This window comes from Pseudolactococcus yaeyamensis, from assembly GCF_054658615.1.
This window is the reverse complement of the sequence record NZ_BAAGGP010000002.1, coordinates 1-57671: the sequence shown is the minus strand read 5'-3', so window position 1 is coordinate 57671 and position 57671 is coordinate 1. Positions and strand designations below refer to the sequence as shown.

General features: G+C 39.5%; 58 protein-coding genes and 1 tRNA gene (1 of these 59 running past the window's edge). 32 read left to right on the top strand and 27 right to left on the bottom strand.

The window, feature by feature from the left end:
* From ACYQ21_RS00805 to ACYQ21_RS00745, 13 genes are all read left to right on the top strand, one after another.
* Positions 1 to 106: the 3' end of a LysR family transcriptional regulator gene (locus ACYQ21_RS00805; protein WP_460054172.1), read on the top strand. The gene continues 794 nt to the left of window position 1, outside the view; the window shows 106 of its 900 coding nt (coding positions 795-900); its start codon lies off the left edge, out of view; it ends in the stop codon at positions 104 to 106.
* Between the two features lie 372 nt (positions 107 to 478).
* A complete protein-coding gene (rlmH, locus tag ACYQ21_RS00800; protein WP_460054169.1) occupies positions 479 to 955 on the top strand; it encodes a 23S rRNA (pseudouridine(1915)-N(3))-methyltransferase RlmH in 477 nt (158 codons plus the stop codon).
* Positions 952 to 1614 (top strand): DNA alkylation repair protein, encoded by a 663-nt coding sequence (locus ACYQ21_RS00795; protein ID WP_460054167.1) that lies wholly within the window; start codon positions 952 to 954, stop codon positions 1612 to 1614. Before rlmH ends, ACYQ21_RS00795 begins: the two co-directional genes overlap by 4 nt.
* A gap of 73 nt (positions 1615 to 1687) precedes the next feature.
* Positions 1688 to 2365, top strand: coding sequence for a YoaK family protein (locus ACYQ21_RS00790; protein WP_460054165.1), 678 nt, complete (start codon positions 1688 to 1690; stop codon positions 2363 to 2365).
* 218 nt (positions 2366 to 2583) lie between these two features.
* On the top strand, positions 2584 to 4065 hold the full coding sequence (gene guaB, locus ACYQ21_RS00785) for an IMP dehydrogenase (protein WP_460054163.1): 1482 nt from the start codon (positions 2584 to 2586) through the stop codon (positions 4063 to 4065).
* A 251-nt stretch (positions 4066 to 4316) separates the two neighbouring features.
* Positions 4317 to 5159 (top strand): PRD domain-containing protein, encoded by an 843-nt coding sequence (locus ACYQ21_RS00780; protein ID WP_460054160.1) that lies wholly within the window; start codon positions 4317 to 4319, stop codon positions 5157 to 5159.
* 140 nt (positions 5160 to 5299) lie between these two features.
* Complete coding sequence (locus tag ACYQ21_RS00775; protein WP_460054157.1) at positions 5300 to 7210, top strand: beta-glucoside-specific PTS transporter subunit IIABC; 1911 nt, start codon at positions 5300 to 5302, stop codon at positions 7208 to 7210.
* 16 nt (positions 7211 to 7226) lie between these two features.
* On the top strand, positions 7227 to 9449 hold the full coding sequence (locus tag ACYQ21_RS00770; protein ID WP_460054156.1) for a bifunctional metallophosphatase/5'-nucleotidase: 2223 nt from the start codon (positions 7227 to 7229) through the stop codon (positions 9447 to 9449).
* 3 nt (positions 9450 to 9452) lie between these two features.
* Positions 9453 to 10310 (top strand): histidine phosphatase family protein, encoded by an 858-nt coding sequence (locus tag ACYQ21_RS00765; protein WP_460054153.1) that lies wholly within the window; start codon positions 9453 to 9455, stop codon positions 10308 to 10310.
* Positions 10311 to 10397: 87 nt separating this feature from the next.
* A complete protein-coding gene (locus tag ACYQ21_RS00760; protein ID WP_460054151.1) occupies positions 10398 to 11834 on the top strand; it encodes a glycoside hydrolase family 1 protein in 1437 nt (478 codons plus the stop codon).
* 47 nt (positions 11835 to 11881) lie between these two features.
* Positions 11882 to 13321, top strand: coding sequence for a glycoside hydrolase family 1 protein (locus ACYQ21_RS00755; RefSeq protein WP_460054150.1), 1440 nt, complete (start codon positions 11882 to 11884; stop codon positions 13319 to 13321).
* A complete protein-coding gene (locus ACYQ21_RS00750) occupies positions 13314 to 14159 on the top strand; it encodes a Cof-type HAD-IIB family hydrolase (RefSeq protein WP_460054148.1) in 846 nt (281 codons plus the stop codon). The genes ACYQ21_RS00755 and ACYQ21_RS00750 overlap by 8 nt, the downstream gene beginning before the upstream one ends.
* An 88-nt stretch (positions 14160 to 14247) precedes the next feature.
* Positions 14248 to 15690: a 6-phospho-beta-glucosidase gene (locus ACYQ21_RS00745; protein WP_460054147.1), complete on the top strand. Its 1443-nt coding sequence runs from the start codon at positions 14248 to 14250 to the stop codon at positions 15688 to 15690.
* 305 nt (positions 15691 to 15995) lie between these two features.
* Here ACYQ21_RS00745 and ACYQ21_RS00740 read toward each other — a convergent pair whose 3' ends face one another.
* Complete coding sequence (locus ACYQ21_RS00740) at positions 15996 to 16571, bottom strand: TetR/AcrR family transcriptional regulator (protein WP_460054145.1); 576 nt, start codon at positions 16569 to 16571, stop codon at positions 15996 to 15998.
* Positions 16572 to 16680: 109 nt separating this feature from the next.
* On the opposite strand from ACYQ21_RS00740, the gene ACYQ21_RS00735 reads away from it, so the two are divergent.
* The 3 genes from ACYQ21_RS00735 to ACYQ21_RS00725 all read left to right on the top strand — a co-directional run bounded on the left by ACYQ21_RS00735 (position 16681) and on the right by ACYQ21_RS00725 (position 20197).
* A complete protein-coding gene (locus ACYQ21_RS00735; RefSeq protein WP_460054143.1) occupies positions 16681 to 17574 on the top strand; it encodes an ABC transporter ATP-binding protein in 894 nt (297 codons plus the stop codon).
* The gene (locus ACYQ21_RS00730) at positions 17571 to 19160 is read left to right on the top strand and encodes an ABC transporter permease (protein WP_460054141.1); all 1590 of its coding nucleotides are present in this window, start codon (positions 17571 to 17573) and stop codon (positions 19158 to 19160) included. The genes ACYQ21_RS00735 and ACYQ21_RS00730 overlap by 4 nt, the downstream gene beginning before the upstream one ends.
* An 80-nt stretch (positions 19161 to 19240) precedes the next feature.
* Positions 19241 to 20197 (top strand): AEC family transporter, encoded by a 957-nt coding sequence (locus ACYQ21_RS00725; protein ID WP_460054139.1) that lies wholly within the window; start codon positions 19241 to 19243, stop codon positions 20195 to 20197.
* 60 nt (positions 20198 to 20257) lie between these two features.
* On the opposite strand, the gene pbp3 is transcribed toward ACYQ21_RS00725, so the two are convergent.
* The gene (gene pbp3 / locus ACYQ21_RS00720; RefSeq protein ID WP_460054137.1) at positions 20258 to 21574 is read right to left on the bottom strand and encodes a D-alanyl-D-alanine carboxypeptidase PBP3; all 1317 of its coding nucleotides are present in this window, start codon (positions 21572 to 21574) and stop codon (positions 20258 to 20260) included.
* A gap of 253 nt (positions 21575 to 21827) precedes the next feature.
* Between pbp3 and ACYQ21_RS00715 the strand changes: the two genes are divergently transcribed.
* From ACYQ21_RS00715 to ACYQ21_RS00675, 9 genes are all read left to right on the top strand, one after another.
* Positions 21828 to 27545 carry a beta strand repeat-containing protein gene (locus ACYQ21_RS00715; protein WP_460054135.1) on the top strand — a complete coding sequence of 1906 codons (5718 nt, stop codon included), beginning with the start codon at positions 21828 to 21830 and terminating at the stop codon, positions 27543 to 27545.
* A 216-nt stretch (positions 27546 to 27761) separates the two neighbouring features.
* On the top strand, positions 27762 to 28331 hold the full coding sequence (locus tag ACYQ21_RS00710) for a hypothetical protein (protein WP_460054133.1): 570 nt from the start codon (positions 27762 to 27764) through the stop codon (positions 28329 to 28331).
* A 133-nt stretch (positions 28332 to 28464) separates the two neighbouring features.
* Positions 28465 to 29037 (top strand): hypothetical protein, encoded by a 573-nt coding sequence (locus tag ACYQ21_RS00705; protein WP_460054131.1) that lies wholly within the window; start codon positions 28465 to 28467, stop codon positions 29035 to 29037.
* 34 nt (positions 29038 to 29071) lie between these two features.
* Positions 29072 to 29668, top strand: coding sequence for a hypothetical protein (locus ACYQ21_RS00700; RefSeq protein ID WP_460054128.1), 597 nt, complete (start codon positions 29072 to 29074; stop codon positions 29666 to 29668).
* 18 nt (positions 29669 to 29686) lie between these two features.
* The gene (locus tag ACYQ21_RS00695) at positions 29687 to 30232 is read left to right on the top strand and encodes a hypothetical protein (RefSeq protein ID WP_460054126.1); all 546 of its coding nucleotides are present in this window, start codon (positions 29687 to 29689) and stop codon (positions 30230 to 30232) included.
* Positions 30233 to 30291: 59 nt separating this feature from the next.
* Entirely contained in the window at positions 30292 to 30813 is a 522-nt protein-coding gene (locus ACYQ21_RS00690; RefSeq protein WP_460054124.1) for a hypothetical protein, read from the top strand.
* A gap of 3 nt (positions 30814 to 30816) precedes the next feature.
* A complete protein-coding gene (locus ACYQ21_RS00685) occupies positions 30817 to 31347 on the top strand; it encodes a hypothetical protein (RefSeq protein ID WP_460054122.1) in 531 nt (176 codons plus the stop codon).
* A 188-nt stretch (positions 31348 to 31535) separates the two neighbouring features.
* Positions 31536 to 33389, top strand: a complete 1854-nt coding sequence (locus ACYQ21_RS00680; RefSeq protein ID WP_460054120.1) for a proline--tRNA ligase — start codon at positions 31536 to 31538, stop codon at positions 33387 to 33389.
* Between the two features lie 615 nt (positions 33390 to 34004).
* Positions 34005 to 34077: transfer RNA gene (locus ACYQ21_RS00675), tRNA-Lys, on the top strand.
* Between the two features lie 40 nt (positions 34078 to 34117).
* Here ACYQ21_RS00675 and ACYQ21_RS00670 read toward each other — a convergent pair.
* The 5 genes from ACYQ21_RS00670 to ACYQ21_RS00650 all read right to left on the bottom strand — a co-directional run bounded on the left by ACYQ21_RS00670 (position 34118) and on the right by ACYQ21_RS00650 (position 37641).
* The gene (locus tag ACYQ21_RS00670; RefSeq protein ID WP_460054118.1) at positions 34118 to 35269 is read right to left on the bottom strand and encodes a tyrosine-type recombinase/integrase; all 1152 of its coding nucleotides are present in this window, start codon (positions 35267 to 35269) and stop codon (positions 34118 to 34120) included.
* A 1-nt stretch (position 35270) separates the two neighbouring features.
* Positions 35271 to 35462: a DUF3173 domain-containing protein gene (locus tag ACYQ21_RS00665; protein WP_460054115.1), complete on the bottom strand. Its 192-nt coding sequence runs from the start codon at positions 35460 to 35462 to the stop codon at positions 35271 to 35273.
* A gap of 2 nt (positions 35463 to 35464) precedes the next feature.
* Positions 35465 to 35893, bottom strand: coding sequence for a hypothetical protein (locus ACYQ21_RS00660; protein ID WP_460054113.1), 429 nt, complete (start codon positions 35891 to 35893; stop codon positions 35465 to 35467).
* A gap of 103 nt (positions 35894 to 35996) precedes the next feature.
* Positions 35997 to 37103: a replication initiation factor domain-containing protein gene (locus tag ACYQ21_RS00655; protein ID WP_460054111.1), complete on the bottom strand. Its 1107-nt coding sequence runs from the start codon at positions 37101 to 37103 to the stop codon at positions 35997 to 35999.
* A gap of 265 nt (positions 37104 to 37368) precedes the next feature.
* A complete protein-coding gene (locus ACYQ21_RS00650) occupies positions 37369 to 37641 on the bottom strand; it encodes a hypothetical protein (protein ID WP_460054109.1) in 273 nt (90 codons plus the stop codon).
* 519 nt (positions 37642 to 38160) lie between these two features.
* On the opposite strand from ACYQ21_RS00650, the gene ACYQ21_RS00645 reads away from it, so the two are divergent.
* Positions 38161 to 38748: a helix-turn-helix domain-containing protein gene (locus tag ACYQ21_RS00645; RefSeq protein WP_460054108.1), complete on the top strand. Its 588-nt coding sequence runs from the start codon at positions 38161 to 38163 to the stop codon at positions 38746 to 38748.
* Between the two features lie 130 nt (positions 38749 to 38878).
* Here the strand turns inward: ACYQ21_RS00645 and ACYQ21_RS00640 are convergent, their stop codons facing one another.
* From ACYQ21_RS00640 to ACYQ21_RS00585, 12 genes are all read right to left on the bottom strand, one after another.
* Entirely contained in the window at positions 38879 to 39355 is a 477-nt protein-coding gene (locus ACYQ21_RS00640) for a hypothetical protein (RefSeq protein WP_460054105.1), read from the bottom strand.
* Positions 39340 to 40755: a polymorphic toxin type 35 domain-containing protein gene (locus tag ACYQ21_RS00635; protein WP_460054104.1), complete on the bottom strand. Its 1416-nt coding sequence runs from the start codon at positions 40753 to 40755 to the stop codon at positions 39340 to 39342. The genes ACYQ21_RS00640 and ACYQ21_RS00635 overlap by 16 nt, the downstream gene beginning before the upstream one ends.
* On the bottom strand, positions 40749 to 41498 hold the full coding sequence (locus tag ACYQ21_RS00630; protein WP_460054092.1) for a hypothetical protein: 750 nt from the start codon (positions 41496 to 41498) through the stop codon (positions 40749 to 40751). The genes ACYQ21_RS00635 and ACYQ21_RS00630 overlap by 7 nt, the downstream gene beginning before the upstream one ends.
* Positions 41498 to 41770, bottom strand: a complete 273-nt coding sequence (locus ACYQ21_RS00625) for a TIGR04197 family type VII secretion effector (RefSeq protein WP_460054090.1) — start codon at positions 41768 to 41770, stop codon at positions 41498 to 41500. Before ACYQ21_RS00625 ends, ACYQ21_RS00630 begins: the two co-directional genes overlap by 1 nt.
* A gap of 355 nt (positions 41771 to 42125) precedes the next feature.
* Positions 42126 to 42602, bottom strand: coding sequence for a hypothetical protein (locus ACYQ21_RS00620; RefSeq protein ID WP_460054102.1), 477 nt, complete (start codon positions 42600 to 42602; stop codon positions 42126 to 42128).
* 17 nt (positions 42603 to 42619) lie between these two features.
* Positions 42620 to 42937, bottom strand: a complete 318-nt coding sequence (locus ACYQ21_RS00615) for a hypothetical protein (protein WP_460054101.1) — start codon at positions 42935 to 42937, stop codon at positions 42620 to 42622.
* Between the two features lie 20 nt (positions 42938 to 42957).
* Positions 42958 to 43401: a hypothetical protein gene (locus ACYQ21_RS00610; protein WP_460054100.1), complete on the bottom strand. Its 444-nt coding sequence runs from the start codon at positions 43399 to 43401 to the stop codon at positions 42958 to 42960.
* A 539-nt stretch (positions 43402 to 43940) separates the two neighbouring features.
* Entirely contained in the window at positions 43941 to 44288 is a 348-nt protein-coding gene (locus ACYQ21_RS00605) for a contact-dependent growth inhibition system immunity protein (RefSeq protein ID WP_460054097.1), read from the bottom strand.
* 95 nt (positions 44289 to 44383) lie between these two features.
* Complete coding sequence (locus ACYQ21_RS00600; protein ID WP_460054096.1) at positions 44384 to 44701, bottom strand: hypothetical protein; 318 nt, start codon at positions 44699 to 44701, stop codon at positions 44384 to 44386.
* Between the two features lie 11 nt (positions 44702 to 44712).
* Positions 44713 to 46143, bottom strand: a complete 1431-nt coding sequence (locus tag ACYQ21_RS00595; protein WP_460054093.1) for a hypothetical protein — start codon at positions 46141 to 46143, stop codon at positions 44713 to 44715.
* The gene (locus tag ACYQ21_RS00590; protein ID WP_460054092.1) at positions 46137 to 46886 is read right to left on the bottom strand and encodes a hypothetical protein; all 750 of its coding nucleotides are present in this window, start codon (positions 46884 to 46886) and stop codon (positions 46137 to 46139) included. The genes ACYQ21_RS00595 and ACYQ21_RS00590 overlap by 7 nt, the downstream gene beginning before the upstream one ends.
* Positions 46886 to 47158: a TIGR04197 family type VII secretion effector gene (locus ACYQ21_RS00585; RefSeq protein WP_460054090.1), complete on the bottom strand. Its 273-nt coding sequence runs from the start codon at positions 47156 to 47158 to the stop codon at positions 46886 to 46888. Before ACYQ21_RS00585 ends, ACYQ21_RS00590 begins: the two co-directional genes overlap by 1 nt.
* A 362-nt stretch (positions 47159 to 47520) precedes the next feature.
* Between ACYQ21_RS00585 and ACYQ21_RS00580 the strand changes: the two genes are divergently transcribed.
* The gene (locus tag ACYQ21_RS00580; protein ID WP_460054088.1) at positions 47521 to 48174 is read left to right on the top strand and encodes a Fic family protein; all 654 of its coding nucleotides are present in this window, start codon (positions 47521 to 47523) and stop codon (positions 48172 to 48174) included.
* Between the two features lie 234 nt (positions 48175 to 48408).
* Here ACYQ21_RS00580 and ACYQ21_RS00575 read toward each other — a convergent pair whose 3' ends face one another.
* On the bottom strand, positions 48409 to 48789 hold the full coding sequence (locus ACYQ21_RS00575; protein WP_460054087.1) for a MerR family transcriptional regulator: 381 nt from the start codon (positions 48787 to 48789) through the stop codon (positions 48409 to 48411).
* 98 nt (positions 48790 to 48887) lie between these two features.
* On the opposite strand from ACYQ21_RS00575, the gene ACYQ21_RS00570 reads away from it, so the two are divergent.
* From ACYQ21_RS00570 to recO, 3 genes are all read left to right on the top strand, one after another.
* Positions 48888 to 49253 (top strand): carboxymuconolactone decarboxylase family protein, encoded by a 366-nt coding sequence (locus ACYQ21_RS00570; RefSeq protein WP_460054086.1) that lies wholly within the window; start codon positions 48888 to 48890, stop codon positions 49251 to 49253.
* Positions 49254 to 49803: 550 nt separating this feature from the next.
* A complete protein-coding gene (locus tag ACYQ21_RS00565; RefSeq protein ID WP_460054084.1) occupies positions 49804 to 50979 on the top strand; it encodes a pyridoxal phosphate-dependent aminotransferase in 1176 nt (391 codons plus the stop codon).
* 149 nt (positions 50980 to 51128) lie between these two features.
* Complete coding sequence (gene recO / locus ACYQ21_RS00560) at positions 51129 to 51884, top strand: DNA repair protein RecO (RefSeq protein ID WP_460054082.1); 756 nt, start codon at positions 51129 to 51131, stop codon at positions 51882 to 51884.
* 249 nt (positions 51885 to 52133) lie between these two features.
* On the opposite strand, the gene ACYQ21_RS00555 is transcribed toward recO, so the two are convergent.
* From ACYQ21_RS00555 to trpS, 6 genes are all read right to left on the bottom strand, one after another.
* Positions 52134 to 52322 (bottom strand): class IIb bacteriocin, lactobin A/cerein 7B family, encoded by a 189-nt coding sequence (locus tag ACYQ21_RS00555; protein WP_460054080.1) that lies wholly within the window; start codon positions 52320 to 52322, stop codon positions 52134 to 52136.
* Between the two features lie 13 nt (positions 52323 to 52335).
* Positions 52336 to 52530, bottom strand: coding sequence for a class IIb bacteriocin, lactobin A/cerein 7B family (locus ACYQ21_RS00550; protein WP_460054079.1), 195 nt, complete (start codon positions 52528 to 52530; stop codon positions 52336 to 52338).
* A 324-nt stretch (positions 52531 to 52854) separates the two neighbouring features.
* On the bottom strand, positions 52855 to 53703 hold the full coding sequence (locus ACYQ21_RS00545; RefSeq protein ID WP_460054078.1) for a glycerophosphodiester phosphodiesterase: 849 nt from the start codon (positions 53701 to 53703) through the stop codon (positions 52855 to 52857).
* Complete coding sequence (locus ACYQ21_RS00540; RefSeq protein WP_460054076.1) at positions 53687 to 53935, bottom strand: hypothetical protein; 249 nt, start codon at positions 53933 to 53935, stop codon at positions 53687 to 53689. The genes ACYQ21_RS00545 and ACYQ21_RS00540 overlap by 17 nt, the downstream gene beginning before the upstream one ends.
* A 32-nt stretch (positions 53936 to 53967) precedes the next feature.
* Positions 53968 to 54315 carry an HD domain-containing protein gene (locus tag ACYQ21_RS00535; RefSeq protein WP_460054074.1) on the bottom strand — a complete coding sequence of 116 codons (348 nt, stop codon included), beginning with the start codon at positions 54313 to 54315 and terminating at the stop codon, positions 53968 to 53970.
* 11 nt (positions 54316 to 54326) lie between these two features.
* Positions 54327 to 55349 carry a tryptophan--tRNA ligase gene (trpS, locus tag ACYQ21_RS00530; RefSeq protein ID WP_460054071.1) on the bottom strand — a complete coding sequence of 341 codons (1023 nt, stop codon included), beginning with the start codon at positions 55347 to 55349 and terminating at the stop codon, positions 54327 to 54329.
* A gap of 934 nt (positions 55350 to 56283) precedes the next feature.
* On the opposite strand from trpS, the gene ACYQ21_RS00525 reads away from it, so the two are divergent.
* Both ACYQ21_RS00525 and ACYQ21_RS00520 read left to right on the top strand, forming a co-directional pair.
* The gene (locus tag ACYQ21_RS00525) at positions 56284 to 56421 is read left to right on the top strand and encodes a hypothetical protein (protein WP_460054068.1); all 138 of its coding nucleotides are present in this window, start codon (positions 56284 to 56286) and stop codon (positions 56419 to 56421) included.
* Positions 56422 to 56560: 139 nt separating this feature from the next.
* The gene (locus ACYQ21_RS00520; RefSeq protein ID WP_460054066.1) at positions 56561 to 56881 is read left to right on the top strand and encodes a bacteriocin immunity protein; all 321 of its coding nucleotides are present in this window, start codon (positions 56561 to 56563) and stop codon (positions 56879 to 56881) included.
* 565 nt (positions 56882 to 57446) lie between these two features.
* Here ACYQ21_RS00520 and ACYQ21_RS00515 read toward each other — a convergent pair.
* The coding region (locus ACYQ21_RS00515; protein ID WP_460054065.1) for a hypothetical protein at positions 57447 to 57671 on the bottom strand (225 nt) is incomplete at its 5' end.

Sequence of the window (57671 nt, the reverse complement as noted above, 5' to 3'; positions counted from 1 at the left end):
CAACCTGAAAGAAAACGATGAAATTACAAGATTCAAAAATTCATTTAGAAAATTCATAGAAAATGAACAATCTAAAGTAAAATTACATAGTAAACAAAACTCTTGATTATTGCCGTGCTCAAAATAGAAAACAAGTATGACAAAACATGATAGTTAAATAAATATCTATAAAAAAGAAAGCTGATTATTATGATAAATTTTGAACAACAGATAACCCCTTTAATAGTTATTTGTTTTAGTGAACTCAGGAAAAACAAAAGATAGAAAAATTTCGTCCGATTTGATCGCTTATGAGCGAAGTCCTAAAAGCGGAAATTTTGTATCTGATACTTTATTAGCGTGTTATGTTGACTACTTTTCTCTATCAAAGAAAGTAGGAAAAAAACACTAAGCCACTTTGTTGGACTTTCTAGATATGCCATTAGCATCTAATTAAAGCGAATTATCGTCGCTTTATCAAATATGTTATAATAAAACCATGAAAATAAAGATTGTTAGTGTTGGAAAAATAAAAGAAAACTACCTCACAGCTGGGATTGCAGAGTATGTCAAGCGCCTATCGCGTTTTGGTCAGGTGGCAATCATTGAGCTGCCAGATGAAAAGACGCCCGATAAGGCTTCGGCTAAAGAAAATGCTCAGATTTTGGCCAAAGAGGGCGACCGAATCTTAGCGAAACTGACTGATCGTGATTTTGTTTTTTCAATGGCGATTGAGGGCAAACTCATCTCATCAGAAGACTTATCCATCAGTCTTGAACAGTCCATGCAACAGGCGTCAACACTGGTCTTTATTATCGGTGGCAGTCTTGGCTTAGACCCTCGTGTTAAAAAACGAGCCAATGCTCTGATTAGCTTTGGGCGCATCACCTTACCACACCAACTGATGAGACTCGTATTGGTCGAACAAATCTATCGCGCTTTCATGATCCGCGAAGGGAGTCCCTACCACAAATGACAGTCCTTGAAACTTTTTTAGCCCACGAAAATCCTGACAATGCATCAGGCATGAAGCGATACATGAAAAATCACTTTGAATTTCTGGGGATTAAAACACCCGAACGCAGAGTATTGTCTAAGGATTTTTTGCGAGAAAAAGCCAAGGAAGGGTGTGTTGACTGGTCTCTTGTGGATAAGTTGTGGGCCCAAGACTATCGCGAATTTCAATACCTAGCTGGAGACTATCTAAAAAAAGTTCAAAAGTGGCTAACTTTAGCCGATTTGGATAAGCTTTATGCCTTGGCTATTCAAAAATCTTGGTGGGATTCGATTGATTTTCTGGATGAACACGTGGGCAGTATTGTGAGACGTTTTCCACAGGCCAAGGCGACCATGCTAGTCTGGTCACAAGATGATAACTTTTGGATTCGTAGACTTGCGATTGATCATCAACTAGGCTTTAAACTTGAAACGGATGCTGACTTATTAGCGACAATCATCAAAAATAACTTAGGCTCAGATGAATTCTTCATTAATAAAGCGATTGGTTGGAGTTTGCGTGAGTATTCTAAAGTTGCACCAGACTGGGTGCGTGAGTTTATTGCCGAACATGATGCTGACCTTAGCAATTTATCGATTAGAGAAGGCTTGAAAGTTTTAAACCGTAGCCACTCCTAACCAGAGTCGAGGTGCGTTATCGGTTAAATAAGTGTAAAGTTTGATAGGATAAACTAGATTGGAGTGACGATTTTTGAAAAAGAAAGATTATCGAATTTTTGAGCGCGTCCGTGTAGCAGTGCTAATTACATTTATTAGTGGTTTTTTGGATGCTTATACTTTTGTAACACAGGGAAAACGGTTTGCAGGGTTGCAAACAGGAAATTTCATCTATCTAATGAAGAATTTGGCTGAAGGCAATCTTGCAGAGGTGGCTAATTACCTACTCCCAATTTTTGCTTTTATGTTAGGTGCTATATTTACATATTTTGCGCGGAAATTTGCTGTATCGCATCAGCATTTGCGCTGGCATGCTTTGGCTGCCTTGATTATTTTTATAGGGGTCTTAATCACGGCAGTTATGGCGCAGTTTGTTGCCTCAAAATGGACGGTGCTGTCGCTTTCTTTTATTGTTGCGGTTCAGTTGGAGTCTTTCAAACGAATGCGTGGGGTGCCTTATACCAATACCATGATGACCGGTAATCTGAAAAACATGTCTGTTTTCATCGTGCAGGGGTTGGTTGAGCGAAAACCAGAGATTTTGAAACGTGGCGGTTATACTTTTTTAATCATCACAGGTTTCTGTCTTGGTGTTTTTATCTCAACTGTTTTAGCACATCAATTTGATGAAAGTGCCCTCTATGCGCTCCTACCTATTATCTTTGGTTTTAATCTGGTGTTGTATTTTGAGAAAGTCAATGGTTTTGATTAAGAAAAAATAAGACGATGCAATATAATGAAGTAACAACAACTGAAAAAACGATGCATGACTTATCGAGTTGTGCCTCATTTTTGAACGTTCAATCATGTTTCAAACATCAGTTAATGCAAATGTATTGACAAAGTCAGATAGCGTGATAAAATAGTAACAATATCTAAACACAAAGCAAGTATTGCTTACTTATAAATAAGAAAGAAGGAACTATTTCAATGTCAAATTGGGACACTAAATTTCTGAAAAAAGGCTACACATTCGATGACGTATTGCTCATTCCTGCTGAAAGTCATGTATTGCCAAATGAGGTCAACATGAGGACACAGCTTGCCCCCAACTTGATTTTGAATATTCCTGTTATTTCGGCGGCCATGGATACAGTCACCGATAGTGCGATGGCCATCTCGATGGCACGTCAAGGTGGCATGGGTGTGATTCACAAAAATATGAGCGTTTCTGAGCAAGCTGATGAAGTGCGTAAAGTGAAACGATCGGAGTCTGGTGTCATCACAGATCCATTTTTCCTGACGCCGACACACACGATTCAAGAAGCGGAAGACTTGATGTCCATGTACCGTATCTCTGGTGTACCAATCGTTGAAACGCTAGAAAACCGCAAATTAGTCGGTATTTTGACTAACCGTGATTTACGTTTTGTCGAAAATTACAACCAAGAAATCAAAAATGTCATGACATCCGAAGATTTAGTGACAGCGCAAGTCGGTACAACTTTGAAAGAGGCTGAGTCTCTTCTTCAAAAGCATAAAATTGAAAAATTACCACTTGTCGATGGTAAAGGTCGTTTGTCAGGCTTGATTACGATTAAAGACATCGAGCGTGTGATTGAGTTTCCAAATGCGGCGAAAGATGCCCACGGTCGCTTGATTGTAGCGGGTGCTGTTGGTGTCAGTTCTGATACTTTTGAACGTGCTGAAGCCTTGTTTGAAGCGGGTGCTGATGCGATTGTCATCGATACAGCGCATGGTCATTCGGCGGGCGTTTTACGTAAAATCGCTGAAATCCGTGCTCACTTCCCAGACCGTACCTTGATTGCGGGCAACATTGCGACTTCGGAAGGCGCACGTGCCCTTTATGAAGCAGGTGTTGATGTGGTTAAGGTTGGGATTGGTCCGGGTTCAATCTGTACGACGCGTGTCGTGGCAGGTGTTGGTGTGCCACAGATTACAGCCATCTATGATGCGGCGGCTGTTGCGCGTGAGTATGGCAAAACAATCATCGCTGATGGTGGGATTAAATATTCAGGCGACATCGTCAAAGCCCTTGCAGCTGGTGGCGATGCCGTGATGTTAGGGTCAATGTTGGCCGGAACAGACGAATCACCGGGCGAATTTGAAATCTACCAAGGCCGTAAATATAAAACTTACCGTGGTATGGGGAGCTTGTCAGCCATGAAAAAAGGCTCATCAGACCGTTACTTCCAAGGTGGTGTTAATGAGGCCAACAAACTGGTACCAGAAGGTATTGAAGGGCGTGTGGCTTATAAAGGCTCTGCCACAGATATCGTTTTCCAAATGATTGGCGGCTTGAAAGCAGGTATGGGCTATACTGGGGCAGCAGATATCGAATCCTTGCATGAAAATGCACAGTTTATCGAAATGTCAGGCGCTGGTTTGAAAGAAAGCCATCCACATGATGTCCAAATTACCAAAGAAGCGCCTAACTATTCGGTGCATTAAAATAGCTAGAAAAGTTTCTCAACATTGAATGTTGGGGACTTTTTTTCTGACTGTCTAAGGCTTACAGCTGACAGTGATAAAAGGAATAAATTTTTTTTTAGATAGCTATTGACACCGCTTACATGATGTGGTAGGATAGAACTTAGTAGAGAGCGGATAGTTATTATTAAGTTAAGCTAGACCAAAAATTGATAGGTAGTGCTATCGTTTTTGGTCTATTTTTTATCTGTTTGAAAAGATGGAGTTGAGATATGCAAATCAGTAAAATTCTTAATAACAATGTTGTCATCACGGAAAAAGATCATGCAGAAGTTGTTGTCATGGGACGTGGATTGGCATTTGGGAAGAAGATTGGCGAGCAGATCGCAGTAGATAAGATTGAAAAATTTTATACGCTGAAAGGCGATGGCAGTAGTCGAGTTGATGAGTTGCTTGCCGGAATTCCAGATGAAATTTTCGAGATTACAGATAAGGTCATCACGCTTGCTAAGGATAGAATTCCTGGCAAAATTAATGATTCGCTTTTCTTATCGCTTGCTGACCACATCAATGCAACGCAGTTGCGTGCTAAAGATGGGATTGCAGTTAAAAACTTCTTGCTTTGGGATATTAAACGTTTCTTTCCAACAGAATATAGTATTGGGAAAACGGCTGTTTCAGATATCTCTGAAAGATTTGCCTTACCTCATCTTCTGGAAACAGACGACGAGGCTGGTTTCATTGCCATGCACATCGTCAATAGTGAACTTGGACGGGGCAACTCAAGTGCATCAGAATTGACCAAATTAATGGAAGAAATGTTGACAATCGTCAAATATAGCTTACAAGTTGCGATTAATGAAGATGACATTTTCTTCCAGCGTTTTGTAACACATCTCAAGTTTTTTAGTGAGCGTGTGTTACTCGGTGATTCTAAAGGGATGCCAAGTCCTGATGATAGTCTCTTTGAGATGATTATCGAAAAATTTTCGGAGAGTTATGAAACGACGAGCAAAATTGTTAGTTTTCTGGAAAAAACACGTGGGTATCATGTCTCAAAAGATGAGCAGACCTACATCACGATTCATCTGGCGCGTATTGTGCAGAAGAATTAGCATCGCTTGTTTAAATGGCTAGCAAACATAGTTTAAACAGCTTAACAGTGGTAACACGGATGGTTACATTAAGTTGGCCAAACCTAAAATATACAGGTGACAATCTAGTCACCTGACATAAATTTTAGGAGGACCCTACAATGGGCAAATATGAAGAACTGGCGAAAAAAATCGTCAAAGAAGTTGGTGGCGAAGGCAATATTAACAGCCTAACGCATTGTATCACGCGCTTGCGCTTTAAACTCAAAGATGAGTCTAAAGCAAATGATGCCGTGCTCAAAAACATGGATGGTGTTGTCACAGTTATGAAGGCTGGTGGTCAATATCAAGTCGTTATCGGGAACCATGTCCCAAATGTTTATGAAGAAGTTCTGACAGTGGCGGGTATTTCAGGTGCTAAATCATCTGAGGAATCAAATGAGAAGCAGAAACCATTCGACGCACTGATTGATATTATTTCAGGTTGTTTCCAACCTTTCCTTGGACCTCTCTGTGCGGCTGGTATGGTTAAGGGGATTAATGCCCTTTTGATTTTCTTTAAATTGATTAATGAAACATCAGGAACTTATATCACGCTTAATGCGATTGGTGATGCGGTCTTTTATTTCTTGCCAATGTTTATCGCAGTTGCGGCAGCACGTAAGTTCAAATTGCCCGAATTTACAGCATTGGCACTCGCAGCGGCATTGCTTTATCCTGCTATTCAAAAATCAGCAATTATTGTTGAAGGCGCTAAACCACTAGGTAAATTCCTAGGTGTTGAGTATTTCACAACATTTGCAGGTATTCCACTTATTGCTAATGATTATGCATCATCAGCGGTTCCGATTATCTTTGTAATTTGGTTGGCCTCAAAAATAAACAGGTGGGCTAAAAAAGTTATCCCAGAATTGATTGCAACTTTCTTTGTGCCAATGGTAACGTTATTAATTACAATGCCAATTGCCTTTCTTGTCGTTGGACCAATCATTAGTGTCTTGACAGAGTTACTGAACAAAGGCTTTACTTCAGTTTATGACTTCTCAGGTATTCTATTTGGTTTGTTACTTGGTGCGCTTTGGCAACTTCTGGTTATGTTTGGTCTTCACTGGGCACTCATTCCAATGGCGATTATCCAATTTGGAAAACAAGGTTATTCAAATATTCTTGCAGTAATCGGTTGTGTCAGTTTTGCTCAAACAGCGGCACTCATTGCTTTATATCCAAAAATTCATAAGAAAAAAGATCGTGGTTTGTTATTGCCAGCGGTTATCTCAGGCTTCTGTGGCGTAACTGAACCAGCAATTTATGGGATTACATTACCACGTGTTAAACCTTTCATTATGTCATGTATTGGTGGTGCTATCGGTGGTGCTTATGGTGGATTGACAAATATCACTTCTTATTCAATGGGTGGACTAGGCGTTTTCAGTTTCCCATCATTTATTTCTTCAGGTGCAGATGCAACTCCTAAGGGTAGCATGGGTTCTGTTATTAATCTTGCTATTTCTATCGTTATTGCAATGGTAGTGACAGCTATTCTGGTTACTCTCTTCTGTCCAAAAGAATATGATGCTGAAACAGTTGATGTTGACGTAACTGTTGATGCTAAATTTGTCACTAAAGAAACAATTGCTAGTCCTGTTGTAGGTCAAGTTTTACCACTTAGTGAAGCTGGAGATGCAGCATTTTCTGAGGGGTTATTAGGTAAAGGTGCAGTTATTGTACCAGAGATTGGCGAAGTTGTTGCACCATTTGATGGTAGCGTTATGACACTTTTTCCTACTAAACACGCCATTGGTCTGATTTCAGATAAGGGTGCAGAAGTTCTAATCCATGTCGGCATGGACACTGTTCAACTGGAAGGCAAATATTTTGAAAGTTTTGTCAAACAAGGTGATACAGTGAAAAAAGGTCAAAAATTGTTATCATTTGACATCAAAGCGATTGAAGAAGCTGGATTTAGCACACAAATACCAATTATTGTGACGAATACGCCAGATTATGAAGAAATTAAGGTAACTGATAAGCAAACAGTCACAAATAGCGATGCTTTATTGACAACTATTTAGAAAATAAAGGTATCTTATGCGAAAAAAGTATTTCTTAGGATTTGCAATTGCTATTTGCGCCATTTTAGGTTTTGTAGTAAATGAAGCAAAGGCAGAAACCATTAGTATTCTGCACGTTAATGATGTCCATGGTCATGTTACGGATTCTAAAGATGATATTGGTTATGCCAAACTAGAAACCTATTTCAAACAAGCGAAGGCTGAAAATCCTAATACATTGATATTGGATGCTGGAGATACATTTAATGGCGAGGTTTATGCGTCGTTTGATCAAGCTCAAAGTGTACTTGGTATTCTTCAAACGATGAGTTTTGATGCCATGACAATCGGGAATCATGATGTGAATTATGGCCTACCTCGCTTGAAAACATTGGCAAGCCAATTATCTTACCCGATTATTTGTGGTAATGCGACCTATACAGATACAGGTCAACCATTATTTGATGGCACGAAAATCATGACACTGCCAAATGGTATTAAAGTTGGTTTAGTAGGGATCACAACTTCTGTGGCGGGTGCTGATAATTTGACAGTTACTGATCAAATTGCAACAAGTAAAACGTTGGCTGCACAAATCAAACCACAAGTTGACATCGTGGTTGGCTTGATGCACGTCGGCGATGCTGGTAATATGACAACCTCTAAAATTGCGACTGAAGTTCCTGATTTTGATGTCATTGTAGATGGTCATAGTCATACGGCTTTGCCAAATGGGACAACTGTTGGTGAGACACTGATTGCTCAAGCTGGGTCTTTTAGTGATTACATCGGTCGGATTGATATTGAGCTTGATAGTCGCGAGATTGTATCCAAAAAAGCTAGTCTAAAAACCAAAACTGATTTAAGTCATTTTACGCCAGATGTAACGACACAAACAGCTGTGCAATCCTTGATTAATAATTATGGAGTGGATTTAGGACAAGTCATCGGAAGTACGAAACAGCATTTAACTGGCGAACGTGAATTTCTTAGGACGAAAGAAACGATTCTGGGTAATATGCTTTCTGATGCCGTGAAAAATGAAATGGTTGCAGATGTTGCTTTGATGCGTGGCAGTTCAATGGAAGGCTCAATCGCTGCGGGAGACATTACAGTCGGTGATGTTTTGACAGCGACTAGGTCGGATACGGCGCTTCAAATGTTTGAGGTGACAGGCGAGAGCTTGCTATCAATTTTGAAAGCCATGTATACGCTTGACGGCTATTTTCCAAATGCTAATTCAATGTTTCTTCAAGTGAGTGGGCTAACGCTGAAAATAGATTCAAAAGTTGAAGGTCTGGTTTATGATGTGACGGTCAACGGTGAAAGTTTAGATTTAGCGAAAACTTATCGTGTTGCGACTGATGTTGTCGTTGCCAATCAAGAAGTGCTTAAATCACTTACCTTGAAACCGATAAAAGAATTACCGTCATTTGCAGCAGTGGTCAGAGCTTATATCGAAAAACAAAGCCCTTTGAATTATCCCGTTCTTGAAGGCCGCATAACCTTTACAGAATTGGTCAATCCGACAAATCTTATCAATGTTTTAACACGCATTCAAAATGATCTTCCTTTAACGGTTGATACGCTTGAAAAGGCGGATAAAGTCGCTGAGATTTATCAGGCGTTTGCTAAGTTAGCAACAACTGAAAAAGATTTGATTTCTGCGCCAGTTCAGGCAAAACTTGAAAAAGCTACTGCTCAAGCAGGCGTAGTGAATCATGAAACAGCTCAGGCTATCCTTTCAGGTAATGTGCCTTGGTATGTTCGTTTGGTGTCAGCGTCTGTTTCAAAGACTGACGAGACTTATTTAGCATTTAAAAATAAATTGGCTAATACACAAGATATATTCGGTTTGTGGCAACTTTCAGTCTTAGATACGCTTAATGGTGAAGCAGTAGGATTTTCTGAACCTGTAACGATTACTTTGAAAAGTATTGATTTAGGGCAGAAAATGAATCCGAAAATTTACCATGAAAAATCTGATGGGACATTTGAAACATTAGAGGTGACTGTGGATAAAACTGACATTAGTTTTAAAACAAGTTCATTTTCACCTTTTGCTCTTGTAACTAATGTTGTTAAAAAGAATGAACTAACGGACAAGCCTGTACAAAATGGGACGGATAATGCGACAAAGCAAAATTTGCCGAAAACTGGCGAAAGTCGTCGGACTATTTTACTAATAACTGGCCTAGCTATTATCGGTCTAGTTATCCTGATGAAGCAATTAAAAATTGTCAAAACTTTGGAGAGATAGTAAATGAAAAATAAATTTTTGAAATCAGTTGTAGCGCTAGGTGCCTTGTTTACTTTTGCAGGTTGTGAGAAGTATGATAATAGTGCGCCTGAAATTGATAAAAATGCTGAGGTTACGATTTACTTGACGCGACACGGTAAGACGATGTTGAACACGACTGACCGCTCACAGGGTTGGATTGATGCACCGTTGACACCAGCTGGTGTTGAAATTGCAGAATCCCTCGGTAAAGGCCTGAAAGTCGAAAAAGTGACATTTGATGCCGTTTATTCGAGTGACAGTGGTCGTGCTGTTGAAACAGCCAATATTGCCCTTAAAAATAGCGGTCAAGAAGACTTGCTGAAAACTTTGAAAACGGATAAACGGTTGCGCGAGTTTAACTTTGGCACTTATGAAGGGATGCCAAATGAAGAAATGTGGACAGCAATTGCCGAAAAACAAGGCATGACACTTGAAGCTTTTCAAGCGGGGATGGCGGAAAATGGTTTTGTTAAAACGATTAAAGGATTCGCCGATACCTTGCATGAGCTAGACAAGGTTAAACTTGAGGAACTCGCTCAAAAAAATAAAGTCCCAGCAGCAGATGTCAGCTGGCAAGCAGAAGATTATCAAACAGTTATTGCGCGTTCAAAATCAGCGCTAGATGACATTGTCAAAGATGCGCAAAAAAATGGTCAGAAAAATATTCTTGTGACGTCACACGGTATGACCATTGCGGCACTGGTCTCATCACTTGATGAAAAAGCACCAGTTCCTGCTACGGGTCTCAAAAATGCGAGTGTTTCAAAAATCACGTATAAAAGTGGTCAATACAAAGTAGAAACGGTCAATGACTTAACCTATGTCGAAAAAGGCCAATAATATGACAAGTAGATAGTACGCTTAGGCGTACTATTTGCACAAGTAAGTGTAAATAATCTATTAAATTAAATGTAAGATAGGAGTAATATGACATTTCCAAAAGATTTTCTATGGGGCGGTGCTACGGCTGCCAATCAATTTGAAGGCGGCTATGACCAAGGTGGTAAAGGGCTTTCTGTTCCTGATTTAAAAACAGTCGGTGGGGTAAAACGTGAACGTCGTTTCACACCAACAGTTGAAGAGGGTGTCTACTATCCAAGCCACAAAGCGATTGATTTTTATCATCACTACAAAGAGGACATTAAACTCTTTGGTGAGATGAACTTCAATATCTTCCGCATGAGTATTTCATGGTCACGGATTTTTCCAATGGGCGATGAGTCAGAACCAAATGAAGCCGGTTTGGCATTTTACGATGATGTCATTGATGAACTCATCAAAAATGGCATGACACCACTCATTACCCTATCGCATTTTGAATTGCCAATGGGCATTGTGGAAAAATATAATGGCTTTTCAGACAGACGCGTGATTGATTTGTTTGTCCGCTATGCTGAAACCGTGATGATGCGCTACAAATCTAAAGTCAAATACTGGATTACCTTTAATGAAATGAACTTTGGTGCCATGGATCATGGCGAACTGACCGTTCTAGGTATGAATCCAAACGACGAAACAATCTATCCAAATGGTGCCAAAACCAATGAAAAAGTCCGTTTCCAAGCCCTACACAATGCTTTAGTTGCTAGTGCAAAAGTGGTAGAATTAGGCCATAACATTAATCCAGACTTCATGATTGGCTGTATGATTTGTCATATTACCAGCTATCCATTGACACCAAAACCAGAAGATGTCCTCAAGCGCAAAGAGTTTGACCTCTTATTTGCCAAGTTTGTCGGTGACGTGCAAACTCGTGGTGTTTATCCAGCTTACATGACAACTTACCTGAAAAATAAAGACATTTTCCCAGTTTTTGAGGCTGGCGACGCCGAAATTCTCAAAGCTGGCACAGTCGATATGTACACTTTTTCTTACTATATGACGATTTGTATCACGACAGATGAAAATGCCGATGAAACCGGCGGTAATCTCATGGGCGGCAAGGCCAATCCTTATCTCAAAGCCAGCGAGTGGGGCTGGCAGGTTGATCCGATTGGTCTGGAATACACCTTGATTGACCTGCAAGACCGTTATAATATGCCACTGATGGTTGTTGAAAATGGTCTAGGCTTTGCAGATGAGTTGCAAGCGGACGGAACGATAGTAGATGATTACCGAATTGATTATATGCGGGATCATATTAAAGCCATGGATTCAGCCATTGAAAAAGGGGCAAACCTGATTGGCTATACCATGTGGGGGCCGATTGACCTTGTATCAGCGGGCACAGGCGAAATGAAAAAACGTTACGGGTTCATCTATGTCGATATGAACAATGATGGTACAGGTAGCCTTAAACGCTATAAGAAAAAATCATTCGATTGGTATAAAGAAGTGATTACCAGTAATGGAGAAAAACTCTAGTAGCGTAAAAACTGAGCTTGATATTCAAATAAAGGAGCGTTAAAGATATGACATTTCCAAAAGGATTTTTATGGGGTGGTGCAACGGCTGCCAATCAATTAGAAGGGGCGTATAATGTAGACGGCAAAGGTTTGTCTGTTTCAGATGCCATGCCGGGCGGTAAAATACGCTGGGGCGTTTTAGGATCGAAAGATTTTGATTGGTCAATTGATGAATCAAAATATGTCTACCCCAATCACAAAGGCATTGACCACTATCATCGCTATAAAGAAGATATTGCCTTGTTTGCAGAAATGGGCTTCAAATGTTATCGTTTCTCAATTGCTTGGACTCGGATTTTTCCACAAGGAGATGAGCTAGAGCCGAATGAAGCAGGTTTGGCGTTTTATGACAAGTTGATTGATGAATGTCTGAAATATGACATTGAACCAGTGATTACGATTTCCCATTATGAGATGCCTTTACACCTTGCTAAAGTATATGGTGGATGGAAAAATCGCAAATTGGTCGAGTTTTATGAAAATTTTGCTAGAGTAGTCTTGACACGTTTTCATCAAAAAGTGACTTATTGGATGACTTTTAATGAAATCAATAGTGCCTTTGAAATTCCAGCCTTGTCACAAGGCATGGTAGGTGCAACGGGTGGTTCTGACAAGCAAAATGTTTTCCAAGCTTGGCATCATCAATTTGTTGCGAGTGCACTTGCCGTTAAGATTGGTCATGACTTAAATCCCAACTTGAAAATTGGTTGTATGATTATTTATGCAACAACGTATAGTTTTGATTCAAATCCGATTAACCAACTGGCAACGATGCAGTATAATCAAGCCTTTAATTATTTCTGTGCGGATGTGCAGGTTCGTGGTGAATACCCAGTCTATACAGCACGTTTGCTTAAGGAAAACGGTGTGCAGCCTCTTGATATGGCTGAGGGAGATTTGGCATTGCTTAAGGCTTATCCTGTGGACTATATCGGTTTTAGCTACTACATGTCGGGCGTGCAAAATATCACATCAGACGATAGCGAAACGGTTGAAGGTAATATTCTGGGAGGAGTCAAAAATCCATTTCTTGAGGCAAGTGACTGGGGGTGGCAAATTGATCCAACGGGCTTGCGCCTTGCCTTGAATGATCTTTATGGTCGTTATCAAGTGCCACTTTTTATTGTTGAAAATGGTTTAGGCGCCTATGATACGGTTGAATCAGACGGGTCAATTAATGATGATTACCGAATTGATTATTTGGGGAAACATATCACAGCAATGGGTGCAGCGATTGAAGATGGCATTGACCTCATGGGCTATACACCTTGGGGCTGTATTGACTTGGTGTCAGCTTCAACTGGCGAGATGAGCAAACGCTATGGCTTTATCCATGTTGACCTTGATGACAAGATTGAAGGCACTGGCGAACGTCGGCCGAAAAAATCGTTTAGCTGGTATCAAAAAGTTATCGCAAGCAATGGCGAGGACTTAACCAATGACTAAAATTGCCTTTTTTGATGTAGATGGTACACTGGTTGGTGATTCGAGTATACCGACACAGGCGACGATTGATGCGATTTATCGTTTTCAAGCAGATGGCAACCTAGCCTTTATCTGCACAGGGCGTTCCAAGCCTGAGATTTTGCCAGAGATTATGGCGATTGGTTTTGATGGGATTATCGGTGCAGGTGGTGGCTATATTTCCTATGGCGATGACATCCTTCGTCATCATACCATGCCAGAAAAAGCTGTTCGAGAAATCATTGCTTTTTTCGATGCGCATGACATCGGCTATTATCTGGAGTCAAATAGTGGCTTGTTTGGCAGTAAGCACTATAAAGCCAACATCCAGAAAACGATTCAAGATTATTGTCAGGGCGATGAAACGAAAATTGAGCAGATCGTCACGGCTAGTCAATGGTTTTATGACTTGATTGATAGTTTTGCTAGGCGTGAAATTAACTATTCTGATGTTAATAAAATTTCCTTTATAAATCAGGAAGTGGCCTATCAAACGATTGTCGAAAAATTTGGTCAGCAGTTTGAAATGTTTCAGATGACAGTGCCATTTTTCGGCAAGGAAAGTGGTGAAATTGCAGTCAAAGGCAACGATAAACAAACAGCAATCGAAATTGTGCTTAAAAAACTAGGCTTGACAAAAGCAGATGCCATTTCATTTGGTGATGCCAATAACGACCTTGCTATGTTTCGCGCCTGTGGCTACAATATTGCCATGGGCAATGGTACAGCCGAACTAAAAGCAGCAGCCGATGAAGTGACGCTAGACGTTGCACACGACGGTATTGCTGAAAGTTTCAAGAAAAATAATTATTTTAAATAAAAAGGTGTTAGCGAGCGCTCAGCGTCGTATGAAAATAGGCATGCCTATGATAAACAATTAAAATAAATAATATAAGGAGAAATAAAAAATGGGTTTTCCAAAAGGATTTTTATGGGGTGGCGCAACTGCCGCCAATCAATGTGAAGGTGGCTACGATGCAGATGGCCGTGGGCTGGCGAATGTAGATGTCGTACCACTCGGCAAGGATCGTTTTCCAATCATCACAGGAGAAATGAAACATCTGGCATTTGATGATGAGCATTTCTACCCAGCAAAAGAAGCGATTGATATGTATCATCACTTCAAAGAGGACATCAAATTGTTCGGCGAAATGGGCTTTAAAACCTATCGCCTGTCAATCGCTTGGTCACGCATTTTCCCTAAAGGAGATGAAAAAGAGCCAAATGAAGCAGGTCTGAAATTCTATGAAGATTTATTCAAAGCATGTCATAAATATGGGATTGAACCATTAGTAACCATCACGCATTTTGACTGTCCGATTCATTTGATTACAGAATATGGTGGTTGGAAAAATCGCAAGCTCGTTGGTTTCTATGAAAATCTCGTTCGTGTTTTATTCACACGTTATAAAGGTCTAGTCAAATATTGGTTGACATTCAACGAAATCAATATGATTCTTCATGCACCATTTATGGGTGCTGGTCTGACTTTCGAGGACGGCGAGGACAAAGACCTTGCCAAATATACAGCGGCGCACCATGAATTATTAGCCAGTGCCAGCGCGACTAAAATCGCCCACGAGATTGACCCTGAAAATCAAGTCGGTTGTATGATGGCGGGAGCGGTTTACTATCCATACTCATGCCGTCCGGGAGATGTTTGGGCAGCCTATGAAGATGCGCGTGATGAGTATTATTTGATTGACGTGCAATCGCGCGGTGAATATCCACGTTATTTCTTGAAGCGTTTGGAACGTAAAGGGATTACCTTGCCGATTGAGGATGGAGATCTTGAATTCCTTAAAGAAAATACAGTTGATTTCATTTCCTTTAGTTACTACGCAACGCGCGTGTCTATCGGCCCTGATAATGATGAGGTCGAATTCACAGCATCCAACATTTTCGACTCTGTCAAAAATCCTTACCTCGAATCAAGCGAGTGGGGCTGGCAGATTGACCCGCTTGGCTTCCGAACAACCTTGAATAGTCTCTATGACCGTTACCAAAAACCGCTTTTCGTGGTTGAAAATGGTCTAGGCGCTGTTGACACACCTGATGAAACTGGCTATGTTGCAGATGATTACCGCATTGACTATATGGCGCAGCACATAGATGCCATGCGTGATGCTGTTGAGCTTGATGGTGTTGAGATGCTTGGCTACACCTCTTGGGGCTGTATTGACCTTGTGTCTGCGGGGACGGGCGAAATGAAAAAACGCTACGGTTTCATCTACGTTGACCGTGATAATGAAGGCAATGGCACACTCAAACGCACACCTAAGAAATCATTTAACTGGTACAAGCAAGTCATTGCAAGTAATGGTGATGATACGAGTTGGGAAAAAGAATAAATCATGATAATAGAAAAGTCGACCTCGGTTGGCTTTTTTGATGCAGTCAAAAGAGTTTTCTTGTATCATTTTTCGATAAATCGTAAAGTAGCATGAACATGTTGCAAGAAAAAATACCAAATTGGTATTGTTTTGCCAAAACAATACGAAATTGGTAAAAATACGTTGATTTTGTGGCAGACTCGTATTATTTCTAAGAAACAATATGAAAAAGAGAAAAGCAAACTGGCAGATTTTAATTGATTGCCTAGTTGCTTTTCTCTTTTGGTGACTGAGGACTGTTGTCCCAACCTCTAATTGAGTCGTTATCTTAAACCATTCAAAAAAATCGCAGTTAAATCATCGGTCATGGCAAAGAGTTTGTCTGGGGTATCGCTAAAGATTTTCATGCCTTCGTTGTAGATGTGGCAGATACTTAGGATTGTTTCGTCATCATAGCGTGGATTGATAAAGTTATCCTCACGTCCTTTTTTGATTAAGGCTAGCATGAGTTTGTCTGATTGTTCTTGGGCGGGTTGGTCATAAAAACTAGCATCAGACGCATAGAGGGTCATGATATTTTGATTGAGCATCCCTGAATTTTTTTGCATCTCAGCTAACTCAAACCGGGTCAAGCGACGATAGGCAGCCTCGAAAGATAAATCTGACTGGATAATCGCCTCATACTGGTCATAAATCGTTTGAAAATGATCAAAAATGACTTTTTTAATCAAGGCTTGCTTAGTCTCATAATAATTAAAAATCGTGACTTTGGAAACGCCAGCAGTTTTTGAAATATCAGTCACAGCAATCTTTTTAATCGGCAAAGTACTGAGCAGGTCAAAAGTCACCTGCTCGATTTTCGCCATTTTATCTAATTTGTTTTTGGTATAGCCATTCATAGTTTTATCATAGAAGTTTTGAACTCATTTGTCAATGAGAGTACAAAATCAGTTGACAATTAACAGTAAAAGCGTAAAATATGAACTATGGAGCATAGGAGAGTTCAAAATGTCAGAAATTATTAAAATTGAAAATCTAAAGAAATCTTTTGGCAAGTTTCAGGCTTTGAAAGATGTTACCTTTACTGTCAATGCTGGGGAAGTCGTTGGTTTTTTGGGGCCAAATGGTGCAGGTAAGTCTACGACCATCCGAACGCTACTCGGTTTATTAAAAAGAGATAGTGGCACTGTCACGATTTTTGGTCAGGATGTCTTCACTGCAGCGGATGCCATCCATGAAAAAATCGCCTATGTCCCGAGTGAAACTAATGTCTGGGATAACATGCGAGGCGGTGATATTTTAGCACTTTTTGCCAAACTTCGCAAAAATGTCAACCTTGACAAACAGGATGAGCTGATCAAAGCCTTTAATTTCGATGTCAACAAAAAAGCCAAGGCTTATTCTAAAGGGAACAAACAGAAAATCGCCTTGATTTCGGCCCTTGCGACCGAGGCTGATCTCTATATCTTTGATGAACCCACGAGTGGGCTTGATCCGCTTATGGAAAATGTTTTCCAGAATGAAGTCAAACGTTTGAAACAAGCCGGTAAGGCGATTTTACTCTCCTCTCACATCTTGTCAGAAGTTGAAAAACTAGCTGATACCATTGTCATCATTAAAGAAGGTGAAATTATCGAGCGGGGCAGTTTGCAAGAGTTGAAGTCAATCACCCAGTCTAAGATGTCGGTGACAACAAAGTCTGACTTATCAGGCTTAGGTGATTTTTCGAGCGTGAGTCAACTTCAGATCTCAGGCAAGACAGCGACGTTTTTACTAGATGATGCAGGAGTTGCGGCGGTCATGAGCTATCTAGCTGCGCAAGAAATCCTCAAAATCGCCACGCAAAAACCGACGCTTGATGAATTGTTCATGGATAAGTATGAAGGCGGTGAGCAGGCATGACAAATTTTGCGCTCATTTTCAGAAATTTAATCAAAAAAGACTGGAAAAAACTGAGTGTTACCCTGCTTGGTCTAGTCTATTTTGCCATTTTTTATGCACCGATGATGCAGGATATTTATAGCACCAAGTCTGAACTGTTAGCCATGTTTGAAACGTTGAAAAATCCGGCCATGATTGCTTTAGTTGGCCCGACTGAGGCGACAGCGCAAACCGTGACCATGGCTAGTTTCTATTTTCAAGAGATGACCTTATTTACAGCCCTGATTTTCATTATTGTAGGCATCCTGCACATCCTCTCTCGGACACGGGCGGAAGAAGAAGAGGGCTTGAGCGAGCTTATCCTCAGCTTTCCCGTCGGCAAATTAACCCAGCCAGTCGCCGTCTTATTAGAAATGACTGGCTTTTACCTGACCAGCGGTATCTTGATTACAGCAGGCTTGACCTTTGTGACTAAAACCTCAGATGGTTTTAACCTGACTGCTAATGCCCTCTATGGCTTTTCCCTAGCCTTGAGTGGCCTACTTTTTTCAGTCCTAGCCTTGCTCATTGCGCAACTATTTGCCACAGCTAGCGCGGCAAGAAACGTGACCTTTAGCCTCCTTGGCGCCCTCTACATCGCCCGCGCCTTCACCGATTTATCCAGTTCCACACTCTCACGGCTCAACCCCCTCGCTTGGGTCTATCTCACCAGCCCTTCCGTTGGGAACCATGGTTTTTATCTTCTAGCACTGCTGCTTTTGGTAGGGTGCCTAAGTCTCGTCACTCTGAATTTACAGAAACGTCGTGACCTATCAGGTAGTATTTTCAGCGAGAAAGAAAAACGATACCGCGCCAGTCGATTTTACAGCAGCATACTAGGATTCGTTGCCAAAAATGCGCAAGGGCAGCTGATGATTTGGGGGAGCGGCCTACTGATTATGGGCGCAACCTACGGCTCGATTTTTGGTGATATTGATAAGTTCGTCAAGACCAATGCGACGTTCAAAGCCATGTTTGTCGAAAATCCAAAATTTAATCTAGCAGAGCAATTCATGGGCACGATTTTGATGGTGCTAATCGTCTTAGCCACCGTTCCAGTCATTAGTTTGACTGGTCGCTTGGCAAAAGATGAACGTCTGGGGCGGTTGGACTTGCTCTTGCTGAAAACATCACGTATTAAATTACTTTGGAGCACTTGGGGCATCGCTGTTCTAGTCGGCATTATCGTTGCAGAACTCGGTGGCTTAGGCCTTTATCTGGCATCCGCCGTCGTTATGGCCCACCCGATATCGCTAGTCACTGTTCTAACTGCCACCACAGCCTACCTGCCCACTCTTTTCATCTTTGCCAGTCTTGCCATATTTCTGATTGCCATTCACCGCAAACTCCTTGACCTCGCTTGGCTCTATCTCATCGCAAGTTTCATCATCGACTACCTCGGCAGCCTTATGAAACTTGGCAAGATTTTTCACCAACTCACCCCCTTTTACTGGGTGCCAAGGTTGCCAGTCGACCAGATGGACTGGCGATACGTGGGTGCCATGGGGATGCTAACTCTGGCTTTACTGGGGATGAGCAGCTTGATATATCAAAAACGAGATATCTAAAGTCTGAGCGTTCCGAAAATGATTAGGCCATTACCTTAAATTTTTGAAGTCATTATTTCACGATATGTTACAATAGAAACATGATACAAGCCTATTTCAATATATTCGCGATATTCGCCATGATGTTTGTGGGATACTTCCTATCCTACAAAAAATGGTTTGACCGCCACACAGCTGACACTTTCTCGAAAATGGTACTCGGACTCGCCCTGCCGTTCGAGATGTTCATCACGATTACGCAAAAATTCTCCCGCACCGAATTCCTCCAACTCATCGGCGGCATCATCGTGCCGATTTTGTCCATGGGACTCGCCTATTTGGCATCGAAAGTGCTAGCGCAACTTTTAAACGTTGGCACACATCGCCGAGGGACTTTTTCGACCATGTTTACCTGTAGTAATACCATATTTATCGGGTTGCCGATAAACATGGCTATTTTTGGTAGTCGTGCCGTGCCTTATGTCCTTATCTATTATATCGCCAACACAACCTTTTTCTGGACTTGGGGTGTCTATCAGATTTCCCAAGATTCCCAAACTTTTGCAGGGCTCGATGATATCCCCAAAAAATTTGGTGCCATGGACGGTCTTAAAAAAGTACTCAACCCAGCCATGCTAGGTTTTATCGTAGGGATTTGCTGGCTATTGACAGGGGTGAAAGTACCGCTCGCCCTCGTCAATTTCTCAACTTACATCGGTAGTCTAACCACCCCTCTATCCATGTTTATCATCGGCATTACCGTCTATTTCCTTGGGCTACGGACGCTCAAGTTAAACAAGACCATTGTTGGTGTGCTGATGGGGCGTTTTATCATCTCGCCATTAATCATTGTGTTGTTGACGCGCGTGATTCAGTTGCCAGATATCATGGTCAAGGTCTTTTTCATTCAGTCGTCGATGCCGATTCAAAACTCCGTGCCGATTTTGGCTCGGATGTACCATGCGGATGTGGAGTTTGCGACGGCGACGCTAGGCTATACTGTGCTATCCTATCTGGCAGTTGTGCCGATTTTACTGGCTGTTATGCAGTTGATTTAAGCGCTAACTAATTCTCAAAAAACGCCCTAGATGTCAGCACGACACTCAGGGCGTTTTTGTTTATAGTTTGTCATTCACGAATCGAACGAAGTGGTTCCACATGACCTTGACAGCATTACTGCGCGGTACAGACTTGGTCGCAGTCAGGTAGAAGGTATTGCCGTCAGAGCTCGGTAGGTAGCCGAGCTTATCTTTGATTTGAAAGTTGACTTTGACCAGTTTCTGATTTTTCTCAATTGGCGCCGTTACTGGCGCCTCCTGCTTTTTATTAAAGGTGATGGTCGTTGTTGTGTCGCTATCGCCCATCGGCACGACCGTTGTGAAATCATCTGCTGGTAGAACGTTGACACTGTTCTGTTTGCCATCGTTGACGGTCAGCTTGGTCGGGGCATCGGGATTTTCCATCTTGACACCTTTGGTGGCGATTGGCTTGGCTTGCCAATTGCCATAGACTTCATTCATGAGATCATTAGTCGCCGTAAAGCGCGCATAGTCATCTGTCTCTGCATTATCTGCGTTGAGGACGACTGTGATAATCCGAAAACTGTTCTGTACAGTCGTGCCGACGAAACAAGCACCGGCAAACTCAGTCGTGCCAGTCTTCAAACCATCGACACCAGTACGTACTGCGGGCTGTCCTATGAGCATATAGTTGTAGGTCGCTATGACCTGCTTAGAGGCACCGTCCTTATCAAAAAGCGCTGTACCTTGCTTGGTAACTTCTAAAACTTCTGGAAAATCTCGAATCAAATGCTGAGAGATAATCGCCAAATCCTTGGCAGACAGCATATTTTCATCTGTTTCGGACGAGCCGGGATAGATGTTTTGTCCGAGGACGCTGTTATTCAACCCGGAGGCATTGACCAGTTTAGCATCTGTAATTCCCCAGAAAGCTAACTGAGTCTTCATCATATCGACAAACTTCGGCTCAGAACCACCGATTTTTTCCGCCAGCGTAATAGCTGCCGAATTTGCCGACTGAATCATGGCGGCATTGAACAAATCTTGAATTGAAAACGCCTCAGTCGGATCCTTGACTGCGATATTGGATGCTTGCGGATCTAGAGTCAGAGCGTAGGCGTACTCGCTCATTTCGACCTTATCCTCCCAATGGAGTGTCCCTTTTTTGATGGCATCTAGAGTCATGTAGGCTGTGATGAGTTTTGTTGTAGAGGCGATGCCCATAGGTTCGTCAGCATTCTTGGCATAGAGGATTTTGCCAGAGTCAGGATCGATAGCGATGGCAGCCTTTGCGGGGGCGTCATAAGGTGCATCCGCCCGCACCTGACTGGCGTGCACCACAGGTAGGAGTAACGCTAAACCGAGAGTGAAACGTGTTAATAATTGCTTTATTTTCTTTTTCTTCATCATCTTCATATGTCAAATTATATCAAAATTTCAGATATTCTCAACTCTCCAAAAGAAAATGAACAGAAACTTACAATTTATCCAGAAAAAGTCCACTTATCGTTTTCTTCTCACAAAAAAGAGTGGTATAATAATGGTGTGAGAATCATATAAGATGTAAGCGTAATCAAATTTGGGGCGAAAAAGGGGGGGTTATGAGCCATACAGTACAAATGAGCGAAGACTATTTCAGCTGTATAAAAAATGAGAGGAGGTGGGGTAAATGATAGGTGAAAAATATAAACATGAGGCTAAAAAAGACATAGGACGTCTTTTGCGAAGTCTTATGGTTCTTGTCTTGCTCATCAATTATTTGCCCATAACTAGCCTAACCAGTCCTGACAAAATTGAGGCGGTGACGGGTACGGCAGCGGCGCCAGTTATTCAAAAGGATATGGGTCATACGAGTCGTTATATCCAAAGTAGTGATACTTATCAGCGTGGGCTTCGTGAATATGTGACCGCTGCCAGTCCAGACGGAGGAGTACTGCGTTATGCTTGGTTTATCAATAAGTATGATGAATACCTTGACGGGACGAATGATGCGACCAGTGCTGATGCGAGCAATGCTAAATTTGGCGACCAAGGGACAGGCGATGGTAATACTGACCATCAAGGGACATTTGGCACACAATCTTCAACCAGTAATATCCTCATCGCCACGACACCGACAACCGTTGGCAAATATTACACCTATGTTGAAATCACGAATACAACCACAGGTGGTGCGAGTACCACAGTTCGCTCTCAGCGGGCGGTACTAGATATCAGAAATGAAGATAAGCTAGACAAACCAGCTGCGGCAGCCAATGTTAAAATCGCACCAGAGTTTGTTTTTCCTAATTCGAGTACTAATCATGGGCCTAATAGTTTTAGTTTTGTGGCGTCAAGAAATGCCTCTCCTTTTGGGGCCTTTGATTCAACCCTATTTTATACGACGGTAGGGCTAAGGACTTCGAGTGGCTGGAATAATACAGTTAATAGAGATTTGTGGGTAGTAGACCCCGGAACGAATGGTAATGGTGTTCAGCCAACAGTTTCAATGGAGTATCAACAGTCAACTTATACAGGTAATAGGTGGACGATGGATACGAACTGCGTGGGGTCATCTTCCGTTTATCAAGATATTTCGACTGTACCGGGTGCTATCTATGATGTCAATTTTGAACATTATAGTATTGGTGATGCGGCAAGTGCTGGGGATGTCTTAGCAGCAACGATCGCCCCCTCTAAGTTTTCGAGTGATGATTACGCCTCAGATATTCCCAATCGTTATTGGGACGGTAGTCAGGGTATCGGTAGCCCTCAGGGCATGAATGATAACCAAGGGACTTACTTCTTTAATATCGCTGGTGATACTAATAATCTCTTCGTTGGTAATAAAGATTTAGCGACGATTAATGCCGGTAAATATCCTTATGGTTTAAATCCCGGTGCACAAAATTTGCCGGCGACTGGCGACCCAGTTGTGCAGCCGGGCATTCTAGGCAGTCATTACGGTACAGACTATTTCTTCGATATGACGAGATATGCTTTATTGGGACTTTATAAAGGCGATAACCAACAAGTCTTTCAATTTGACTTAGCTAACTCTACGAATACAAGCCGTAATAAAACGGCTATTGTAGCTGCATCGAGTACAGCTGACTATGCCAATCACAAGAAAGCCTTTACCTATGGCGGTGAAAACATTGTCCAGTTCTATTCACGAGATAACCTCGCACAAGATGGGCAGTCAAACGTTAATCGCAAACAATTTTACTATACCGTGCCAGAAGGGCAAGGGGCGACAGTAGAAGCCTTCTCATCTGTCGCAAATACAAATGATGCCAATGATAATGGGATTTATAATGTTCAGTTTAGTCGTATTGCAAAACCAGATATTACAACATCTCAGGACTACGCAGGTCATAATGCCATCACAGTCAACACTGCTAAAGCTGACTATGCCTATGCGATTGTTGATGTGTCCCAAGGCTATCCACAGTACTTGACGAATGTGCAACAGTACACGAGCGATGCCACGATTGACCCAACGATAGGCACAGACGATAACTGGCTCACGACGACAAATGCAAGCATTACCTTTACCGGCTTAGGCGTTGGTCGGACTTACCGTGTGATTGCGATACCGCAAGGTGCCATTCAAGTTGAAACTAACTCGAATGTTACCCCGCTCGATGTTCTCGACACAGACGCTTGGGTTGATACGACGATTACCGTACCTGATGTGGACGGTCATATCCTAGCTGGGACTTACAAAGACACCGCTAACCAAACCAAAGGTCGGGTGCGCGTGCGTCAGGCTAATCTCGGTAACTACTATGCCCTCTTGGCAGTAGACAATAATGGCAAACCCATCACTGACACGGCTGTTGGCGACTGGGTCACACCAGACGCGACGGGCGAAGTCGTCTTTGATAATCTGACACTGGTCAATGGGACAACCCCTTATGTCGTGATTGCCAAACCGCAGTCTTTCTTTAACTTTGACTATGCGGACGCGACCTACTCGCCAACGGAGCTCTACCAAACGGGAGATGTGATCCCATCAGGTTTTGACGTTGGCGATCGCGTTATGATTGCGACGCCAGTCACGATTACCAATAGTGAGAGCTGTCTGGCGCTAGGTGTGACTGAAATCACGCGTGTCTTGAATAATGCTGATACGGATACCGTCACGATTACCTATGATGCGACTTATCGAGGAGGCGGAACGACCTTCTCGGCGAATACGACAGCTATCGCTTTTGATAAGACGCTGGGGACGGTAGCGGGACTTGCCGATGCCAATGGTGCAGATGGCTCAGTTGACCTCAGTGGTCTTTCGACTGCGACCTTTACCATTCCGACAGGGACTGACTATGATGTTATCCTCCAGTTTGGCGACCACTATGATTTACCAATCCGAGCCTTGGCTGCACCTGATACACTTGCCATTGATTATGTCAATGAAAATCTCTTAACGGCAGGGAAATCAGGCTCAGACAGTTATAATACGCAAGGGAATGTCGATTACAGGCTAGAAAGTGGTGGCAACTACTATCTAGGCAGTAGTGCGACGACAACTGTTCAGGGGTCAAATACCCAGCCGATAAATCTGACAGCAGCGCTAGATGATACGATCAACCCTTATAACGCTGATGGGACATTAAGCTATACCAAACACATCGCGGATGCCACTCGGACGATTGGTGTTCAGCGGACATTGCCCGTGCCGCAACGCCCAGCTGCTTTGAGCATGGGGACGTCTTCTGAAGCTGTGAAAGTCGACTATCCGAATGAGATGGTCGATAATAACAGTGGCAAAGATATTTTGCTCAGTCATAATGACTTTACGACGAGTACGGCTGTTACGACTGGTGGCACGAGTACCCTTGCCAGCCTTGGTTGGACGGGGAATGCCGATATGCTCCTTTATAGTCGCAGTGATGCGATTGTTGACACGGCTTTCAAGGGTCGTATTGCGAGTACGACTATCATTGAACGGCCAGCCGCACCTGTTCGTGCGGATAGTGAAGGCGTTGGCGTTGGCGTGTCTGGCACTAATGTGACGTTTGATAACAATTACGCCTCACAGACCATTCAGGTCGGCGGTATGACGAAAAATGGTGCTGTTCTTAACGCCAACGGATTGCCTGCGACCATCAATGGTGGTGGCAATACAGTTTATACCAACCATGCCGATGGCAACATTTACAACTTTGCTTTTGCCGCAACGCAAACTGCCCCACGCTCTAAACTGCTTGAGTATTCAACCCCACTTGTCGTGTCCAGTATTGACTTCGGCGATGTGCCCTATGGTCAGCTAGGCGCTAAGACGGCGACGACCTACCCTGCTATCCCTGACGGTAGCAGTCAACCTGCTGGCAATACTTTCCCAACAGAGACGTTGAAGCAACCATTGACCCTAGAAAATACAGGTAGTGGTACTTACTATCTAGATGTTGACTATGATAACGGTACGATGAAGTTTGATAACCAAGGGCTATTTGGCTTCACAGGTAGCGATAATCTACCGGATAACTATGGCGGTGGTCTGTTAGGGATTGGCGATTTCAAAACGTTAGTCAACCCGAACACCATCGCACCAGATGAGGTCGATACACGCTTTAATCTTATCTTGGGCGATGTCGATGGGACTGGTAACTGGACACCTAGCCTGCTCCGGACGGACAACTCGGGCACAGGCTCAGCGACACCGAACACGACAGGTGATATCAATACTGCGCCGGTCGGGCTCTATACCACTCGGATTAATCTCGCTTATAGTGCGACAGTTGACGCTAGCGGTGTCTTGGAAACGCCAACCGATGTCTCCTCAGAAATCCGTATCAATATCATCAAAGCTAAGTGGGCAGCACCCATTATTGCGACCCAAGGGTCACAGTCTGCTAGTGGGTCTGATGGTCAAAAGCTTAACTATACCGTCACTGAAAATAGTTTGGACTTCGACATAGTGCTAGACAGTGAAGTGACGAGTTCAACCTTAGAAGTTTCAACCAATGGTGGGGTTAATTGGGTCAAATCAACACTGGGAGATGGGACAGGTAGCTATTCGCCAAGTGCCGGTTCGGCGCTAAAACAAATCAGTCTGACGCAGACGAGTGATGGCATGGCAATTCAGCCAGCCAGTACTTATACGGTACTATTCCGAGTGGTCGATGACACCAACCATACCCAGAGTGATACCGTTACTAAAACTTTCTGGACGCGTGAAGCTGAACCGACTGATAAAGGCCAGTTTGTGGATTATTTCAAAGAAACATTGAGTTTCACATCGGCTTATGGAGTGACGATTGGTGGTAAAACCAGAGCGACAGGTTCTAGCATCACAGCCGATTTTATTAGCCACCCTACCCCTGCGACACCAACGTTGTCCTTGACTGCAACAACGCTGGCGCACGGCAATTATCCTGCCAGTCTCCCAACAACTTTCAACTATAGTCGGGAAGCTAAACCGGTCTTGACACCTAACGGAGAATCTGTTTACTATAATGGTTCGGGTGCGATTCGTAGCACGGACATGACATCCGCAATCGAGGTCAGAAATGATGGCGCTACTTATGATGGTAGTACAGGTGTTTCTAAAACAGGTCTATTCTCGGGTGTTTTCTATGCCAGAACGCCAGCCAATACATCGGCTTTTGCCTCAGAAGAAGTCAATCTCTTACTGCTTCCGACCGCCTACAATGTCCGAGTCAAATCGGCAGTCGTTGTCGATAACTCAATCGGTGCGACAGGTTACGCAAGAGAAAACGCAAGTAGTCTCTACTTTAAGAAAGAGACGCCACAGCCTTATACCACAGCCTTTGCAGACGCAATGTTCTCACGGAGTGGCTACACGGCTCAGGAATCACACCAGATGAATACTGGCACTGCAGACTTTATAAGTGGTGGTAGCTCAGTCGTTGTGACAGATGCGATAAGTCAGACGAACTTTGCAACGCAGTCAAGCTTGTTTGCGATTTTCAAAGCTAATCTGGATAACACGAATAGTTTGGCACGTCTTGTGACTTGGAAAGGGCATGAAGCACCGACTTATACGGTAACGATTCCGGCTATTATGGCATGGGCTGATACTGATGGTGCTGCATCTCCGGGTATCAATCAGGTTACAATCAGTGCTTGGGATAGTGGCAAGAGTCAACGCACGATACCACAAGGTAGTACCATCTATCTCAATGTGGCAAGTGATAATCGTTCAATCTTGACCAATGCAAGTTCAAGTCTGAGCTATAATCTAATGCTTAATGATAGTAGTTCAACCGCACTAAATGCAGGTAGTTTGGTTCAATCTCTGACAGCAGCATCGGCAGTTGCGACACCAGTTAGTCAAAACTTCACAGTCACGGTATCTGGTTCCCCACAAGTATCTGGTCACTATACAGGTGCGATTACCTTCAACGTTGATTTGACGTTGCCAAATGAAGGTGAATAGTGGATAACTGACTTATCACATGGCTGCGTGACAACAGAAAAATTGGCATGGTCATAAGTTCGCAACTTCCCTCGCTTGGACGGGAGCGCCAACGTAGGTCGAGTTTCAAGATTTCACGAAGTGAAATCTCAGAAAGGATGATACTGAAAGCAGTACGACATAGTCGTAAGTCTCTATTTTTAAGAGGTTAGCTAGAAGTTCAAATAAGGAAAAGCATTGGAAAATAATTCTGAAAATACAGACACGCTGATTGAATCAGTCGTGCCAGAAGACAAGAAGCATAAGAAAAAAAGATGGTTGCTACCATTGTTGCTGTTACTCGTTTTACTGATTGGTGGGTGTAGCGCATTTTTAGTGAAACACCCACAAAGTCTCCCCAAATCGATACAAAATGCGCTGAATTTAGACAGTGCTCAAAGCGATAGCAAGAAAGAATCGGCCACATCACTCGGAAAACAAGAGAGTATCCAAATCAGAGGTTATCCGGATATTCAGCTCAAGGCTAATGCCACTGACATGCACCTCGCCCTAGAAAATCCAAAAGGCAACCCCTGTTATATCCAGTTTGTCATTCGACTTGTGGATCCGAAAACGGGTGTTAAGGGAGAGGTACTCTATGAATCTGGAGATGTTGCCCCGGGCAAATTTATCAACGATCAGACACTAGCCCATGGTTTTGAGAAAGGGGAGTATCCGATTGTGATTGAAAATCACACGAAGAGTTTAGATAAATCTCACACCGCCATGAATGGTATGGATGTGAATACGAAGTTACTTGTAAACTAATGAATTGAGTTTCGGCTCCTTGAGACTAGGAAAAAAGATAAAAGTACGCACGAACGTTGTTCGTTTACGTCTTTTCCTATTTTTCATAGTCTCAAACCAGTCGCCTCAACATCTTAATCATGGAGGAAAGTAGATGAAACGGAAAATTGTAACAGGTCTAGGCCTTATCCTAGTGGCAGGGCTATTGAGTAGCACGACTTTTGCAGATACCGACACGAATGGCACTTGGGATGACGATGGCGCAACACAGGTGACTTACACGGTACCGTCGACTTATACAGTTGTGATTCCAGATAGTATTGCGCTTACAGTACCTGATACGGCTGTTGGAACTGCTAATAATGTCTTTATCAAGACGAATTCACAAATCGCAGATACTGAAACGATTACAGTTAGTTTAGCGCCACAAACTTTTACGGCAACGAAAACGATTTCGTCTATACCATTTACGGTTTCTTATGCAGCTCAAAATGGAACGACGACCAGTCCAACGGTAGAGGCTGCAGCGACGCTTTCAACGGCTGTATCAATTCTCACGCAAACAGGTGCACAGATTGCAGTAGTAGGGGAGATGACTGAAACAACGGCAGGAGCTCCAGACTTATCAGCGACTGTGCAAGCGAAAGTGACAGCAGCTCAAATCGCAGAAGCAAGTACTGCCGGACAACATACTGGTACGATTCAATTCTCAGTTGTGAAATCATAAAAGATTTTAAAACTTAAAATAGGGGAGTAAGCATATGAAAAATTCAACATTACGCAAAGCGCTAGTCGGTCTGGTGCTAGGAAGTGCTTTATTGGCTGTACCGGTTTTGGCTGATACCAATACAAATGGTACTTGGGGAACAGGCGAAGATGGGGCAACAACTGTCGACTATACAGTAGGTGCAGCTTATACCGTGGTGATTCCCAGTAGTTTAAGTGTGGGGACTGCTGGTACTTATACAGGTGTAGCTAATAATGTCTTTATCAATAGTAATTCAGTCATTGCACCAACGGGTAAGATTACGGTTTCACTACCAGTGCAAAATTTTGAAGCCAAAGATGCGACCAATGCTTCAACAATTCCGTTTACTGTTAGATATACCTCACAAACAGGTGCAACAACTGGGGTGGCTACAGTCATTACGAATGTGACGGGTTCACCAGTTACTCTATTGGAACAAACAGGTGCGCAGATTGCGGCAGTAACACCAGAAGATGCTATAAATGCTATGATTGGGACTGCGGCTATTTCAGCACAGGTTGAGGCGACAGTAACGCCTGCACAACTTGCGACTGCAGATGTATCAGGGACACATACTGGTGTGATTACGTTCGCAGTTACGCAAAATTAGAAAATAGGGTAGATGACTATGAAGAAAAAATATTTTATCAGCCTTGCTGGTCTGGTCTTAGGCGTGAGTCTACTTACGACACCGGCTTTGGCGGATACGAATACAACAGGTTCTTGGGGGACTGATGATGGCAAAACAGATGTCACCGTGACAGTGTCGCCAACCTATGTTGTGACAATTCCAGCAACTTTCAATTTCACAGCGACAGGCGAGCAGGGCACAGCGAATAATATCGCAATCTCTAGCACTTCGCAACTTGAAGCAGATGGTGTGTTGAGCGTTAAGCTCGTGAGTACCAACACCCTTCAAGCCACTAAGCTGTTTAATGGTGGAGCTAATCTGTCTGCTATCCCTTTTACCGTTTCCTATGGCGCAAGTAAAACAAGTTATACTAGTGGAACAGAAGCGGTGATTCTTGAAAAAAATGGTATTGATATTGTAGCTAACAATGATTTGAGTACAGGTGTTTATGTAACTGTTGATAGTTTTGCCGCTGCGACGACTGCCGGAATACATCAGGGGACATTGGATTTTTCGGTATCTTATGTTTCTGGAACGCCTTGAACATTTATACACAAATATAGATGTATAAATTTGTAACAGTAGAAAAGGAGGGACTATCTTTGTTGAATATAAAAAATAAACAAGGTCAGATCTTCTCTTGTATCATGATGTTTGGGTTAATGCTCAGTCATCCTGTGTTGAGTTTGGCTGATGTACAGGATTTAACGCAGGATAATCAAGCAGTTGCTGTACCGCTTGAAGTGACGGTTCCGTCTACTTATACTGTGACTATCCCCCAGAAGCTGAGTTTTAAACACTTGGAAACAGGGAAACAGTATTTGGAGGTCACGGTGGATGCTAGACTTCAAGACAATGAGCAAATTCAACTTGCTATGGTTAACGCCTCACCTGATGGATTGGTCGGTCTCACAAATGGGCAGGAAACTTTAAATATAGAGTACCGACGTGCTGCTGATGATAGTAAAATCACTAGTAACAATGCGATTATCGCTAGTTTTTCAACAGGGAAAACGAGGCACCAGACGGTAGTGCAAGCGCCCAACTGGGAAACAATCACGACGAGTGGTGCTTTTAAAGGTAATATTGGTTATACTGCCAAAGTTGTTAAGGGAGGCGGGTAAGCTATGAAAAAGAAAATCATCGGTTTTCTGCTGATTTTGGCGACTTTCCTAGTTACGGGGCTTGTGTCAGCGGATACTCTGAACGAAAGCGATGTGGAACATGTTGCGAATCTCCCGATGGAAGCGATTGTGCCGGAGAAAGTGATGGTTAAAATCGTCATGACGGGTGGCAGTTTTAAGGTTGGCAATCAAACTTACAAGGATCAAACGACGATAGAATTACCCTATGCCAGCGACCTAACAATTCTACCGGTGGATGCCCAGTTGACGAATGCCGATTTAGACTTTTTAACGGTTATACCGGCTTATCATCTTGAGGCGACTCTTTTGCAGGTGACAAAAATCCGAACCGATGGGACGGTTACGCTGACTTATCAAAAGACAGCGGGTCAGCCAGAACTAACACAAGAGCCGACATCAACTCTGCCCAAAATGTCTGATACTGACCGTGTTTGGGTCACCTTATTTGGACTTGGTTTATTAATCGTGCTAAGTTTGCTGGTTTTAGGTCGTAAGCGCCACCGCTCAGATTAAGAAAATTTATAAATTCAAAAATCTGTACCGCATACTTGTGGTCGGATTTTTTGGTGATCCTACCCTACAAGAGCATTGAACAAAGTGCTGATTTTCAGCGCTTTTTTTGATATAATGAAAACACTATATGAAAGGAAAGGATAATCTCCAAGCGCAGGGCTTGATAGGGTTATCCAACTATCACACACATGAAACAATCCAAAATGCTTATTCCTACCTTACGAGAAATGCCGTCTGATGCGCAAGTCATCAGTCATGCCCTTCTCGTACGTGCAGGTTACGTTCGTCAAGTCTCAGCAGGTATCTACGCTTATCTGCCACTTGCTAATCGCGTGTTTGAAAAATTCAAGAATATCATGCGTGAAGAGTTTGAGGTCATTGGTGCGGTGGAATTGCTAGCACCCGCTCTTTTAACCGCAGACTTGTGGAAAGAAAGTGGTCGTTACGAGACTTACGGCGCTGACCTCTATAAGCTAAAAAATCGCGATGCATCAGATTTTATCCTCGGCCCAACGCATGAGGAAACCATGACTGCACTTGTCAGAAATGACATCACGTCTTATAAGAAACTCCCATTGAACCTCTACCAAATTCAGCCGAAATATCGCGATGAGAAACGGCCGCGTTACGGTCTACTTCGTGGTCGTGAGTTCATCATGAAAGATGGTTATAGTTTCCATGCTAATTATGAATCGCTAGATGAAACCTACCAAGACTATAAACAGGCGTATGAGAATATTTTCACACGCGCTGGCCTTGACTTTAAAGGTATCATTGGTGACGGCGGTGCCATGGGTGGTAAAGATTCGCAAGAATTTATGGCGATTACACCCGACCGTACGGACTTGTCACAATGGTTGATTTTAGATAAATCAATTGCTGATATTTCAGAAATCCCAGACTTTGTGATCAAAGACATCAAGCAAGAACTTTCTAACTGGTTGATTGCAGGGGAAGATACCATTGCTTATTCTGACGGCTCAGATTATGCAGCAAACTTGGAAATGGCATCGACTGAATTTGTCAAACCTACCGCTTATACTGAACATCTTGAGTTGACAAAAGTCGCAACTCCTGATGTGAAAACGATTGAGGAAGTTTCAGCCTTTCTTGACGTGCCAACTGAGCAAACCATTAAAACACTTGTCTACAATGCAGATGGTGAAATCGTGGTTGTCCTACTCCGTGGTGATGATGAGTTAAACGAAGTTAAATTAACCAACCATTTAGGTGCTGATTTTGTTGAACCTGCGACAGAAGAAGAAACAATTAAAGTATTTGGTGCAACATTCGGTTCATTAGGACCAGTTGGCTTGCCAGAAGATGTTAAAGTGATTGCTGATCGTGTGGTTGAAACCATTGTCAACGTTATCGTTGGCGCTAATGAAGATGGTTTCCATTATCAAAACGCCAATCTAGAACGTGATTTTAAAGTGGCTGAATTTGTTGATTTGCGGACTGCAAAAGAAGGCGAACCAGCACCAGATGGTGGCGGTCACCTGAAATTTGCACGTGGGATCGAAATCGGTCACATCTTTAAACTTGGTACACGTTATTCTGAAAGTATGGGCGCCAATGTTTTAGATGAAAATGGTAAAGCGAAACCAATCATCATGGGTAGCTACGGTATTGGTGTCAGCCGGATGTTATCAGCGATTTTAGAGCAATTTGCGCGGATTAATGTTGAGAAAACATTTAAGGGCGATTACAAATTCTCATGGTCAATGAACTTCCCTAAAGGCTTAGCACCTTATGATGTGCACGTGATTCCAGTGAATGTTAAAGATGAAACAGCTGTTGCTTTGTCAGCAGAAATCGTAGAGACTTTGACAAAATCTGGCTTGCAAGTCCTTGAAGATGACCGCACAGAACGTGTCGGCGTTAAGTTTGCGGATAGCGACTTGATTGGTTTGCCAGTGCGCGTGACAGTTAGTAAAAAAGCAGCAGATCGTATTGTTGAAGTCAAGATTCGTGCAACAGGTGATACACTTGAGGTTAATGTCGATGACTTGGCAGAAACCCTTGCGATTTTGAATCAATAAGTGGACATAGAAACAGAAGTCTGACGAACGGATTTCTGTTTTTTTTGTGGTGATAAAGTATTTTACAAAAAAAGAAAGCGTTTTCCGAGATATTGTTTGCAAAAAAAATAGAACCATGCTATGATATAAATATAAAGAAAAGCACTGGAATGTGCGAACTTGCTCACATTTTTGACCGACTAAATCGTATTACCTCGGGAGTCTTTGAGACATCTTACAGCGTGCAAGCCATTTTAGATGGAAGCTGCTTCAGTAAGAGCGAGACGCCCACCTGTTTAACATTAACAGCGGGTTCAATACTTGAGTGAGTAACGGCATTCAATCAGTGTTTTTTGCGTTTTTTGGGCGTGATGTCTTCGTTAGCTTTCGACTTACAACCTCAAGGTTGCTGCGTCTCAACTGCCTCGACCTCACGCCCAAAAAATCGCAAAAAACAGTGCTTTATTGGGCGTGATGTTTTTGTTAGGTTTCGATTGACAACCTCAAAGTTGCCTTGACCTCACGTCCAAAAACTTCCAAAAACCTGGGACTGATTTGTTTGAGTTTATTCTTGCATTTTTAGGTGTATTTGGGGTATAATGAATTGGTGAGAAATGCTTTTTCTCTTAATAAATTGCCTTCTTAGCTCAGTTGGTAGAGCAGTGGACTCTTAATCCATGGGTCGCAGGTTCAAGCCCTGCAGGGGGCATCAAAAAAAGGCTCTGCACGTTGATGTAGAGCCTTTTCTTTTATATTTTTGCCAAATTTTTGCCAAAACTACCCATAATTTTCTTGATTTTATCATTGCCAGCGTCCAATGTCTCCCTAAGTATATGACCATAAGTTTCTCTAATTTGAGTACTGTTTTTATGTCCTACTTGTTTAACAATAACTTCAATGTCTACGCCTTGGGCGAGTAAAACACTGATATAGGTATGGCGTGTCCCATAAGGTGTGATAATTGGTGTAATGTTTAAGTCAGATAGATATTTTTGAATTGCCCGATTGATTTTATAATGTGATAAAATCTGGTTGTCGGGTTCTAAAAATACCATTTCTTTGTCCTCTACATCTCCATTAAGAGCTATACGGCTCTTTTTAAGGGTTCTAAAGGCTTTTATTGTTTCGTTATCTAACTGCACATATCGGATAGATTCAGGTGTTTTAGGTGGTACATACTTTTTATCCGCTAGAGAGTATCTACGATAAGTGTAAAGTACCATTTTGTCAAAATTTATATCTTCCCAATTAACCGCAAGCGTTTCTGAAAGTCGCAGTCCAGTCTTAAACATAAGGTAGTAAAAGTAGGGTAGCACACTGATTTTATAGTCAAGATGATTGGCTAAATAATCAAGTATTTTTTTATAATCTTCAATACTTTCGATATATTTATCTTCTGCTTTTTTAGGTTGTTTACCTGCATTACGTTTATAACCCGCAGTGAAATCATCCATATATAATTTGTCACGGATAGCAAAGGCAACGACTTTTTTAATCTCATTATCAAGCCTTTTTAAACTATCTTTTCCGACATCTTTACCGTAGTCATTCATTATCTTTTGATATTCACTAGGTTTTATTTTTGATACTTTTTGTCCGTCAAATATTTTGGCAATTACTCTGCCGTGACTTCTATACTTGTATTTTGTCCGTTCGGATAAGCTAGAGGGTTTGATTTCAAGGTCATACCATACTTGCCAAATATCATGCACTGTACTTGAAAGATTGAGTTTACTACCGCTGTCAAGTTCCAATCTTATTTTTTCGCCTGTTGCTTTGGCAATTTTTTTGGTTTTAAAACCTGACTTTGATAAAAGACGGATACCTTGATTATCTTTTATTTGAAAGCCATAAGTTAAGCCTTGCTTTCCTTTGTACTTGGTGTAATTGATTGATACCATATTAAGCACCTACTTCTAATTGAACACCTAGAATTTCTTCAACTACACTGACAGGTACTCGCCCCAATCGCTTATTATCATAGAATAGATAACCACGACTGATTAAGATTAATTTTGCTTGTGCAATGATTTTTCTTGCGGTTTCGCTTTGATAGCCTAGTGAGACTAGGTCTTGTCGTGTGATTGTATTCATACTTATTTACCTGCTTTCTCATCAGATTTTTTGACCTTGTTATCTCCTACCAGTGAGACTGAATCTGCCAGATAAGACAAAGCCCCATTTTTACCAATGTAGGAGTTTTTCAGATTGTCAAATTTGATTTTGATATCATCTGAATCATAGAATTTTTCAATCGTCATGAGTGGGTCAATACCGTTGATTTTGACTGTTTGTGTTCTACGCTTGAATTTGCCGTCTAAGACTTTTACAGCGTACATATAACCAGTAATTTCATCAGTTTCTTTTGTCATGACATTCCCATTTTTGTAAAATTGTTGGTTGCCATTTTCATCTAGGTTATCAACCGTATCGAATACTGGATATAAATCAAGCAATTCAAAGGTTGTACCGATATTATCCAAATTAAAATCTTTTGCGTTAATAGTTAAATCTCTTTTTCCCATAATGTAATGCTTTCTAACCACTTTCCGTGGTATAATAAATCTAGTGAATCGCCTGCAAGCGATTATTCAAGTAGGAACTCGCGATTCTTACTTGTCCGAAAGACTAATCAAACAGACTGTTTGTGTCTTTTGTTTGTAGCTGGACTTGTTTAATCAAGTCCATTTTTTTATCCTCTGATAAATCGTTCAGTTCTGCTAGATACTTGATAATTTCAGTAGCTAGGCTTTTTGAATATCTTGCTTCCTCAATCAACCAATCTATTGGATATTGGTCGAGAGGGGCAGTACTAATCTCATTGTCATAAAGGAATTGATACATTTTCAAAATTGGTAGCGCTCCTTTTTGGATGAACCAGTTGATTTTATCAAGGATAGGGGTTTGTTTTTTAGAAATCTTGTAAGACCAAGCCTTTGTTTTTGACATGAGATGTCTCCAAAATTCTGGACTGTAAAACTTGCCTTGCTTATCCAAAAACTTGATTTTACCCTTTAAGTATCCTTTGTAAAAATCAAGTTCATTTTGTTCGGTCTTGATAATCTCTAGCCAAATGGCTTTAACATCATCTTGACGAAACTCTGTTTCCGTTCGTATCCAAGATTTAACTGCCATATCTTCTGCTAAATCTTTTGGACGTATGCCCAATTTTTTAGCTTGTTCAACCAACTTGTCATAAATTCGAGTTTTTTTAGTACTGTCATCAGCGCCAAGGTATAACGTTCGTCCCGTGTAGTCATCTCCAAAGGGTTTGTAGACAGTACTTCTACCATAGAGTATCCGTCTTTTCTGGCAGTAGTTTAACAAGGTTTTAGGGGTGTAATAGGGTTTGTCATTAAAATCATCAAGTCTCATATCAAGCCGTTTAGGGTCAATGTATTGCCCAAAACTAGAATCTAAAAATTTGATATAGCCAAACTCAGTGATTTCCCAAAGGTCTAAATAATTATCCTTATAGAACGACCAACCCGAACCAGAAAATTGAACCATGCAGGGTGTATCAGATGTTTCGCTAAAGTAGAGTTTGATTTCTCCATAAACCCAGTATTTTTCATAATCATAGTATCTCAGGTTACCTGATTTTTCGATGAACAATTCAGATTCAAGTCCTAAAACATCTGTGATAATGTCATCTATTTTCATATCAATTTGAAATTGAACCCAATCCAGACCCGCTGTCAATTTACTTTGTTTATCAATATCCTTTATAACCATTTCTCACCTCCTTTCATTGTCTAGGTGTCGTTTCAAAAAACCTTTTTAGAAATAGCAACCAGCCCATAAGTAGCAAGGGTTTAGTGGTTGTTTTAATTCCTAATAGCACATGGTGTTACAGGCATGTGCCAAATGAAATCCGTCAAGTTTTAGCATGAGTAAGTGAACACTTTTCACTTCGTCCGTCAATGACGATTTTAGTGGTCTAAGCGCTTGGTGCGCCGACCACTAAAATCTATCTCAGCCGTACTCAAAAATTGCTCACTTACTCGATAAGTTTTTTGATTTTCTTGTTCTCTGATAACTTTTCAATCAAGTCAGATAAATTTGTTTCAAGTGTGTGAACACGTTGACGGAGTTTGACATTATCAGCAGACAAACTATCAAGCTCTTTTTTTAAAGCAACACGAGAGAGATTTAAGCGCCCTATCGCACGTTTTAGAGCAAGTAGAGCATCTTCCCTTTCTTCTTCCAACTGAGCGTTAAGGTCGCCCCAGACCGCTTTAATCGCCTTGTCAAGTCCTTTATCAGCAATCAATTTCGATGTTTGAACAAACTTTTCAAGTTCCTCTTTCGTAAAATCTGGTGCCCAATTATAGCCCCGCCCTCGACCGTAGCCAATAGGAATTTTACTGAACGAAAATTCATAACCCGCAAGCTCTGTAATTTTCGAGCGCCACTTTTTGATAGTTGAGACGCTTTTACCAACTTTTTCTGAAACTTGTTTGTAGTCGATAGTATGACCTCCTTTGATTATTTTTATCAGAAACTTAATTTCTGGCTCATGTCGAGACTTTCCTTACTCTCAAACGGTTATTATACGCTTTAGACTGATGTCGCAGTCTCATGCGTTTTCCCGAGAACTCTATATCAATAGCACAGTTAGCGTGAGTTTATGGCTCGGCGAGATTGAGTAAGTCATCCGAAACGTTATCGGATATGTTGTAGTCCTATAATCAACTATAGGTATATTTTAGTTGATTAAAATGATTTTGTCAAGCTTGAAGTTGAAAAAAAGTAATAAAAGGTGTAAAATGTGTCTATAAGGAGTGGAAACATGACAGATAACCGTAAATTATATTTTATTCAAAATTTTGGCGATAATGTTGCTAAGTTACGTAAAGAAAAAAATATTAAGCAAGAGGTTTTAGCAGAATATGTTGGTATTAGTAAAAATGCTATTTCAAAGATAGAGCAAGGAACATCATATCCTACATTTGCAAACTTAGATAAAATAGCAGAGTTTTTTAAAGCTACACCGACACAACTTTTTGGTACAGAGCAAGAAAAACAACTTGAAATAAGTGCAGATAATATTGATGAATATCAAAAAAAAGCTCATGAGATATTGCAGGCTAATAAAGCTTTTAATGATTTGTATAGTCAGTTTTTTGAGTTGGAACAAGGTAGAGGGGATTATATATTTGAACAGACTGTTAATACGCTACAAAATTTGAAACCTTTTATGTTTGGGAGAACTGTTGGAGCTTTAGATGAAAATAATGATTATGTATTTGATTCAGAAGGAGGACAAGAGATAAGGTATATCCCGCCTTTACTTGATTCATTAGATTTAGATGGAATAAATGAACTGTACGAAAAAATAAAATTCATTGTTGATAATCAAGACAAGATACAACAATAATGAAGAAATTTTAAGCAATAGAAAAGCATATGAAATCATGGAATTTCATATGCTTTTTCTATGTTTGGTTTTATATAAAAACAAAGCCATATCACGGTCACTTTGTTTTTAAAAGTTTATCTGAAATATCTTATAACAAATTATTTGATTCCCAATTTCTTCTTTTTACTATATTATCTATGCGATCTTGTAAATCTTTTGAAGCAAAACTATAATAATTTTTTATAATATATTTAACTTCTTCTTCTGATACCAATCTTTCGGGAGATTCAAAAAATGATACTAATTCTAGTTTTAGTTCAACATTATCATTATCAAGTTCTATTGCACGTCTCAAATGATTCAAAGCAATATTTTCAGCTCCCTCAAATGATACGAGACTTACACTTAATAATCTTGAAGCAGTTAAATGACGTGTCCATGTCTCATTTTCTTGAATAAGTTGTAAAATTAAGAAGTAGTAACTCATGTTTTGCGAATCTATTGCTAACCAAATCAACGCTTCTCTTAGCACCACCTCATCAAGAGGTTTTAAAATATTTATAGTTTTATTGAAGTCTCGTTCATTTTCTAAAGACTGTTTGATTTCTTCTAGTAGTTTACCCATGCGTTACTTATCCTTACCTTTCCGTTCATCTCCACGTATGTAACGGTTATAGTCTTACCGTCAATAGTTAATTCTTTCGCTGGAATTCCTTTTACTACAGTATCTTTTCCTTTTTTCAGAACTTCCTCCATTAAAGGTTTTACATTTTCCCACGTTGGAGGATTTACTACTTTTATCCAATCATGTTTAGATAACATAATATGGTTGATTTTGTTAGGGTCAAGCATCTCAAGCTCTGAAGAAAATTTACTACTAATTTTTTCCGCATCCCACATCTCACTAAGTACTTTAGCTTCTTTCTCAGTAAGTCCAAATGTCTTACTGATTTTTGCCAAGTCAAGCGCTAAATCTCCACCTTTTTCAAGCAGTCTAGCTGCTTCCATGGCTTTATAAAGACTAACTGCTTTTTTTAATGGAAAATAAGTTAAAAGTAAGGAAAGAAAACTCAGAGATTGTTTTGAAAATGAAGCGTCTGTATCCAATAAAGTTTTAACATCATTAACACCGATTAACTCCACTATAAGTTCTGGTGCTAATTTTTTTAAATTTGCCCAACCCATTTTGTTAATTGCCAAACGAAGGTCTTTTGTTTTCTCATTATCAACTTTACCATTAACATAAACAGTTGGAAAACTTTCTCCCATACCATTCATAGCTGACCACTTAATTTCAATCTTATCAGATTTTTTCTTACTTTTTGCACCTGATAGGTCGGAACTGAACTTCTCAGCACTCAATTTTGTAGCCCAACTCATATCAGCGCCCGCAGGAAAGGTAATCGTACCGTCTGAACTTGCGGTTGAGCGATTGATAACATCAACGCCTTTCATCGCATTTTCAAAAGCACGTAAGCTATCTTGAAAAAGTGAGTGAGTCGAGCTTGAAAATGTTTCCAGTGCCTTTAGTTCTTTTTTGCGTGTTGCTTTAATTTCTTTTAAATTTTCTAATTGGTCATAAAGGTCGGGTAATTCCGCCAAAGCATTACCAACTTTTTCAAACCCGCCACTGAAAAATTGATTGATAAAATCTCGGTCATCTTTGATTTTTTGTTCAACCAAGTCAATCATATTTTGAGTGAGTTTAAGAAGTTGTTGAATTTGGTCGCTATCCAGATGATTACCGACAGCACTTATGGCACTATCTGCCGTTTTATACGATTTTAGGTCGCCTTGTATATCTGTGATAGCTTGATTTAATTTTTGAAGCATGGGATTGATATAAACAACAAACAAGGTTTGTCCCGCTTTATAGGCAGCACCAGATAAGGTGCCTGAATCAATCACACCGATTAGATGTTGACTACCTTTAGAAAGACGGTCAAAAATTTGTTGAGCTCCTGAAAGGTTAGCTTCTAAGGCTGTTATTAGATTACTTGAATCGCCACTGTCATAGATTACCACGGTAAGTTGTTCCTTTCTCTGCTCAAGTTATCAATCTTATCTTCAATATCACGTCTTGTTCTATTCGAGGACTGACTAATCATCTCATTTTGAGTTTCAAAGCGAGATTTTAAGTTGGCATAAACGCTTTGATAAATTTCATTTTCACGTTGTGCTTGCCTAGAATTTGATTGTGAATTTTCTAAAATATAGCGTGCATTATCTATATTATGCTTGATGTCTAAAATGAAGTTCTCGTTGTTTTGGGTAAACTTATTAGTCATGCCCTTGAGTTCATCTATATCAGATTCTTGACGCATTATTTCTTGGTAAAGTGCGTGACGTCTAGCTTCACTTTTATCTTTCGGTTGTTGTCTATAACTTGTCGTATTCTCAAAAAGAGAAGTTGAAACTGCTTTTTCTTTTTTCGCAGCAGCAAACTTTTTCAAAGATTCTTGATACTTGACCCTATCAGATTCTTTTTTAGCAAGCTTTTGACGTTTTTCTTCAGCTTGTTCATGGATTGTTTGATTAGCATAAATTAAGCTGATTTTTTCTTCTTCGTCCGCTTCTTCAAAGTTTAGCCGTGTCCGTTCAATACTAATATTCCAATATTCTGCCCAATCTGTCCAATCATAATTTTCCCATTGAGGATTTTCAATGGGTTCTTCTTCAACTTTTTTGGTATCATCTACTAAATCACGCTCAGGAGAAATTGTCCAAAAATCATCAAAAAACCCTTTTTTAGCTGTTTCTTTAACCATTATCTAAACCTCTGACTATCTGCAATATCTCGTTCCTCAATCGCATGGGCTAATTCTGGAAATTTATTAGCTTGTGATAAGACACATGAAACAACTTTTGAAGTCTGATTCATGAGTTGATTGGCGAGTGTCTGACCTGCGAGCATACTTGAGATATTACTTGAACTAAAATCAACGGATTGGTTCGCAAAGTTAGTTGCGCTTATTCCTGTGAGTTCTGAAATTGCGGATTGTGCATCTACGGTACTTGATTTTATTTTGCCTGTTGCCATAAATTCTCCTATATTTTAGTTACATTTTAAGATATTATAACATTTTATTAAAAGCGTTTCCATAATTTGATATATATCATATATGATGATATATTTTGATAATTTTAGTTGTTGGTTTTTATAGAATTTTGAGTTTGATTTTGTTGAAAATAAGAAAAATATTTTTTGCCAATTTTTTTGCCAAAAATAAAAAAATGTAGTAGAATTAGTTCAAGTAAAAGAACCTAAAAGCCCTTATAATGCGTAAGTTTTCAGTATAACAGTGTTGAATACTATGCTGTTTATCTGCAGGGGGCATTAAAAAAAGACTCTACACCTTGGTGTAGAGCCTTTTTAAAAATCTATCCAAAATATCTTACAACAAATTATTTGATTCCCAATTTCTTCTTTTTACTATATTATCTATACGTTCTTGCAAATCTTTTGAAGCAAATCTATAATAATTTTTTATAATGAATTTAACTTCTTCTTCTGATACCAATTTTTCGGGAGATTCAAAAAATGACACTAATTCTAGTTTTAGTTCAACATTGTCATTATCAAGTTCTATTGCACGCCTTAAATGATTCAAAGCAATATTTTCAGCTCCCTCAAATGATACGAGACTTACACTTAATAATCTTGAAGCAGTTAAATGATGTGTCCATGTCTCATTTTCTTGAATAAGTTGTAAAATTAAGAAGTAGTAACTCATGTTTTGCGAATCTATTGCTAACCAAATTAACGCTTCTCGTAACACCTCATCATCAAGAGGTTTCAAAATATTTATAGTTTTATTAAAGTCTCGTTCAATTTCTAAAGACTGTTTGATTTCTTCTAGTAGTTTACCCATTTGTATTTTACAATAATTTATAATGTGGATACATCTATTGCATTTTCAATTTGGTAATTATTATTTACAAAATTGGTTATTTCAGAAATAATACTATCCACTTTTTGTTGAAATTCATATTTAGCTTCCTCATCTTGAAAATCCTTATATGTAAATTCTACTTTGTTATTAATGAATAGAGCTTCATATTCTTTCTGTAGTTCAAGAAGTCTATCATCTATTTGTTTATTATTTCTTAGTTCTTCTGGAGAAACATTGTCAATTAAATTCCCTGATTCATCATAAAACCATATTGGAAAAGCTCCATATTCCAGTGATATTTTAATTTTTTTCAATTAAATTCTCTTTTTCCATATCAATCAGTTAGCAATACAGTGAAGTCCATTAGGTGGTCATCTGGATAATTTTTATCGAATTCACTAAATTGAGCTATTATAACACTAAATAATTCAAGATAATCTTCTTTTTTTCTATAATCATATACATGTCCTCCTATTTCGAAAATATTGTCAAGATTTAGTTTAGACCATTTTTCAAGAATAAGGATAAATGACTTATATTCATTTTCATATTTGTCATAAATAAAATCACACAAAACATCATTAAACCAATTAATATTTTCAATTTCCTTAAGCTCTTTTTCAGGCATTCCCCATGCCAAACCAACATTCAGGATAAATGACTTATCATCATGAATATTTTCACAATTCACGTTAATAGTTAAAACTGATACCGTTTCATTTTTTTCAATGAGATTCTTTATATCTTTTTTTTCTATTTCAAAAATCCCATTTTTCATTCCAATACCTCTATCCAACTTCTATAATGATCAGGACTAAAATATGTTTTGCCGTCACTACCTCGAACAAATCGTTATTTACTTTTATAGGCGTCTGCCTTAAGAAATAAATTTTTCAGGAATAAGATAAAGACATTTTAAAAAACCATCTAAATCGACTCCATAAAAAATACTATCATTAACCTTTAAAATTTTATCTTCTAACTCTAAATCAGTTCCAACTTGAATTATCCCTTTATCCTCATCAAACTTGATTGTTTGAGGAATAAAATATTTTTTGATTTCAGGAATTTTATCAAAAATATCAAAAACATCATTAGCTTCAGCTTGTGAATCTTCAAAGTAAATATTCTATGAATAATATTTTCCTATATTAATTTTAGTTTTTTCCGATTTAATTAATGGTAGAAACCCTGTTACATCAACTAATTTTCCACTTTGTAAAATATACTCTAATTCAATGGTATTCAGTGCCAATGAGAATGTTGGAATGACTTTTGCGGTATAATCCAAGCTATGTGTATTGAAATTATAAATCATTATTTTATAGCTTCTTTAAATTGTCTATAAATTCCTTCGAATTCTTCTTTTTCAAAATCATCTTCCCATATAATTGAAGCAACTTTCTCAGAGAATTGATTTTTAAAATTTAAAAATTCATCTCGCTGCTCACTATATGATTTAATATCCTCAATAAGTATCTCTAATAATTGTCCCTCATACATTTCCCCTGCCAAAGGATTATTTAATAATAACTCTATATTTCGCTCTCTAGCGAGGTCTGGTAAAATACTTTGTCGAAGCATGAAGTACACATCTGATACATTAAGTTCGTTTTTTTCTTTGTTTAAAATTGAATAATATTTTTTATCTAAATTATCGCTCAATTCAAAATTATCGGATATACTGTATATTTCTTTTATTTCATCACTCTATTCCTCTAAATGGTTTGAACAATTCTATGAAGGTACTTTTGACAAAATTAATCTAAAAATTGCACAAAATCTTTAGGTATTTCTGGATTCTCTGAAAACAATAATTTTATGAAATCACTTTGTTCAATAATAACTACTTCTTGAAAATTATTATCTTCCCTCCATTCCACTTTATCATATGTTACATCAGAATTATCAATATTTTCAATAATAAAGTTACTATTTCTAATACCATATTGCACTAAACCATCTAATTCTTGAATTTCATAGCCATATTTAATATGAAATAAATTATACAGTCTGGATATGATTGCATCTTCTTCAATTATAGAACTTAAAAACTCTACTAAATTTTCTTTTTTCATATATTTTTCCTTTACTTTTTAAGTGGTATGCGAACAATTTCTCCGTTAATTGTTGTTTTTAAATATGGACCACCATGAACTGCATCAGAAGCATTTTCATAGCCATAATTTAACTGCCAAGAATTTCCTTTACCATCGAAATATCTTATCCCCTCTCCTCGTTTTAATGGAGATTTTGTGTATCCTTTTAACTCTTCATCAAGATATTTTTCTACATTTTTTATATTGGCATTTTCAAATGTAGAGGGATTTTTAAGTTCAAAAGAAAACTTGGTTATATCATCTGTCTTCCCTGCAAGTCTTTCCGTATCCCACATCTCACTAAGTACTTTAGCTTCTTTCTCAGTAAGTCCAAATGTCTTACTGATTTTTGCCAAGTCAAGCGCTAAATCTCCACCTTTTTCAAGCAGTCTAGCTGCTTCCATGGCTTTATAAAGACTAACTGCTTTTTTTAATGGAAAATAAGTTAAAAGTAAGGAAAGAAAACTCAGAGATTGTTTTGAAAATGAAGCGTCTGTATCCAATAAAGTTTTAACATCATTAACACCGATTAACTCCACTATAAGTTCTGGTGCTAATTTTTTTAAATTTGCCCAACCCATTTTGTTAATTGCCAAACGAAGGTCTTTTGTTTTCTCATTATCAACTTTACCATTAACATAAACAGTTGGAAAACTTTCTCCCATACCATTCATAGCTGACCACTTAATTTCAATCTTATCAGATTTTTTCTTACTTTTTGCACCTGATAGGTCGGAACTGAACTTCTCAGCACTCAATTTTGTAGCCCAACTCATATCAGCGCCCGCAGGAAAGGTAATCGTACCGTCTGAACTTGCGGTTGAGCGATTGATAACATCAACGCCTTTCATCGCATTTTCAAAAGCACGTAAGCTATCTTGAAAAAGTGAGTGAGTCGAGCTTGAAAATGTTTCCAGTGCCTTTAGTTCTTTTTTGCGTGTTGCTTTAATTTCTTTTAAATTTTCTAATTGGTCATAAAGGTCGGGTAATTCCGCCAAAGCATTACCAACTTTTTCAAACCCGCCACTGAAAAATTGATTGATAAAATCTCGGTCATCTTTGATTTTTTGTTCAACCAAGTCAATCATATTTTGAGTGAGTTTAAGAAGTTGTTGAATTTGGTCGCTATCCAGATGATTACCGACAGCACTTATGGCACTATCTGCCGTTTTATACGATTTTAGGTCGCCTTGTATATCTGTGATAGCTTGATTTAATTTTTGAAGCATGGGATTGATATAAACAACAAACAAGGTTTGTCCCGCTTTATAGGCAGCACCAGATAAGGTGCCTGAATCAATCACACCGATTAGATGTTGACTACCTTTAGAAAGACGGTCAAAAATTTGTTGAGCTCCTGAAAGGTTAGCTTCTAAGGCTGTTATTAGATTACTTGAATCGCCACTGTCATAGATTACCACGGTAAGTTGTTCCTTTCTCTGCTCAAGTTATCAATCTTATCTTCAATATCACGTCTTGTTCTATTCGAGGACTGACTAATCATCTCATTTTGAGTTTCAAAGCGAGATTTTAAGTTGGCATAAACGCTTTGATAAATTTCATTTTCACGTTGTGCTTGCCTAGAATTTGATTGTGAATTTTCTAAAATATAGCGTGCATTATCTATATTATGCTTGATGTCTAAAATGAAGTTCTCGTTGTTTTGGGTAAACTTATTAGTCATGCCCTTGAGTTCATCTATATCAGATTCTTGACGCATTATTTCTTGGTAAAGTGCGTGACGTCTAGCTTCACTTTTATCTTTCGGTTGTTGTCTATAACTTGTCGTATTCTCAAAAAGAGAAGTTGAAACTGCTTTTTCTTTTTTCGCAGCAGCAAACTTTTTCAAAGATTCTTGATACTTGACCCTATCAGATTCTTTTTTAGCAAGCTTTTGACGTTTTTCTTCAGCTTGTTCATGGATTGTTTGATTAGCATAAATTAAGCTGATTTTTTCTTCTTCGTCCGCTTCTTCAAAGTTTAGCCGTGTCCGTTCAATACTAATATTCCAATATTCTGCCCAATCTGTCCAATCATAATTTTCCCATTGAGGATTTTCAATGGGTTCTTCTTCAACTTTTTTGGTATCATCTACTAAATCACGCTCAGGAGAAATTGTCCAAAAATCATCAAAAAACCCTTTTTTAGCTGTTTCTTTAACCATTATCTAAACCTCTGACTATCTGCAATATCTCGTTCCTCAATCGCATGGGCTAATTCTGGAAATTTATTAGCTTGTGATAAGACACATGAAACAACTTTTGAAGTCTGATTCATGAGTTGATTGGCGAGTGTCTGACCTGCGAGCATACTTGAGATATTACTTGAACTAAAATCAACGGATTGGTTCGCAAAGTTAGTTGCGCTTATTCCTGTGAGTTCTGAAATTGCGGATTGTGCATCTACGGTACTTGATTTTATTTTGCCTGTTGCCATAAATTCTCCTATATTTTAGTTACATTTTAAGATATTATAACATTTTATTAAAAGCGTTTCCATAATTTGATATATATCATATATGATGATATATTTTGATAATTTTAGTTGTTGGTTTTTATAGAATTTTGAGTTTGATTTTGTTGAAAATAAGAAAAATATTTTTTGCCAATTTTTTTGCCAAAAATAAAAAAATGTAGTAGAATTAGTTCAAGTAAAAGAACCTAAAAGCCCTTATAATGCGTAAGTTTTCAGTATAACAGTGTTGAATACTATGCTGTTTATCTGCAGGGGGCATGTATGAGGTTCAGTATGTAAGATACTGAACCTTTTTGCTAAATTTTACTAGTTAAGGAGACATCATGGATAATAAAAAATTAGCTCAATTAATTTATAGTGTAGCGCAATACGAAGGCTATAATACATCCGTCTTACAAACACAAAAGAATTTAGCAACTCATAAAGATGAGTGGATTTTTTCAACTGAAAGTGATCGATACATTTTTGAAGATTTGCTTAAAGCGATTCAATATGCGTCAGCTCAAGACAAAGTGACAGTTGAGGTTGTCAAAGGGATTAACGCTCAGATGAATTCTAAAATGAGTGGTCAACCTGAATCCCCTGGGGAACTTAGGCAAAATGTTCCGATTCATGTTGGCGACTATGTTCCCGCAGAAACAGTCACAGAAAATATGTTGCAACGTCAACTCGAAGCCGTGATAGGCAATACTATACAGGATGGTTGGGAGCTTTATGCAAGGCTATCAAAATTACAGCCTTTTGATGACGGCAATAAGCGAACAGCTTTGATTTCAGCTAATCTTTTGGTTGGTTCACTCACTGATAATAATGAAGATTATCTTGTGATTCCAACGGATTTTAGAAAGACCAAATTTGATGCAAGTTTAGTTTATTATTATATGGCTGATGACTGGGATGATCACATGCCCGATGAACAAGATAGTTTATCTGATTTTGTTAAATTTGCAACAGCATTTACAATTGAGAATCGGTAATAAATTAAAAAAATCGTAAGATATTTGAAATTGGAATAAGTATTTTAAAAAGAGATATTATAAAAAGAGGCTGGGACAAAAATCGAAATTAGCATAATTTAGGTAATTATAAAAGAGACAAATCGCATGAACTCAGCGTTTAAAAAACGAATTTCATGCGATTCGTCTCTTTTTAAGACTTTTGTCCCAACCTCTTTCTTTTGTTTTAACTAATTTAGTGACATACAAACCATTTTAAAGTGATTTTGTTTTGGGACAATCTAAAAATTTAGTATAATATTGTTTTTTATTTTGTAGGAAATTGACATGTTGCTGTATTTTTTCTAGTTCGATTTGTAAAATTATCTCTTGTTCTGCTAAAATATTTATTCGATCTAAGATGGTGCTATCACCCTTCTCTCTCAATTTTGAGTAGTCAACAATTTTTGATAAAGACATACCAGTTGCTTTTGCTCGGTTAATAAACTCAATCCAACGTAAATCGTCATCTGTAAAAATGCGATAGTTAGCGCTATTTCTATTAGGATGTAAAAGTCCCAGTTCTTCATAGTAGCGTAAAGTTGGAATGGATAATTTAGTAATTTTAGCGATTTCTGATATTTTATAAGTTTGCATATATGGGGACTTTCTTTAGTTAAGTATAAATAGTTCTTGCTATCAAGTATACTTGATGGTTTATACTGATTATATCACATATAAAAGGAGGCAGTATTTTGGAAAAATACGAGAATGGATTAAAAATCCGTGAAGCAGTGATAGGGAAAGAGGCAAGTAAGATGGTTTCAGATAGTCTAGCCGATATAGCACCTATCTTAGATCAAAAAACGTTATTAGCATTTGACGAAGCAGCAGCACGTCCAATATTGGATATGAAGCTGAGAGAGATGATTACAATTACATCTTTGTTAGCACAAGGAGATACAGCTAGTCAACTTCGTATTCATATTCAAGGCGCTTTGAATGTTGGGGGAGGTCGGGATGAAATTGTTGAGATTTTTATTCATTGTTTACCATACGTTGGATTTCCAAGAGTTTTAAATGCGATTTCTGTATCGAAAGAAGTCTTTAGCAAAAACTAGAAGTGTCCCGTATCATAAAAAAATAAGGATGAATTTGAATAATTTATATGATTTTAAAACGGGTATGACAAACTTTAAAGAACTTAAACTGATATATACAACTATAATTATTCATAATAGGGGGATATTAAAAAGAGGCTGGGACAATTTGAAATTAGATGTAAAAGCATCTTCTTTTTATAAAGAAAAAAATTTTTTCTGAGTAAGCAAATATTAAGTAATTTGGGAATTAAAAAAAACAATTTTTCTTTATACTAAAACCCAAAACATAAAATAGTCAAAATAGTTTAACAAAAGCAATAGAAGAAACAAAATAGAAAAATAGAAATTTATATTTTTTCTGTATGGAACTTAAAATGACTTGAGAACATATGGGTATAGTGACAGAAATTGTAAAAGTGTTCATAATAATCTCTACTTATTCAAAATCACGTCATATCTTTTATTGACAGAATATTGCGAAGATGATAAAAAAGGGGTATAATTGAATAAAAATGTGAAGGGCATATCATAGTCTGTGCCTTTTTTCATACGAAAATGGGGTAAGCTAATGGATGTATCTAATCTTTTTAATTCGAATTTGGATAAAATCAAAATTTCGGCGATTCGTCGTTTTGACCAGGAGGTGTCAAAGATTCCTGGTATGTTGAAATTGACGCTTGGAGAGCCAGATTTTAATACGCCTGAGCATGTTGAAGCGGCTGCTGTGGCTGCTGTTCGTGCGCATGAGAGTCATTATACTGGGATGTCGGGCTTGCTTGCTTTGCGTGAGGCGGCGAGTCAGTTTGTGGCTGAAAAATATGATTTACAGTTCGATCCAGAATCAGAGATTTTGGTGACAGTTGGCGCGACGGAGGCGATTTCTGCTAGTCTCATGTCTATTTTAGTGGCTGGCGATAAGGTGTTGACGCCAGCGCCCTTGTACCCGGGATATGAGCCTTTGATTCAGCTTGCGGGTGCGGAGATGGTTGAAATTGACACGACGACCAATGGCTTTGTCTTGACGCCAGAGATGCTAGAGGCAGCTTTGATTGCTAATCCTGAGACGAAGGCTGTGATTTTGAATTATCCGTCAAATCCAACGGGTGTGACTTATAATCGCGCAGAAATCAAGGCTTTGGCTGAGGTCATTCAGAAATATCCCGTTTTTGTTATTTCGGATGAAATCTATTCTGAGTTGAACTATACGGGCGAAAAGCACGTGTCAATTGCTGAATTTGCGCGTGAGCAGACGATTGTGCTAAATGGCCTGTCTAAGTCTCATGCCATGACGGGTTATCGGATTGGTTTCATCTTCGCGGATGCGGTTTTGACCAGCCAGATTATTAAAACGCATCAGTATTTTGTGACAGCAGCAACGACAGTTTCTCAGTTTGCGGCGATTGAGGCTTTGACCAATGGTAAAGATGATGCAGTAGCGATGAAAAAAGAGTATGTGATTAGGCGAGATTATATCATCTCACAGATGACACCGCTTGGCTTTGAGATTGCGAAACCAGACGGGGCTTTCTATATTTTCGCTAAAATTCCTGCAGATTTAGAACAAAATTCTTTTGATTTCTTGCTTGATTTTGCTAATGAAAAACAAGTGGCATTTATCCCTGGGTCATCTTTTGGCCAATATGGTGAAGGCTATATCCGTTTAAGTTATGCGGCGAGTATGACGGTGATTACAGAAGCTATGGCACGCTTGACGGCTTACGTGACTGAAAAGCGTGAGTTATAATCTACTCATCTTTTATCAAGTGGAGCTGAGCTTGCTTAATCTCAAACAAGCATTGAAATTCCCCAATTTTGGGGAATTTTTTTATTGGGTCTGAGTTTTTAGAGATGTCCAATTTTTTGTTATAATGAAGTGGAGAGGTTCTTAGGGATATGAAAAACGTTGAGACGCGCGGTTTGGTGATGTTTAGTCGGCATTACCGTGAGCAAGATAAATTAGTCAAGATTTTTACGGAGCGTTTTGGCAAGCGGATGTTTTTTGTGAAAAATGCTGGGAAGTCGAGGTTTGCGAGTAGTCTTCAGAATTTTACGCAGCTTGAGTTGTTGGGGACGGTTAATGATGATGGCTTGAGTTTTATTTCTGATATTAGTGAGGCGAAGCCCTATCAGTTCATCAATTCGGATATTTTTGCTCAGGCTTATGCGAGTTATTTGATTGGCCTTACGGATGTGGCGTTGCCAGATAATCACTATGATGCGCCGCTTTATGGTTTTTTGATGAAGTCGCTTGATTTGATGGAAGAGAAGATTGATATGGTGGTGGTGACTTTTATTTTTGAGTTACAGGTCATGTCGCGTTTTGGTGCGCAGTTAGATTTTGGGCAGTGTGTTTTTTGTCATCGTAAGGATTTACCAATGGATTTTTCTTATAAATTTAATGGTTGTCTCTGTCGAAATCATTTTGATGAGGATATGAGGCGTTCTCACTTGGATCCGAACGTGATTTTTCTGTGCCAGTCTTTTATGGCAATGGACTTGGAAAAGTTACCGAGTATCAACCTGTCTGATGACATGAAAAAGAAAATTCGTGTCTTTATTGATGCGCTTTATGACCATTATATCGGTGTCCAGATTAAGGCTAAGAAATTTATTGATGGTCTGGATGGCTGGGCTGATATTATGAAATAACAATAAAAAATGGGTTATGGCTGTACTCTTGATGAATTTGAGTACAGCCATAGCCTATTTTATTTAGTTTTCAGTTTTTGTTACCATAGTTTACTGCTGTCAATGAACAAATCAGGCTAATCGTTAAGAATATTTGTAACGTCATGTCCTCATGATTGCCAGAAAGTAAAATTTTAACAATATAAATTAGATTGGCTAATAAACTGGTGATTAAAACGAAATTTAAAACTTTTTGTCCTGTTATTACCATCAGAATTTTTTGGCTATTAAAGTGCCTAGAGCGACGCCAGCACCAAAAGCTGAGATACCTTTTATAACCATTGCTCCTGTGATAACGAACGGTACGATACCACCTGAAATCTCACTTGCTTCTGAATCGTTCAATGTTTTAAATTGATTTAAAGTCATTATTTTATCAAAGTTGTTTTCTTGTTTCATTTGCAGAATCTCCTTATTTACTTAAAAAATAGCCTACACCAATACCAGTTAGAAATAGCCCCCCAGCAATAGCAGCACCTTTAGAAATTGCAATTCCGCCAATCACAATTAAGGGAACGACGCCACCTTCAACCATCGTCATCTCATCTTCAGTAAGTGATGGAAAGTTATTAAGTCCTGCGACGTTGTTCAATGTTGTATTTGTCATATAGTTTGTCTCCTATAACTTCAGACTGGATTTCAAAAATAAGAAATCTAATCCATTCCAATTTCGTGAATTGTCATTCACTGCAACAAATAACTAAATAATTTCTTCAACTTGAGTGTAAAGTAATTATTTCAATCAACAGCTGGCCAGCCAGTAAACTCATTTGTTTACATACTTAGTATAGCGCAATTTCATGCCCTAGAAATCAAAATGTCAAGAACGACCTGAAATATGCCAAATATAACCAAAATCTTGTATGAACGACATTTCCATGCCATGAATGGCTTATAAAAATTTGGTGTTTTATGATGTATTCAGATGTGCTTAAATTTTTTGATGATAACGTTTCTTAATCTCAACTGCTAAAGCGGGGTAATCTGTCATAAAGCCAGCTAAACGATGGTTGAAGGCAAAGTACATGTCAACATCATTATTTAAAGTCCAAGGTCGCAGGGGTTTGGTGAGTTGTTTTAAGTGATTTGAATTTTTTTGTAACCAGTCCAACCGAGGATGCAGGTGGGTGATATAATCCGTCTGCAAACCTTGCTTAATTTTCTGTTCCGAGGTCGACATGAGGAGGCATAAATCTGCACCTGGCTCAAGCTCTGATAGATGTTGTAGTGATTCGAGATTAAAGGAGCAGTAGATATGAGAAAAAGGATAGTGCTGTGAGGTGAGCAAGTCACTGGTCATTTTTTCAATGCCAACATACTGAAATTTATCCGTCTTGATTTCGACATTAAGCACGCCTGTGAACTGCATCTGGATCAGTAAGTCTAGTACCTCAGACAATAAAGGAATTTTTTCAGTTACATAGTCTTTATCAAACCAAGCCCCCGCAGAATAGTTGCGGATTTCTGAAAATGTTAGGTTACGAACGAGTCCAGTACCATTTGTGGTGCGGTCAATGGACTCATCATGAATGACAACGAGTTGACCGTCCTTGGTTAAATGGACATCAAGCTCGATGCCGTCAGCACCTACCCTGATCGCTTCAGCAAAAGCTGCTAGGGTGTTTTCAGGTCGATTGGACTTACTGCCACGGTGGGCGAAAATCTGCGTTTCGACAGGATCCTGATGGAGCAGATGATAGATACTGGCTTGAAATCTAGCCCGTCGTGACTTAAAGTAATCACGGTTTCTGCGAAACCATTTTTTAATCCCCGTAAACATCCGTCCACTCCTTTTCAATTGCGGTGACAAACTCTCGCATGATGTGATCACGCGCCATTGCGAGTTGCTTGGCTTTTTCAGTATGCAGGCTTTCAGAAATCTGAAAGAGTTTTTCATAAAAATGATTGATCGTTGTACCTTCAGCGGCATGATAATCTGCTTTAGAGGTAAAAGTCTGTGGCAACTTATCAGGATTATAAAGCTCACGCTTACAATCAAAGCCATATTGCAAGGTTCGGACGATTCCGAAAGCCCCAATGGCATCTAAACGGTCGGTATCTTGGACAATTTGACCATTGATGTCAAGTGCGCCTGCGCACTACCATCAAGATTGGCTGAGAAGGAGAGATTATCTATGATGTCAAACACTTGGTCAATGTAAGGTAAGTCAAGTGTGGTGAGAAAATCAACGACTTCTTGCTTGGCTACGACAACATCCTTAAATAATTTGTCATCATAGGTATCATGGAGAAGCGCAGCCGTTAAAACTAAGTTACGATTGGCTTGCGGATAGTCTGCTAAAATGTGTTCAGCCAATTTATAGACACGAAAGATATGATCGAAACCGTGACCATCTGTCAGGTGTGCGTGTCTATTTTGGGCAAATGCCATGATTTTTTCCATTATTTGAAATAGTTAATCCCCATAGCGGACTTGACTTCATCCAAAGTATGAGCTGCGACAGCCTGTGCTTTCTCAGAGCCTTTTTTGAGCATCTCATAGACTTGTCCCATGTCTTGGGCGTATTCTAAGCGACGGGCACGAATCGGCGCAAATTCACGATCTAAGACCTCGAGCAGGTAGCGTTTGGTTTTCACGTCGCCGAGGCCACCAACTTGATACTGCGCTTTCATCTCAGCAATGGTTGCTGCATCTTCGGGTGTGCCAAAAACATCGAGATAGTGGAAGACCATATTCCCTTCGATTTTACCTGGATCTTCGACGCGGACGTGGTCAGGGTCAGTGTACATACTCATGACTTTTTTCTGGACGGTATCGGCATCGTCAGAAATGAAAATGCCGTTGTTGAGGGATTTAGACATCTTGGCATTGCCATCAAGACCCGGCAAGCGACCGGCATTTTCATTTTCAGGATAAAGGCCTTCTGGTTCAACGAGGACATCTGTTTGGTAGGCATGATTAAAGCTGCGGACAATCTCGCGTGTTTGCTCGATCATCGGTTTTTGGTCATTGCCAACAGGGACGAGGTTGGCTTTAAAAGCTGTGATATCCGCTGCTTGAGAAACTGGATAAACGAGGAAGCCAGCCGGGATAGACTCGCCAAAGCCTTTTTGGGCAATCTCTGTTTTAACAGTCGGGTTGCGTTCAAGGCGTGCCAATGATACGAGGTTCATATAGTATATTGACAGCTCGGCAATTTCAGGAATTTGTGACTGGATGAAAATGGTAGATTTTGCTGGGTCAAGACCAGCCGCTAGATAATCTAGGGCAACTTCGCCAACAGATTGAATGATTTTTTCAGGTTCTTTGGCATGGTCAGTCAAGGCTTGTTGGTCTGCTAGGAAGACAAAGAGTTGGTACTTGTCTTCATTTTGCAAGAGCACACGATTTTTCAATGAGCCAACATAGTGGCCGATGTGAAGTTTACCTGTTGGCCGGTCTCCGGTTAAGATGATAGGTTTCATATTGTTAAATTCTCCTGTAAAATGTTGAGGCGACTGCTTTGGTGTGTAGAATTCTTTTCCGCGACGAGTAATCGCAGGAGTGAATTAGGAAAAAGACGTAAACGTACGAAGTTCGTTTACGTCTTTTTATCTATTTTCCTAACACCAAGGAGTCGAAACTCAGTTTATAATATAGTTGAGACGATGAAAATCGGATAAACAAAAAGTCCTCGACAAAATCATTTGTCAAGGACGTTTACACGCGGTGCCACCTTAAATTACGGAAAAATTTTCCGTCTCTTAGCTCCCTCAAACAAGGGATTGTGCGGTATCGGACACGGCCGTGATTCTTATCGTTTCGAATCAGATTGAACATCAGTTCCTTTCGCAGGCCATTCACTTGGTTGAATTCTTGTCTCGCAATGACCGACAAGTTCCTGAAAATTCGGATACACGAGCGTGTATCGACCAAGCTACTTCCTCTGCTAATAGTTTTATTTTACGATTATTCTATGGGAATGTCAAGGGAATTTGTCAAGTATGAAAATGATATATAATCTCTCAAATTCTCCAGTTTACTCATAAATCAGGCTCTTTATCCGTTTTTTGGCATGGTTAATTTTGTCATAGACATAGGTATCGAATCTATTTTTCATGTCATTCGTGGCATGGAAATGTCGTTCATACAAACTCGGGGCTATATTTGGCATATTTCAGGTCGTTTATGACATTTTGATTTTTAGGCGATAAAATTGCGCTATACTAGATATGTAAACAAATGAGTTACAAATAGTTGGCCAACTAGTGAACTTTGTTTCGTAATTAAAATAATTAAATTGTTTTTGAGGGAAAACTATTTTAGTTATTTGTTGCAATGAATGAAAATTCACGTTTTTGAATTGGCTAGGTTTCTTATATCAGAAAATATTAGTCGGAAATTATAGGAGAAAAAAATATGACAAACAATACATTAAAGAATTCATTTTCAAACAAATTTCGTGAAATGACACAAGAAGGATTGCTAGAAGTCAAAGGAGGTAAGTACTATGGTAACGGCTTATATGTCAATAAAAAACAGGAAGTATCTATGTAAACTGGGGACAAACCGCTACAAGTATAGCAAATAATGCTTCAGCAAATCTTTTTACTGGTGGTGCAGCTGGCTGGAATAATAGATATTAATAAGCTGTGTCCATTGCTTTACTGTAAATTCTAAATAATATAAGGAGACTATGAACAATAAATTAAAATGGTATTCAGGCGGAGATGAACGGAAAGAAAAAGCCCTAATCATGATGTCGAAGCTATTGGTGTCGTTAAGCGGTAATTTAAAAAGCGCTCCTTTACAAAAAATGTTATTAGCTTATAAAAATGAGATAGAGCTTGGAAGTAGCGCTATTCCCTTTATTTTAAGTCGCATGAATTTAGATATTGCTAAAGTTGCCTTAGAAAATAACATGACATTATCGCAAGAACAATCAGATATTTTAAAGAAATTAAGCAGCCTGTCTAATATTAGATTCTGGGTATTGCATGTAATGAAAAGTAAATAGTGTTGTAGAAAAGCGATTTTTGAAAGAATCGCTTTTTTAGATGTACATGTATGGGTAGAAATGGCGATGAAGTCCACTACATACTAGGCAGTGCTAATTTTTAGAATATTATTCCAACCTTTTAATCTGTTTCTTACTGCCTGCAAAATAGGCTAGACACACAACACATAAAGAAATACAGCATTCCCACCAAGTCCATTTACAAAATACAGAGAGCCCCAATATGATGAAAAGACAAATAGCTAGTATAGTGTCTTTAGGTCCAATCGGTAAATTTGTGTACATATGATAGTTTATCCTCTATTCTTTCTTTTTATATTTTCTATTTTTAAAACACGATAAACTAAGAAAATAAAATATTTAAGTCGCATGAATTTAGAGCAAGAGCCAAAACTTGTCGTTTCATAAATTTTTCAAGACAGACCGCAAGATGTCCTCATTTATCAGACACTTAAGGATATTCTGCTTCAAATAATTACGATGAGCTAAAATAGCGAGTTTTCTAAAAACATTTAAAGTTTTTTGAGCATTTTCTGACTCAACTTGGCATTCATCCTCAGAAAAATCAACATCCAGTACCCAATGCAAACTCTCTATTTTCCAGTGTTCTCGTACAATACCTAATAATTTTTTCGAGATTTGTCTCAAGACTAGAAATATAGTAACTCATTTCTTCTGTTATTTTATACTTTGTTTCAACCGTTCGTTTTATCGCAAAAACGCACCTGAGTCCCACCCATTTTTCACGATTATCTAACCAGTCAATGTCTTTGATCAAATAACATTTGCG

What these genes read in the sequence shown, in the direction of transcription:
- rlmH (WP_460054169.1), top strand. Translation starts at nt 479, where the DNA reads ATGAAAATAAAGATTGTTAGTGTTGGAAAAATAAAAGAAAACTACCTC.
- ACYQ21_RS00795 (WP_460054167.1), top strand. Translation starts at nt 952, where the DNA reads ATGACAGTCCTTGAAACTTTTTTAGCCCACGAAAATCCTGACAATGCA.
- guaB (WP_460054163.1), top strand. Translation starts at nt 2,584, where the DNA reads ATGTCAAATTGGGACACTAAATTTCTGAAAAAAGGCTACACATTCGAT.
- ACYQ21_RS00780 (WP_460054160.1), top strand. Translation starts at nt 4,317, where the DNA reads ATGCAAATCAGTAAAATTCTTAATAACAATGTTGTCATCACGGAAAAA.
- ACYQ21_RS00775 (WP_460054157.1), top strand. Translation starts at nt 5,300, where the DNA reads ATGGGCAAATATGAAGAACTGGCGAAAAAAATCGTCAAAGAAGTTGGT.
- ACYQ21_RS00770 (WP_460054156.1), top strand. Translation starts at nt 7,227, where the DNA reads ATGCGAAAAAAGTATTTCTTAGGATTTGCAATTGCTATTTGCGCCATT.
- ACYQ21_RS00765 (WP_460054153.1), top strand. Translation starts at nt 9,453, where the DNA reads ATGAAAAATAAATTTTTGAAATCAGTTGTAGCGCTAGGTGCCTTGTTT.
- ACYQ21_RS00760 (WP_460054151.1), top strand. Translation starts at nt 10,398, where the DNA reads ATGACATTTCCAAAAGATTTTCTATGGGGCGGTGCTACGGCTGCCAAT.
- ACYQ21_RS00755 (WP_460054150.1), top strand. Translation starts at nt 11,882, where the DNA reads ATGACATTTCCAAAAGGATTTTTATGGGGTGGTGCAACGGCTGCCAAT.
- ACYQ21_RS00750 (WP_460054148.1), top strand. Translation starts at nt 13,314, where the DNA reads ATGACTAAAATTGCCTTTTTTGATGTAGATGGTACACTGGTTGGTGAT.
- ACYQ21_RS00745 (WP_460054147.1), top strand. Translation starts at nt 14,248, where the DNA reads ATGGGTTTTCCAAAAGGATTTTTATGGGGTGGCGCAACTGCCGCCAAT.
- ACYQ21_RS00740 (WP_460054145.1), bottom strand. Translation starts at nt 16,571, where the DNA reads ATGAATGGCTATACCAAAAACAAATTAGATAAAATGGCGAAAATCGAG.
- ACYQ21_RS00735 (WP_460054143.1), top strand. Translation starts at nt 16,681, where the DNA reads ATGTCAGAAATTATTAAAATTGAAAATCTAAAGAAATCTTTTGGCAAG.
- ACYQ21_RS00730 (WP_460054141.1), top strand. Translation starts at nt 17,571, where the DNA reads ATGACAAATTTTGCGCTCATTTTCAGAAATTTAATCAAAAAAGACTGG.
- ACYQ21_RS00725 (WP_460054139.1), top strand. Translation starts at nt 19,241, where the DNA reads ATGATACAAGCCTATTTCAATATATTCGCGATATTCGCCATGATGTTT.
- pbp3 (WP_460054137.1), bottom strand. Translation starts at nt 21,574, where the DNA reads ATGAAGATGATGAAGAAAAAGAAAATAAAGCAATTATTAACACGTTTC.
- ACYQ21_RS00715 (WP_460054135.1), top strand. Translation starts at nt 21,828, where the DNA reads ATGATAGGTGAAAAATATAAACATGAGGCTAAAAAAGACATAGGACGT.
- ACYQ21_RS00705 (WP_460054131.1), top strand. Translation starts at nt 28,465, where the DNA reads ATGAAACGGAAAATTGTAACAGGTCTAGGCCTTATCCTAGTGGCAGGG.
- ACYQ21_RS00700 (WP_460054128.1), top strand. Translation starts at nt 29,072, where the DNA reads ATGAAAAATTCAACATTACGCAAAGCGCTAGTCGGTCTGGTGCTAGGA.
- ACYQ21_RS00695 (WP_460054126.1), top strand. Translation starts at nt 29,687, where the DNA reads ATGAAGAAAAAATATTTTATCAGCCTTGCTGGTCTGGTCTTAGGCGTG.
- ACYQ21_RS00685 (WP_460054122.1), top strand. Translation starts at nt 30,817, where the DNA reads ATGAAAAAGAAAATCATCGGTTTTCTGCTGATTTTGGCGACTTTCCTA.
- ACYQ21_RS00680 (WP_460054120.1), top strand. Translation starts at nt 31,536, where the DNA reads ATGAAACAATCCAAAATGCTTATTCCTACCTTACGAGAAATGCCGTCT.
- ACYQ21_RS00670 (WP_460054118.1), bottom strand. Translation starts at nt 35,269, where the DNA reads ATGGTATCAATCAATTACACCAAGTACAAAGGAAAGCAAGGCTTAACT.
- ACYQ21_RS00665 (WP_460054115.1), bottom strand. Translation starts at nt 35,462, where the DNA reads ATGAATACAATCACACGACAAGACCTAGTCTCACTAGGCTATCAAAGC.
- ACYQ21_RS00660 (WP_460054113.1), bottom strand. Translation starts at nt 35,893, where the DNA reads ATGGGAAAAAGAGATTTAACTATTAACGCAAAAGATTTTAATTTGGAT.
- ACYQ21_RS00655 (WP_460054111.1), bottom strand. Translation starts at nt 37,103, where the DNA reads ATGGTTATAAAGGATATTGATAAACAAAGTAAATTGACAGCGGGTCTG.
- ACYQ21_RS00645 (WP_460054108.1), top strand. Translation starts at nt 38,161, where the DNA reads ATGACAGATAACCGTAAATTATATTTTATTCAAAATTTTGGCGATAAT.
- ACYQ21_RS00640 (WP_460054105.1), bottom strand. Translation starts at nt 39,355, where the DNA reads ATGGGTAAACTACTAGAAGAAATCAAACAGTCTTTAGAAAATGAACGA.
- ACYQ21_RS00630 (WP_460054092.1), bottom strand. Translation starts at nt 41,498, where the DNA reads ATGGTTAAAGAAACAGCTAAAAAAGGGTTTTTTGATGATTTTTGGACA.
- ACYQ21_RS00625 (WP_460054090.1), bottom strand. Translation starts at nt 41,770, where the DNA reads ATGGCAACAGGCAAAATAAAATCAAGTACCGTAGATGCACAATCCGCA.
- ACYQ21_RS00620 (WP_460054102.1), bottom strand. Translation starts at nt 42,602, where the DNA reads ATGGGTAAACTACTAGAAGAAATCAAACAGTCTTTAGAAATTGAACGA.
- ACYQ21_RS00610 (WP_460054100.1), bottom strand. Translation starts at nt 43,401, where the DNA reads ATGAAAAATGGGATTTTTGAAATAGAAAAAAAAGATATAAAGAATCTC.
- ACYQ21_RS00600 (WP_460054096.1), bottom strand. Translation starts at nt 44,701, where the DNA reads ATGAAAAAAGAAAATTTAGTAGAGTTTTTAAGTTCTATAATTGAAGAA.
- ACYQ21_RS00590 (WP_460054092.1), bottom strand. Translation starts at nt 46,886, where the DNA reads ATGGTTAAAGAAACAGCTAAAAAAGGGTTTTTTGATGATTTTTGGACA.
- ACYQ21_RS00585 (WP_460054090.1), bottom strand. Translation starts at nt 47,158, where the DNA reads ATGGCAACAGGCAAAATAAAATCAAGTACCGTAGATGCACAATCCGCA.
- ACYQ21_RS00580 (WP_460054088.1), top strand. Translation starts at nt 47,521, where the DNA reads ATGGATAATAAAAAATTAGCTCAATTAATTTATAGTGTAGCGCAATAC.
- ACYQ21_RS00575 (WP_460054087.1), bottom strand. Translation starts at nt 48,789, where the DNA reads ATGCAAACTTATAAAATATCAGAAATCGCTAAAATTACTAAATTATCC.
- ACYQ21_RS00565 (WP_460054084.1), top strand. Translation starts at nt 49,804, where the DNA reads ATGGATGTATCTAATCTTTTTAATTCGAATTTGGATAAAATCAAAATT.
- recO (WP_460054082.1), top strand. Translation starts at nt 51,129, where the DNA reads ATGAAAAACGTTGAGACGCGCGGTTTGGTGATGTTTAGTCGGCATTAC.
- ACYQ21_RS00555 (WP_460054080.1), bottom strand. Translation starts at nt 52,322, where the DNA reads ATGAAACAAGAAAACAACTTTGATAAAATAATGACTTTAAATCAATTT.
- ACYQ21_RS00550 (WP_460054079.1), bottom strand. Translation starts at nt 52,530, where the DNA reads ATGACAAATACAACATTGAACAACGTCGCAGGACTTAATAACTTTCCA.
- ACYQ21_RS00545 (WP_460054078.1), bottom strand. Translation starts at nt 53,703, where the DNA reads ATGTTTACGGGGATTAAAAAATGGTTTCGCAGAAACCGTGATTACTTT.
- ACYQ21_RS00535 (WP_460054074.1), bottom strand. Translation starts at nt 54,315, where the DNA reads ATGGCATTTGCCCAAAATAGACACGCACACCTGACAGATGGTCACGGT.
- trpS (WP_460054071.1), bottom strand. Translation starts at nt 55,349, where the DNA reads ATGAAACCTATCATCTTAACCGGAGACCGGCCAACAGGTAAACTTCAC.
- ACYQ21_RS00525 (WP_460054068.1), top strand. Translation starts at nt 56,284, where the DNA reads ATGACAAACAATACATTAAAGAATTCATTTTCAAACAAATTTCGTGAA.
- ACYQ21_RS00520 (WP_460054066.1), top strand. Translation starts at nt 56,561, where the DNA reads ATGAACAATAAATTAAAATGGTATTCAGGCGGAGATGAACGGAAAGAA.